This window comes from Myxococcus sp. CA023 (genome assembly GCF_010998615.1).
Lineage (GTDB): Bacteria > Myxococcota > Myxococcia > Myxococcales > Myxococcaceae > Myxococcus.
The window spans coordinates 1-56,484 of record NZ_JAAEAH010000059.1 but is presented as its reverse complement, the minus strand read 5'-3'; the positions used below and the strand labels follow the sequence as shown (position 1 = coordinate 56,484).

The 56,484-nt window shown below is 70.4% G+C and carries 47 protein-coding genes (1 of these 47 only partly in view); 28 read left to right on the top strand and 19 right to left on the bottom strand.

The genetic code is table 11. The features are described from left to right. A protein-coding gene (locus F8M74_RS24820; RefSeq protein ID WP_171410571.1) for a nucleotidyltransferase family protein crosses the window boundary here: on the top strand, nt 1–67 show its 3' end. Its footprint begins 734 nt before the window's first position; 67 of the gene's 801 nt are visible here — the last part of the coding sequence; its start codon lies beyond the left edge, outside the window; its stop codon occupies nt 65–67. A gap of 130 nt (nt 68–197) precedes the next feature. Continuing rightward, complete coding sequence (locus tag F8M74_RS24815; protein WP_141258921.1) at nt 198–794, top strand: hypothetical protein; 597 nt, start codon at nt 198–200, stop codon at nt 792–794. Nucleotides 795–806: 12 nt separating this feature from the next. On the opposite strand, the gene F8M74_RS24810 is transcribed toward F8M74_RS24815, so the two are convergent. Then, the gene (locus tag F8M74_RS24810) at nt 807–1,016 is read right to left on the bottom strand and encodes a hypothetical protein (RefSeq protein WP_011550932.1); all 210 of its coding nucleotides are present in this window, start codon (nt 1,014–1,016) and stop codon (nt 807–809) included. Between the two features lie 198 nt (nt 1,017–1,214). Between F8M74_RS24810 and F8M74_RS24805 the strand changes: the two genes are divergently transcribed. Both F8M74_RS24805 and F8M74_RS24800 read left to right on the top strand, forming a co-directional pair. Beyond that, nucleotides 1,215–1,445 (top strand): hypothetical protein, encoded by a 231-nt coding sequence (locus F8M74_RS24805; RefSeq protein WP_140860562.1) that lies wholly within the window; start codon nt 1,215–1,217, stop codon nt 1,443–1,445. Nucleotides 1,446–1,499: 54 nt separating this feature from the next. Then, nucleotides 1,500–1,793 (top strand): hypothetical protein, encoded by a 294-nt coding sequence (locus tag F8M74_RS24800; RefSeq protein WP_141258920.1) that lies wholly within the window; start codon nt 1,500–1,502, stop codon nt 1,791–1,793. A gap of 9 nt (nt 1,794–1,802) precedes the next feature. Here the strand turns inward: F8M74_RS24800 and F8M74_RS24795 are convergent, their stop codons facing one another. Beyond that, entirely contained in the window at nt 1,803–2,996 is a 1,194-nt protein-coding gene (locus tag F8M74_RS24795; RefSeq protein ID WP_141279891.1) for a hypothetical protein, read from the bottom strand. A gap of 101 nt (nt 2,997–3,097) precedes the next feature. Here F8M74_RS24795 and F8M74_RS24790 point away from each other — a divergent pair, with 101 nt between their 5' ends. The 4 genes from F8M74_RS24790 (at nt 3,098) to F8M74_RS24775 (ending at nt 12,298) form a co-directional block, all read left to right on the top strand. After that, a complete protein-coding gene (locus tag F8M74_RS24790; protein WP_171410422.1) occupies nt 3,098–6,184 on the top strand; it encodes an MG2 domain-containing protein in 3,087 nt (1,028 codons plus the stop codon). Continuing rightward, a complete protein-coding gene (locus tag F8M74_RS24785; RefSeq protein WP_228560355.1) occupies nt 6,181–8,613 on the top strand; it encodes an alpha-2-macroglobulin family protein in 2,433 nt (810 codons plus the stop codon). The genes F8M74_RS24790 and F8M74_RS24785 overlap by 4 nt, the downstream gene beginning before the upstream one ends. A 207-nt stretch (nt 8,614–8,820) precedes the next feature. Beyond that, on the top strand, nt 8,821–9,858 hold the full coding sequence (locus F8M74_RS24780; RefSeq protein WP_141255538.1) for an effector-associated domain EAD1-containing protein: 1,038 nt from the start codon (nt 8,821–8,823) through the stop codon (nt 9,856–9,858). Between the two features lie 43 nt (nt 9,859–9,901). Next, complete coding sequence (locus F8M74_RS24775; protein ID WP_141255537.1) at nt 9,902–12,298, top strand: hypothetical protein; 2,397 nt, start codon at nt 9,902–9,904, stop codon at nt 12,296–12,298. 10 nt (nt 12,299–12,308) lie between these two features. Here the strand turns inward: F8M74_RS24775 and F8M74_RS24770 are convergent, their stop codons facing one another. After that, nucleotides 12,309–13,118, bottom strand: a complete 810-nt coding sequence (locus F8M74_RS24770; RefSeq protein ID WP_141255536.1) for an SDR family oxidoreductase — start codon at nt 13,116–13,118, stop codon at nt 12,309–12,311. Between the two features lie 112 nt (nt 13,119–13,230). Here F8M74_RS24770 and F8M74_RS24765 point away from each other — a divergent pair, with 112 nt between their 5' ends. From F8M74_RS24765 to F8M74_RS24740, 6 genes are all read left to right on the top strand, one after another. Continuing rightward, a complete protein-coding gene (locus F8M74_RS24765; protein WP_011550941.1) occupies nt 13,231–13,911 on the top strand; it encodes a MotA/TolQ/ExbB proton channel family protein in 681 nt (226 codons plus the stop codon). A gap of 3 nt (nt 13,912–13,914) precedes the next feature. Continuing rightward, on the top strand, nt 13,915–14,349 hold the full coding sequence (locus F8M74_RS24760; RefSeq protein ID WP_011550942.1) for a biopolymer transporter ExbD: 435 nt from the start codon (nt 13,915–13,917) through the stop codon (nt 14,347–14,349). 16 nt (nt 14,350–14,365) lie between these two features. Continuing rightward, nucleotides 14,366–15,166, top strand: coding sequence for an energy transducer TonB (locus F8M74_RS24755; RefSeq protein ID WP_163884557.1), 801 nt, complete (start codon nt 14,366–14,368; stop codon nt 15,164–15,166). Nucleotides 15,167–15,308: 142 nt separating this feature from the next. Then, nucleotides 15,309–18,071, top strand: a complete 2,763-nt coding sequence (locus F8M74_RS24750; protein ID WP_141255534.1) for a TonB family protein — start codon at nt 15,309–15,311, stop codon at nt 18,069–18,071. A 1-nt stretch (nt 18,072) separates the two neighbouring features. After that, nucleotides 18,073–18,993 (top strand): hypothetical protein, encoded by a 921-nt coding sequence (locus F8M74_RS24745; RefSeq protein WP_141255533.1) that lies wholly within the window; start codon nt 18,073–18,075, stop codon nt 18,991–18,993. An 89-nt stretch (nt 18,994–19,082) separates the two neighbouring features. Further along, nucleotides 19,083–21,266 (top strand): caspase family protein, encoded by a 2,184-nt coding sequence (locus F8M74_RS24740; RefSeq protein WP_141255532.1) that lies wholly within the window; start codon nt 19,083–19,085, stop codon nt 21,264–21,266. Nucleotides 21,267–21,293: 27 nt separating this feature from the next. Here F8M74_RS24740 and F8M74_RS24735 read toward each other — a convergent pair whose 3' ends face one another. After that, nucleotides 21,294–22,067 (bottom strand): alpha/beta fold hydrolase, encoded by a 774-nt coding sequence (locus F8M74_RS24735; protein WP_141255531.1) that lies wholly within the window; start codon nt 22,065–22,067, stop codon nt 21,294–21,296. Between the two features lie 50 nt (nt 22,068–22,117). On the opposite strand from F8M74_RS24735, the gene F8M74_RS24730 reads away from it, so the two are divergent. After that, nucleotides 22,118–22,738 (top strand): nuclear transport factor 2 family protein, encoded by a 621-nt coding sequence (locus F8M74_RS24730; RefSeq protein ID WP_141255530.1) that lies wholly within the window; start codon nt 22,118–22,120, stop codon nt 22,736–22,738. A gap of 5 nt (nt 22,739–22,743) precedes the next feature. Here the strand turns inward: F8M74_RS24730 and F8M74_RS24725 are convergent, their stop codons facing one another. Continuing rightward, nucleotides 22,744–24,081, bottom strand: a complete 1,338-nt coding sequence (locus tag F8M74_RS24725; RefSeq protein WP_228560352.1) for an erythromycin esterase family protein — start codon at nt 24,079–24,081, stop codon at nt 22,744–22,746. 178 nt (nt 24,082–24,259) lie between these two features. On the opposite strand from F8M74_RS24725, the gene F8M74_RS24720 reads away from it, so the two are divergent. Further along, complete coding sequence (locus F8M74_RS24720; protein WP_141255528.1) at nt 24,260–24,640, top strand: hypothetical protein; 381 nt, start codon at nt 24,260–24,262, stop codon at nt 24,638–24,640. 108 nt (nt 24,641–24,748) lie between these two features. Continuing rightward, nucleotides 24,749–26,812, top strand: a complete 2,064-nt coding sequence (locus F8M74_RS24715) for a M6 family metalloprotease domain-containing protein (protein WP_141255527.1) — start codon at nt 24,749–24,751, stop codon at nt 26,810–26,812. Between the two features lie 53 nt (nt 26,813–26,865). On the opposite strand, the gene ureG is transcribed toward F8M74_RS24715, so the two are convergent. The 5 genes from ureG to F8M74_RS24690 are packed head-to-tail and all read right to left on the bottom strand — an operon-like array spanning nt 26,866 to nt 31,647. Continuing rightward, nucleotides 26,866–27,600 (bottom strand): urease accessory protein UreG, encoded by a 735-nt coding sequence (gene ureG / locus F8M74_RS24710; RefSeq protein WP_141255526.1) that lies wholly within the window; start codon nt 27,598–27,600, stop codon nt 26,866–26,868. 16 nt (nt 27,601–27,616) lie between these two features. Further along, nucleotides 27,617–28,279 (bottom strand): urease accessory protein UreF, encoded by a 663-nt coding sequence (locus F8M74_RS24705; RefSeq protein ID WP_141255525.1) that lies wholly within the window; start codon nt 28,277–28,279, stop codon nt 27,617–27,619. Between the two features lie 14 nt (nt 28,280–28,293). Next, the gene (gene ureC, locus F8M74_RS24700; RefSeq protein ID WP_141255524.1) at nt 28,294–30,009 is read right to left on the bottom strand and encodes an urease subunit alpha; all 1,716 of its coding nucleotides are present in this window, start codon (nt 30,007–30,009) and stop codon (nt 28,294–28,296) included. Continuing rightward, a complete protein-coding gene (gene ureA / locus F8M74_RS24695) occupies nt 30,006–30,776 on the bottom strand; it encodes an urease subunit gamma (protein ID WP_141255523.1) in 771 nt (256 codons plus the stop codon). Before ureA ends, ureC begins: the two co-directional genes overlap by 4 nt. Nucleotides 30,777–30,822: 46 nt before the next feature. Then, nucleotides 30,823–31,647 (bottom strand): urease accessory protein UreD, encoded by an 825-nt coding sequence (locus F8M74_RS24690; protein ID WP_141255542.1) that lies wholly within the window; start codon nt 31,645–31,647, stop codon nt 30,823–30,825. Between the two features lie 178 nt (nt 31,648–31,825). Between F8M74_RS24690 and F8M74_RS24685 the strand changes: the two genes are divergently transcribed. Together F8M74_RS24685 and F8M74_RS24680 are read left to right on the top strand one after the other, a co-directional pair. Beyond that, nucleotides 31,826–32,917, top strand: a complete 1,092-nt coding sequence (locus F8M74_RS24685) for a saccharopine dehydrogenase NADP-binding domain-containing protein (protein ID WP_141255522.1) — start codon at nt 31,826–31,828, stop codon at nt 32,915–32,917. After that, nucleotides 32,917–33,579, top strand: a complete 663-nt coding sequence (locus tag F8M74_RS24680; protein WP_141255521.1) for a TetR/AcrR family transcriptional regulator — start codon at nt 32,917–32,919, stop codon at nt 33,577–33,579. The genes F8M74_RS24685 and F8M74_RS24680 overlap by 1 nt, the downstream gene beginning before the upstream one ends. On the opposite strand, the gene F8M74_RS24675 is transcribed toward F8M74_RS24680, so the two are convergent. After that, nucleotides 33,574–33,948, bottom strand: coding sequence for a PilZ domain-containing protein (locus F8M74_RS24675; RefSeq protein ID WP_228560350.1), 375 nt, complete (start codon nt 33,946–33,948; stop codon nt 33,574–33,576). The genes F8M74_RS24680 and F8M74_RS24675 overlap by 6 nt on opposite strands. 394 nt (nt 33,949–34,342) lie before the next feature. On the opposite strand from F8M74_RS24675, the gene F8M74_RS24670 reads away from it, so the two are divergent. Then, a complete protein-coding gene (locus F8M74_RS24670; protein WP_141255519.1) occupies nt 34,343–35,161 on the top strand; it encodes a hypothetical protein in 819 nt (272 codons plus the stop codon). 65 nt (nt 35,162–35,226) lie between these two features. On the opposite strand, the gene F8M74_RS24665 is transcribed toward F8M74_RS24670, so the two are convergent. The 6 genes from F8M74_RS24665 to F8M74_RS24640 form a co-directional block, all read right to left on the bottom strand. After that, entirely contained in the window at nt 35,227–36,069 is an 843-nt protein-coding gene (locus F8M74_RS24665) for a formyltransferase family protein (protein WP_141255518.1), read from the bottom strand. Nucleotides 36,070–36,071: 2 nt separating this feature from the next. Then, complete coding sequence (locus F8M74_RS24660; RefSeq protein WP_141255517.1) at nt 36,072–37,265, bottom strand: GNAT family N-acetyltransferase; 1,194 nt, start codon at nt 37,263–37,265, stop codon at nt 36,072–36,074. Continuing rightward, on the bottom strand, nt 37,262–38,530 hold the full coding sequence (locus F8M74_RS24655; RefSeq protein WP_141255516.1) for a GNAT family N-acetyltransferase: 1,269 nt from the start codon (nt 38,528–38,530) through the stop codon (nt 37,262–37,264). Before F8M74_RS24655 ends, F8M74_RS24660 begins: the two co-directional genes overlap by 4 nt. A 44-nt stretch (nt 38,531–38,574) precedes the next feature. Then, the gene (locus F8M74_RS24650) at nt 38,575–39,855 is read right to left on the bottom strand and encodes a sterol desaturase family protein (protein ID WP_141255515.1); all 1,281 of its coding nucleotides are present in this window, start codon (nt 39,853–39,855) and stop codon (nt 38,575–38,577) included. A gap of 40 nt (nt 39,856–39,895) precedes the next feature. Further along, a complete protein-coding gene (locus F8M74_RS24645; protein WP_141255514.1) occupies nt 39,896–41,200 on the bottom strand; it encodes an aminotransferase class I/II-fold pyridoxal phosphate-dependent enzyme in 1,305 nt (434 codons plus the stop codon). Between the two features lie 452 nt (nt 41,201–41,652). Further along, entirely contained in the window at nt 41,653–42,063 is a 411-nt protein-coding gene (locus F8M74_RS24640; RefSeq protein WP_141255513.1) for a hypothetical protein, read from the bottom strand. A 216-nt stretch (nt 42,064–42,279) separates the two neighbouring features. Between F8M74_RS24640 and F8M74_RS24635 the strand changes: the two genes are divergently transcribed. Beyond that, entirely contained in the window at nt 42,280–44,724 is a 2,445-nt protein-coding gene (locus F8M74_RS24635) for a hypothetical protein (RefSeq protein WP_141255512.1), read from the top strand. A 22-nt stretch (nt 44,725–44,746) separates the two neighbouring features. Here F8M74_RS24635 and F8M74_RS24630 read toward each other — a convergent pair whose 3' ends face one another. Beyond that, nucleotides 44,747–45,733: a zinc-dependent alcohol dehydrogenase family protein gene (locus tag F8M74_RS24630; RefSeq protein ID WP_141255511.1), complete on the bottom strand. Its 987-nt coding sequence runs from the start codon at nt 45,731–45,733 to the stop codon at nt 44,747–44,749. Between the two features lie 324 nt (nt 45,734–46,057). On the opposite strand from F8M74_RS24630, the gene F8M74_RS24625 reads away from it, so the two are divergent. Further along, nucleotides 46,058–47,017, top strand: coding sequence for a lysylphosphatidylglycerol synthase domain-containing protein (locus F8M74_RS24625; protein ID WP_141255541.1), 960 nt, complete (start codon nt 46,058–46,060; stop codon nt 47,015–47,017). Here the strand turns inward: F8M74_RS24625 and F8M74_RS24620 are convergent. Then, nucleotides 46,953–49,166 carry a molybdopterin-dependent oxidoreductase gene (locus F8M74_RS24620; RefSeq protein WP_141255510.1) on the bottom strand — a complete coding sequence of 738 codons (2,214 nt, stop codon included), beginning with the start codon at nt 49,164–49,166 and terminating at the stop codon, nt 46,953–46,955. The genes F8M74_RS24625 and F8M74_RS24620 overlap by 65 nt on opposite strands. Nucleotides 49,167–49,327: 161 nt before the next feature. Between F8M74_RS24620 and F8M74_RS24615 the strand changes: the two genes are divergently transcribed. From F8M74_RS24615 to F8M74_RS24590, 6 genes are all read left to right on the top strand, one after another. Further along, the gene (locus F8M74_RS24615) at nt 49,328–50,239 is read left to right on the top strand and encodes a hypothetical protein (protein ID WP_141255509.1); all 912 of its coding nucleotides are present in this window, start codon (nt 49,328–49,330) and stop codon (nt 50,237–50,239) included. A gap of 98 nt (nt 50,240–50,337) precedes the next feature. Then, nucleotides 50,338–51,342 carry a 3-oxoacyl-ACP synthase III family protein gene (locus F8M74_RS24610; RefSeq protein ID WP_141255508.1) on the top strand — a complete coding sequence of 335 codons (1,005 nt, stop codon included), beginning with the start codon at nt 50,338–50,340 and terminating at the stop codon, nt 51,340–51,342. A 169-nt stretch (nt 51,343–51,511) separates the two neighbouring features. Continuing rightward, nucleotides 51,512–52,066 carry a chalcone isomerase family protein gene (locus F8M74_RS24605; RefSeq protein ID WP_141259060.1) on the top strand — a complete coding sequence of 185 codons (555 nt, stop codon included), beginning with the start codon at nt 51,512–51,514 and terminating at the stop codon, nt 52,064–52,066. Between the two features lie 131 nt (nt 52,067–52,197). Further along, on the top strand, nt 52,198–53,001 hold the full coding sequence (locus F8M74_RS24600) for an OmpA family protein (RefSeq protein WP_011550976.1): 804 nt from the start codon (nt 52,198–52,200) through the stop codon (nt 52,999–53,001). A 39-nt stretch (nt 53,002–53,040) separates the two neighbouring features. Continuing rightward, nucleotides 53,041–55,653 carry a TonB-dependent receptor gene (locus F8M74_RS24595; protein ID WP_141259061.1) on the top strand — a complete coding sequence of 871 codons (2,613 nt, stop codon included), beginning with the start codon at nt 53,041–53,043 and terminating at the stop codon, nt 55,651–55,653. A 2-nt stretch (nt 55,654–55,655) separates the two neighbouring features. Beyond that, nucleotides 55,656–56,484: hypothetical protein (locus tag F8M74_RS24590; RefSeq protein WP_141259062.1), on the top strand; the 829-nt coding region annotated here is incomplete at its 3' end.

Below are 56,484 nucleotides of genomic sequence, written 5' to 3'. Positions count from 1 at the left end.
CGAGCGCAGGCGCGAGCGCGAGCCCGAAGCGGTGCCCGCCGCGAGCGGTACGTACGGCGGCCATTGAGCCACGGACCCCGCGCTCGCTTCCCGGGACCTTTCGGGTCCCGGCGTGAGCGCGCCAGGTCCACGGGCCCTGCCACGGCTTCGGCGGAGCCTCACCTTCGGGCAGAGGACCCGCCGAAAGCAGGTGTCATGTGTCGCGGAGCGAAACAGGGCCACGTGGTGTCATCGGAATCCTGGGCGTGTTGTGTCTGACGCTCGCGCCCTCCTCGCGGGCACAGGTCACCGTCACCGGACAGGGAGGACCGCTGCGGCTCGAAGCGGGCGCTCAGTCGGTGGCGCTGTCCCTGGAGGAGGGCGGCGTCGTGCGGGGGCCCGGCATCGAGCTGCGTCAGCGCGGCGCCGCGCTGGTGGGACAGGTGCGTGGCAGTGACGTGGATGTCGGCTGGGCCAGCGGAAACCTGCTCGGACGCGTGGGGGAGGGCACCGTCGACCTCCGCGTCCTCGAAAGGACGCCAGAGCCGGGCCTGCGTCTGGAGGGAGACTTCGCCAGCCAGCCGTCGAGCCTCGTCATCGCGCCCTTTGCCATCGCTGGCGCCATGGGCGGATGCAACTACACGCTGTCCGTGACGGGAGAAGGGTATTCGGGCTGGCGCACCTGCCAGCCTGGGACGACGCTCCAGCCGGGCCCCGTCTCCCTGTCCCTGCCCGAGGAAGTGCTGCGCCTCGGACAGGGCGAGAAGGCTGCCCTGCTGGCGCTGTTGCTGTCGGAGACGATGTTGCCGCCGTGAGGCGGCGCGTGCTCAGGCGAGCACGGTGGTGGCGAAGGACAGCTCCACGCCGTTGTCACGCACGCGCATGCTGGGCTTGGACAGCCAGTGGCACCGCGGGCAATAACTGTGCGCACCCGCCTGAGAGGCACGCACAGTCACCTCTCCACCGCAGAGCACGCAGCCGTCGGGGAGGACGAATTCGGCGAACCGCTCGCCGGTGTTGCTCTCGAATTGAGTCATGCTTCTGAGTTAACGCAGGAATCGCGCGGCACAAGGCGACCTGAGGTGTCCCCCGGTCGGGCATGGCCCAGCGGGCAGGCGGGCGGCCGAGCCCTCCTGCATTCCTTACAGGCCCGCCGCGCTTTGATGGGTGGCCGACACCGCAACCCGGTGAAGTCGCGTGTGCGCCCTGGCACGGGGATTTCAAGGGCCCGGGGCATGGATGCACAGGGTGAGGGTGGCGGCATGGGTGGGGTGCTGCGGGTGGAGCTCCTCCATGACCGGCGAGGCTGGGGGGTGGAGGTGGAAACGTGGGCTGGGGCCGTGCGCCGATACCGGTATGGCAGCGAGGCCCAGGCCCGCTTCTTCGCCGCGGTGTTCGAAATGGGCCCCCGCGTGCTGCCGCCGGTGAGCACCGGGCGCCGCAAGCGGACCCGCCGGGCGGCCTGAGGCTCCGCGTCTTCCCTCTACCCTCGCGGGCTGCTTTCGGAGAGGCTACGGGCCATGAGTGACGCACCCAAGCCCTTCCTTCACCGACCCAACCGCCAGCTCATCACCAAGGAGCCGGACCCCGCGGGCCGTTGGTCCAAGCAGTTCCCGGACATGATTGGCTACGCCAGCCAGGGCGGCGGCAAGGTGCCGGCCGACTACGGCTGGAACACCAACCCCAAGCAGTGGCAGGAGGAGATGACGTCGGAGTCGCTGGCGGCGCGCTACGACGAGCTGCGCATCCTCCCGCCGAAGCCCGCCGCCCCGGCGCTGCCCGAGGGCGCGAAGCCCGAAGGCACCAAGCCGTAGCCTCGCGCTTCAGCTGAAGGGCAGGGCCGCCAGCCGCTCCTGGAATCGGGTGAGCAGCTCCCGCGCCCCTGCCTCCTCCAGTCCGTCGCCCGCCTCCTGTCGCGCCTTGCGCAGGAAGGCGTCGAAGGGCGGCGAGCGGCCCTGGAGCGCGCCCGCCGCCTCCACGGCCTCCGCCAGCACGCGCTCCGCGCCCCGCGAGCCCAGCGACAGGTGCATGTCCGCCTGCTCCAGCTTCATGCCGCAGGTGGCCCACACCGCGCGGTCATGGACGACGAGCCAAGTGCGCGTCACCTCCTCCATCTGCTCATCCAGCGCCGTGAGGTAGGGCTCCACCAGCCCCGGCAGCGCGTCCGGCGCCAGCTCCGCCTGGGTGGCCATGTCCAGCAGCCGCGCGCGCAGCTCCAGCACCTGGTGCTTCTGCGGCGTGCGCAGCGCCACTGACGCGGGAAGGGACACGAATGCGGCCAGACTCTCCGCCACCTGCCGCGCCAGCGCGGGGCGCGCGCGGGGCTCTGCCTTCGCCGCGCGCTCCAGCCGGCCTTGCAGGGAGCGGCGCAGGTCCGCCGCCGCCGCGCGCAGCGCCGCCCGTGCGCCCAACTGGTGGGCGTAGCCGGGCACCACCTCTTCGCGGCGCACGTCGGCAAAGGCGGAGGCGGTGAGGTACACGAGGTCGCCAATGCGCACGCGGAAGTCGGCGCGGAAGGCCTGCAGCTCGGCCATCAGCGTCCAGCGGTCGCTCACCACCTCCGGGCGGCGCATCTGCTGTCCCAGCTCCGCCACACGCCGGGCCAGCCGGTCCGCGATGGCGTGCAGCACCGCCTCCACCTCCTGCGCCAGCCGCTCATCCGAGCTGGCCGGCGGCGGGGCCCAGCCACCGTCGCCGAGCCCGACCGGGCGCGTGGGGGGCGGGAACTCCTGGTGGACGGCGCTGACGAGCTGGTTGACGCCCACCAGTGTGTCGCCAATGGCCGGCGCCATCGTCTCCCACAGCGACAGGTCCGCGCCGCCGTCCGCTTCCACCGACGTGGGCTCGTACTTCGCGATGCTCAGGTGTCCCAGTCGGTCGATGGCCACCGCCGCCGCGCGGTGCACGCGCTCCATCCGGTCCGCGAGATGCCGGTCGGTCAGCGCTTCCAGGAGCGATTCCAGGCGCGCGGGGAGCGCGTCCTGGGGCGGGCGGGATTTGGGCTTGGGCGCTGGCAAGGAGCGGCGACCCTAGCGCACCGTCTTGAGCCACGCGAAGAACGGGGGGACTCGTCAGGGCCTCGGCTTCCCGGCATAGAGTGGAGGGAAGGGGAGAACCGATGACAATCCGCTTCCGGCGCCGCCGGCTGCTGGGGGGAGGACTGGCTGCGTTGCTCGTGGGGGGCGCGGTAGCCTTTGCCTTCTGGGACGTCTGCCTTTCCGCCTGGGTCCTGCGAGGAGTGAAGGTGCCGAGCTGTCCGGACGGACAGTTCCGCCAGGTGGTGGAGGTCCATGGCTCCGGCCTGGCGCGTGGCGACACGGGCCAGGTGGTGGTCGTGACGCATGCGCTGGCGCCGCACCCGGAATCCGGCGAGATGATGAAGGCCCCAGTGACGAAGGGCACGGCCGCCGTGTTCCTGGTGGACGGGGAGGGGAAGGAGACGCAGCTTCCGCTGTCGAAGGGGACAGAGTGGATGCGCACCATGGGCGACCGGGGGCTGTCGGCCCGCGTAGTGCTGCCGGAGGTGCCGGACGGTGACTACAAGCTCCGGGCCCGCGTCATCTCGCCGCTGGGCACGGACACCGTGGACGCGCCGCTGCCGCTGTATGCCAATGCCCTGGCGCATGTGTTGACGGACCGGCCCCTGTACGAGCCGGGCCACGAGGTCCTCTTCCGCGCGGTGGTGCTGAGGGCCAAGGACCTGGCGCCGCTGGATGGGCGGCCGGGGACGTGGGTGGTGCGGGATTCCACCGGCGAAGTGGTGCTGGAGGAGCGCGCGCCGGCCGGGCCCTGGGGTGTGGTGGCCGGGCGCTTCCCGCTGGACCGGGGCGCGCCGCAAGGGACGTGGAGAGTGAATTGGGTGAGCGGCGGGGCGCAGGCGTCGGCGTCCTTCGAGGTGAAGCCTTTCACCCTGCCGCGCTTCCGCGTGGAGGCGCGCAGCGCCCGGCCCTTCTGGCGCGCGGACGAGGTGCCGGTGGTGGATGGGCAGGTGACGTATGCCTCGGGCGCGCCGGTGGCCGACGTCGAGGTGGGCCTGACGTGGGACATCCACGGTGACTGGCCCGCGCCCGCGGAGTGGCATGCGGGAGGCCTGCCGAACCGCGCGCGCACGGACGCCGCGGGGCGTTTCCGCCTGTCGCTGCCGCGCGTGCCCATGGACCTGCGCGGACAGGCCCAGTTGGTGGCGCGTCTGGTGGCGCGGGACGCGGCGGGAGACCGCATCGAAGGCGGCGTGTCGCTGCTGCTGTCCGAGGACGCGCTGCAGGTGTCGGCGGTGACGGAGGTGGAGGGTGGACTGGCGCCGGGGTTCAACAACCGCGTCTACGTGCGCGCGACGACGGCCGCGGGGCAGGTGCTGCCGGGCACGGAGCTGACGGTGAAGCGCGCATGGGATCCGCGGGACGAAGGCGTGCGCGCGATGACGGACGAGGACGGCGTGGCCGTCTTCCAGCTCGACCCCGGACCTCCCGTCAACGTCGTGGTGCCGCCCATGCCCGTGCGCCCGCCGCCGCCCGAGCCCACGGTGAGGCTGGGCCAGACGCGCAACCTGCTGGCACCGGAGACGGAGGCCTCGCTCGAGGACCTGCTCGCGCTGGAGAAGGGGTTGGCCGCGCTCGAACCCTGTGCGCGCTTCGTGACGCGTGAGGATGGAGAGATGGAAGTCGCGCTCGGCCTGCGCGTGAGTGCTTCGGGCGCGGTGCTGGACGTGGTGACTGGGGAGGAGGGCGCACTGCCCGCCTGCGTGGCCTCGGCGTTGCGCACCCGCGTGCTGCCCGCCGGGCGTGAGCGGGTCTTCCAGGTGAGCCTGGCCATCATGGACCCGGGCCTGCCGGAGTTGGAAGTAGAGGTGGAGGCGGCCATTGGCGCGCCTGAGACGCTGGTGGCCGCGCTGTCCGACGCGGCCCTCGATGCGCGCACGTGTCTGCCGCGGGACCTGGGAATGGAAGCCCCGCTGCCCGCGGCGTTGAGCTGGCGGCTGGGGAAGCGGGGCCTGGAGTCGCTGACGTGGGTGACGCTGCCGAAGCAGTCGAACGCGCTGGCCGCGTCCGCCCTGCCCTGCATCCAGGAACGCTTCGCGCGCGTCCGGCTGCCCGAGGCCAAGTATCGGCAGAACGCCCTGGGCGTGGGGCACCTCACCGCCCGTCCGTCGGGGGAGAAGGGGCGCCAGGCCGTTTCCCAGGCCACCACCTTCCTGGGCTACGAGCTGAAGGTGAGCGGCACACAGGGGGGAGAGGCCGTGGGCGAAACGAAGCTGGTGCTGCGTCCAGCGGAGGTGCCACCCACGCGCCTGCGTGCCACGCCGGTGCTGGCGCGCGGTGGCGAGGAGGTCCGCATCGAGCTGATGCGCGGTCCCCAGTTCGAGGGCCCGCTGCCCGAGACCCTGGTGCTCCAGGCGGGCAACCAACGAATGGAAGAGAAGGTGGACAAGGCGACGCGCTCGGTTCGCTTCAAGCTGCCCGAGGACTTCGAGGGCTGGGCGATGACGTACTGGGAGGGCGCGCAGGGGCGGGTGTACGTGGCGCCGCGCGCGCAGCTCTCCGTGGAGGTGACGCCGGACAAGCAGCACTACGCTCCCGGCGAGCTGGCCCGGCTCCAATTGCAGACGCGGGTGGATGGCCAGGACGGTCCGGCGGCGGTGGGCCTCTTCGGCGTGGATGAGACGCTGGCTCAGCTGGCGCCGCTGCCTGGGCCGGACGCGCTGGGGCAGCTGCGGCCCGTGCCGACGGTGGCCTCGCCGGCCTTCGGTGTCCTGGACGGCCAGGCGCTGGCCATGGGCCGCATCCGCGGGGCCAACGCGGCGTCGGCGGCGGTGCTGCGGGTGAGCGATGTGCCTCGGCGCGAGCACACGGAGCCCCGCGTGACGGTGAACGCGGTGACGGCCTTCGAGCCGGAGTCGGAGCTGACCGAACCCTTCTACGCCGTGCTGGCGGAGCTGCACGCGCAGGTGCGCGCCTGGGAGGAGAAGGCGCCGCAAGGGCAGACGCTGGACCCGGCGGGCATGGCCCGGCTGTGGGAGGGCGCGCTGGCGGCGTGTGAGAAGCGCGGCGACAAGGTGACGGATGCCTTTGGCCGCCGGTTGAAGCTGTCGCGGCTGCCCGTGGACCTGCTGGCCCTCACCGACCCGCGGGCGGTGGTGTCCAGCGGCACGCGGCTGCCGGAGGACGTGGAGAACTGGAACGCTTGGGTTGCCCGGGAGGCGCCATGAATCGCTCGTTCTTCGCCGGGGTGGGCTGCTCCCTGGCGAGCCTGGTGGGGCTGGTCATGTTCGTGGCGCTCTTCGGTGACAACGTGCGGCGCCTGTTCGGCTCATCCGCTGACGCGCTGGCGGGTGCGTCCGCGCCCCAGGCGTCGAAGAGTCTCCGCTCCTTTGGTGAGAACTCCGAGTACGACGAGGTGCAAGCGGTGATGGCCCCCCCGCCGGTCATGGCGGCGCCGCAGGTGGAGATGGAAGTAGAAGGGGGGATGCTCGGGTTCTCGAGCGCGCTCCGCAATTCCCGCTCCGTCGTGGTCAGGGACGACGCACGGAAGGGCGGAGGCGGCGCGGGCGAGGACGCCACGCCCAGCCGTGCCTGGTTCCCGGAGACGTTCCTCTTCGAGCCCCTGGTGGTGACGGACGCGTCCGGTGCGGCGACGGTGCCGGTGCGCGTGCCGGACCGCCTCACGCAGTGGCGGGTGCTGGCGCTGGCGCACTCGCGCTCGGGCGCGCAGTCCGGCACGGTGACGTCCTTCACGGGCACGCTGCCCACGTACGTGGATCCGGTGCTGCCGGCCTTCCTGCGCGCGGGCGACGCCGTGCGGATGCCGGTGCAGGTGATGAACACCACGGACGCGGCGGTGGAGGCGCCCTTGAAGGTGGAGGTGCCGGGCGCGCTGGTGGAGGGCGGCAGCCGCACCGTGCGCGTTCCGGCGCGCGGCAGCGTGGTGGAGTACGTGACGGTGCGGGTGTCCACGCCGGGGCAGGTGGCGGTGCGCGCGGCGCTGGGCGCCACCGACGCGGTGGTGCGGGACTTCCCCGTGTGGTCCACGGGGCGGCCGGTGGTGGAGACGCGCGGTGGCACGCTGGCGGCGCCGCGCTCGCTGTCGCTCACCGGGGCCGTGGACGCGCAGCCGGGAAGCGAGCGCGTCCGGGTGCGGGTGTTCCCCGGCGGGCTGGGCGTGCTGCGCTCGGAGTTGCTGAACGCGAGCGCGCGCGAGGACGCGGCCGGCGTGGGCTATTCGCTGCTGCTGACGGGCCGCGCGCCGGAGCTCCTGACCGCCCTGGGCGAGACGCGGTCCGCGGAGGCGCTGAAGGCGCTGAGCACGCCCGGGCAGCGGCTGAAGGCGCCCGTGCCTCCGGAGTCCGGCGAGGTGGACGTGGAGTCGGTACGGGCGGGGTTGATGAGGGCGACCCAGCGCGCGCTGCGGTGGAGCCGGGCGCCGGACGTGGCCACGGCGGCGCTGCTGGCGGAGGGCGCGCTGGCGCATCCGGACAACCCCGTGCTGGCCCGTCTGGGCGAGCGGCTGGCCGCGCAGGTGGCGGCGGCGCAGCTTCCGGACGGCACCTGTCAGGGCGGCAACGGCTGGACGCTCCAGCGGTTGTTGGTGGCCACCGCGGACTGCACGCGCGCGGTGAACGCGGCGGCGGTGACGCCGGAGGGCAAGCGCCGCGCGGCCTTCTTCACCGCGCGGGCCTCGGGTGCGCTGGAGCGCAACCGGGCGCACGTCAAGGATGGCTACACCGCGGCGGCGCTGCTGGCGAGCGGCGCGGTGACGGGCTCGCTGCGGGACTCACTGCGTGAGCAGGTGCGGGACGCCGTTCAGCGGCGCGACGAGGGCGCCGCGTTCCTGCCCGTGGAGGAGGGCGTGGTGGACGCCGCGGGCGGCACGCCGACGGAGGCCGAGGCCACCGCGCTGGCCGTGCTGGCCCTGGAGGGCGACGCGAAGGCACCCGTGGCGGACCTGGGCGCCGCGTTGCTCGCCAGCTACGAGCCGGTGACTGGCTGGGGCAACGGGCGCGCCAACCGCCTGGCGTTGCAGGCCGTGGTGGCCCTCTTCCGTGAGCCGCTGCCCGCCCAGGTGCGGGTGGTGCTGGAGCGGGACGGCCAGGTCATCACCGAGGGAACCTTCGACGCCAAGGCCCTGCGTGAGGTGCTTTCCTTGGAGGCGGCGGCTCCGGGCTCTGGCGGCGCGCATACCTGGACGGTGCGCGCGGAGCCCGCGGTGCCCGGGTTGGGCTTCGCGCTGGCGTTGAGCGCCGCGGTGCCATGGACGCAGCAGGCACAGGCCGGGCTGGAGTTGTCCGTGCAGGTGCCCTCGGACGCGAAGGTGGGGCAGCCGTCGGAGGTGACGCTCCAGGCATCCACGCCGTCGGGCCTGCCGCTGGTGATTCGCCACGGGCTGCCCGCGGGCGTGCAGGTGGACACCGCCAGCCTGGAGGCGCTCGTGCGCGAAGGGAAGGTCGCGTCCTGGCAGAGCGAGGATGGCGCGGTGACGCTGCGGCTTCATCCCCGAGGGCCGGGCGAGCCCTTCCAGGCGCGCTTCCGCGTCATCCCGACGCTGGCGGGCACGCTCCAGGGAGGCGCGTCGTCGCTGATGGCCCTGTCGCGCCCTGACCTGGTGTCCTACGTACCCCCCGCTACGTGGGCCGTACGCTGAGGAGAAATCGCTGTCACTTCCTGCCCCCCGGGCCACTGCCCTGGTGCTGGGGGGCGCGTTATGTGTCGACTCGTGGTGACTTCACGGGCCTCCAATAAATGTAGTCCGCGCTCCCAACTGGGCACTCACGCAGGGGATGCACAGATTTCCCAGCAGCAACACGGAGTCGCAACCGCTCCCAGGGTTGTTTCGTCGTGGGTGGCAAGCATGGAGCTCGACGGTGCGGAGAGGGACGAGCTACAGCGGGCGCTGACCAGCGCGTTTGCCTCGGTGGAGCACCTTCGCCGGGTCGTGGCCGCCACCTGCCGCAGGGATTTGGAAGCGCTGGGCGTCTCCGGTGGGCTGCGTGAGCGCGTCTTCACGCTCATCCACATGGCGGAGGCGGAGGGCTGGCTGCGCGAGCTGATTCGCGGCGCCTACCAGTCCCTGCCCCGGCACCCTCGCCTCCAACGCTTCGTGCAGGTGTACCTCGCGTCCGTCCAGCGCAGCATCCCCCGTGTTGGACTGGAGCGCATCTTCGGCAGCGGCCGGGCGGACGTCGAGCGTGAGCACTGGCGCAAGCGCCTGACCTCCATCGAGCGGCAGGTGTGCCGCGTGGAGCCGGAGGTGGGCGCGGCGCTGGGCACCGGCTTCCTGGTGTCCCCCAACGTCGTGCTCACCAATTTCCACGTCATCGAGAACAGGCTGCTGGAGTCGCTGCGGGTGCGCTTCGGCCGCAAGGTCCTCCAGGACGGGACGCTGCTACATCCGGGGACGGTGTACCGCGTGACTCGCTGTCTGGCGCGCAGTCCTTACAGCCCCGCGGACCTGATGCACCCGCGTCCGCGCGATGCGACGTCGGGCGAGCTGGACTATGCCTTCCTCGAGGTGGCGGGTGTCCCCGGCGAGGACCTGGTCGACGGGGAACCCCGAGGCTGGCTGGAGCTGCCCGATTCGCGGGAGTCCTTCGCGCCCGGCAGCCTGGTGCTCATCGTTCAGCACCCGGCGGGCCAGCCGATGAGCGTCGCGCTCGATGAGTTCCTGGGCGTCAATCCGGGCCGCACACGCGTGGTGTACCGCGCGTGTACGGGGCCGGGCTCCTCGGGGGCACCCTGCTTCACCCAGGACCTGCGGCTGGCCGCGCTGCATCACAGCGGTGGGCCCCGCGTCCCGTCCGCGTCGGTGGGACACAACGAGGGCATCCCCATCGACACCATCCGCGGCAGCCTGTCCGGGAGCGTGTTGAGCCAGCTGGGGTGGGGATAGGGCGCGAAGTGGAGGCATGGGGGGCGCCTGATACAGTCAGTGAATGCGCTCCGCTGGCACCCGTCCCGCCGTCACCCACTCCGCGTGGGGGCTCGTGCGTCTTCCGGCCCTGCTCCTGTTGCTCGTCCTTCCCTGGGGGGCCGGCGCTGAGCCCTCGCTGCGCGTGGCGGGTGCCTCCGCCAGCAACGAGGTGAAGCTGCGGACCGCGTCGGAGGACTTCCGGCACGTGCTGCGCGTGGATTTGCTGAGCGCGCCGGAGGTGGTCGGCGACGTGGCCGTGGCCGTGGCCGGCGGCGTGGCGAGAGGTGTGGACGGCGAGCTGCCCGGCGGCGTGACGGTGCTGGTGGATCCGCTCCAGGCCCAGGACGGCGTGCAGGTGGCGTTGCAGGCCGTGGTGAAGGAAGCAGAGGCCGGGAGCGCCACGGTGCCCATCTCCACGCGGCGCCCCATCCACGTCGAGCTGTCCGGGCGCCTGCCCGTCACGGGTGACTACACGGGCCACGTGGTGCTGGTGCACGCGCAAGGGCGGGAGACCACCGCGCTCATCGTCACGCGCGTGCAGGCGGTGCCCGCGGTGCAGTTCATCGCCACGTCGCCAGCCGTGACGTCCGCGGGCTGGGGCTGGGGCTCCATCGACGCCACCGTGCGGCTGCCGTTCAAGGAGACGGCGGGTGTGGGCGGTGTCGTGTCGGTGCCCCAGTTGCTGCAACTGCAGCGCAAGGCGCCGGACATGGACTCGGCCCTCATCCAGCCGCGCTTCCAGAGCGTGCGCTTTGCGCTGGAGGGCGGGAAGCCGGATGGCGGCAACCTGGATGTCACGTCGGTGGACGGCGGCATTCCCGTGAGCGCGCATGGGAGCGGCGCGCTGCTCTTGAACTTGCAGGGCCTGGAAGGTCCGGGCGAGTACACCGGCACCGTGCGCCTGTCCGTGCGCTCGGGCATGCCGGTGGAGCAGCCCTTCACCTTGTGGGTGAGCTCGCCCTGGTTGTGGGGCGCGTTGCTCATCGCGGCGGGGGCCGTGTCGTCGTTCGGCGTGCGCCTGTACTCGCAGCGCATCCGCCCCCGGACGCTGCGTTTGCAGCGAGTCATGGAGCTGCACCGCCGGCTCCAGGTCGTGGTGAGCGGGCAGGGGGCTCGGGCGCGGGAGGTGGGGCAGGTGATGCTGAGCCAGGTGGACGGGCTCGCGTCGGAGATTCGCCGGCCGGTGCGAGGCATCCGCGTGCGCGACGGGGACCTGACCGCGCTGGAGCCTCGTCTACGGCTGTATGGCGCGTGGTGTGACACGTCACGCAAGCTGGACGCGCTCCCGGCCGAGCTGCGTCCGGAGCAGGCGAGCCAGTTGCTGGCGGAAGTGGAAGGCGCGCTGCGCGCGGAGGACACCGCCACCGCGCGCCTGGACAGCCTCGCCGCCAAGGTGCGGGAGCTGGACGTGGACGGACTGGCGCGCGCCGGGCTGGAGGCGCGGTTGCAGGACATCGACCGGCAGGCGCGGACGCTGGTGGAGCAGCACGGTGAGGATTCGCTGGGCTTCCGGCTCAAGTATGAACTGCTGTCCCTGCTGTCGACCGTGCGGGAGGAGCTGGCGCGCGGCGCGCTGGACGCAGCACGGCGCCAGTTGGAGTTCGCTCGCCGCTCGTACTTCGACATCCTCTGCGAGGAGCTGTCCGTGGCCCTGGCGTCCCGAACGCCGCCGCGAGGCTTCACGGAGGAGGAGTGGGAGGCCCTCACCCGGCAGGTGAAGACATTGCTGGAGCGGGCCCGCGAGCGCGCGAACACCAGCGTGGATGATGCCGTCCGCATGTACCAGGGCGCGCATGCCGCCTATGTGCGCCAGCTCATCGTGGAGCTGCGCGGCGCGGTGGACGAGGCGCGGCAAGTCAGCGAGTCGGAGGCGCAGACGCAGGCGCTCGAGGAGGTGGAGGCGCTCCTGCGCGAAGCCATGGGCCTGCTGGTGGCGGAGTCGTCGCACGAGGCCGCGGGGAAGTACGGCGAGGCGCGCGTCCGGTTCGTCTCCGCCAGCCAGTCCCAGCGGATGGCGAAGAGCTTCCACCTGGAATCGCTCGCATCGGACGACGGGGGCGACGGGGCGCCCTCCGTGCCTCCTCCCACCGCGCCCAGCGGTGGAAGCATCCTCGCGCTGCCGGAGGCGCCCGCCGGAGGGGCGCCCGCGCTGGGCGACTTCGAGGGCATGCCGCTGCCGTCGCCACGTCACATGTGGCTGGTGGAGCTGGGCGTGCTGGCGCTGCTCACCACGGTGGCGGTGGCGCTGGGGCTTCAGTTGCTCAATGTCTTCTCGCCCACATGGGGCGGTTTCGGCGCGTGCATGACGGCCTTCCTCTGGGGCTTCGGCCTGCACCAGGTGGGCAACGCCTCCTTCGAGGGAATCACCGGGTTGCTGACGCGCGTGGAGCGGCCGGCCACGCCTCCGCCGGCCGTCTGAGCCGCGCGGATTATCGCTGCCGGTCCTGGATGGTCTTCGCGGCGATGCGGTCCACCACGCCCGGGGCCACCAGCTTGAGGAACTGGGCGACGCGGGCCTTGGTGGTCATCACCACCTCGCGCTCGCGGCGCTCCATGGCGCGCAGGATGATGGCCACGCAGGTGTCCACGTCCATGTTGCCCGCGCTCTCGTCGTGCTTGCTCTGCCGCACGGGCTGGCCGTCCGCGCCCAGCGCGCTGTCGCGGATGTTGGTGGCGACGAAGCCGGGGCACACCACCGTCACGTCCACGCCGGTGCCGCGCAGCTCGATGCGCAGCGAGTCGAAGAAGCCGTGCATGGCGTGCTTGCTGGCCGCGTAGCCGCTGCGGTTGGGCACGCCCGTCTTGCCCGTGAGGGACGACACGGCCACCACCAGTCCGCGCCGGGCCTTGAGGTGGGGCAGGGCGTGGTGGGTGCAATACACCGCGCCCAGGTAGTTGATGCGCATCAGCCGGTCGAAGAGGGACAGGTCCTTCACCTCGTCCACGCGCGCGTCCATCGTCACGCCCGCGTTGTTGACCAGCATGTCGACGCCGCCAAAGGCCTCCACCGCGCGCTCCACCAGGTGGCGGCAGGCCTCCGCGTCACCTACATCGGTGGGCACCACCACCGCGCGCCCGCCGGCCGACTCGCACCGGGCCTTCACCCGCTGGAGCGCTTCCTCGTTTCGCGCCGCCAGCACCAGGTTGGCGCCGCGTCCGGCCAGCACCACCGCCAGCGCCTCGCCAATGCCCGCCGAAGCGCCCGTGACGACCACCGTTTTTCCTCGCATGGCGCGCATTCTGGCCCTCCCCGCGAAAGGGGGCCCGGAAAAAATCCGACCACCAGGTGACACTTCAATTCGGCCCCGGTGTTCTGGTCGCGCCAACGTGTTTTGCGAGGGGAAAGACACCATGCCGTCCATCGCCGTTTTCGCCCAGGCCCACCCGGAGCAACTGGGGTGGCTCAGCAGCAAGCTGCTGGGGGTGACACTCACGTCCGCGGAGTGGGTACTGTGGGTGCTGGTGTGCCTGTCGGTGCTCTCCATCGCCATCATGCTGGAGCGCACGGTGTACTTCGCCCGTCACCGGCTGCCGGATTCGGAGGCGCTGGCGGTGCGGCTGTCGCGCGGTGAGCTGGACGCGGTGAAGGCCGCCATCCAGGGGCGTCAGGGCATGGAGGCCGCCATCCTGCGCGAAGGGCTGGCGTGCGCCGACCAGGGCGCGGACACGGTGGAGCAGGTGATTGCCTCCACGTTGTCGCGTGAGCGCCCGCGCTACGAGCGCTTCCTGTCGTATCTGGGCACGCTGGGAAACAACGCGCCGTTCATCGGTCTGTTCGGCACGGTGCTGGGCATCATCAAGGCCTTCAATGACCTGGGGAAGATGAACGCCCAGGGCGGCGGCGGGGCCATGCAGCAGACCGTCATGGCCGGCATCTCCGAAGCGCTCGTCGCCACGGCCGTGGGTCTGGCGGTGGCGATTCCGGCGGTGGTGGCCTTCAACGTCTTCAGCCGTCAGCTCAAGACGCTCACCAGCCGCGCCAACGCTTTGGGCCACGCGCTGGTGGGCAGTCTCCGCTCGGAGGCCCGTTAGGCCATGGCGGGCAGCGCGCAGGACAACGACGACGAAATCACCGGCATCAACGTCACCCCGCTGGTGGACGTGGTGCTGGTGCTGCTCATCATCTTCATGGTGACGGCCAACTTCATCGTCCGCGAGACGGTGGAGGTGGACCTGCCCCGAGCCGCCAACGGCGGTGAGACGGTGCAGGGCCTGGTCAACGTGGTGCTGGACAAGGAGGGCAAGTTCTTCTTCGACGGCACCGAGATGACCGAGAAGGAGCTGGAGGCGAAGGTCGCCGAGGCGGTGGCCAAGGACAAGGACACGCGCGCCATCATCAGCGCCGACCAGTCGCTGCCCTACGGCCGCGTCATGCGACTCATCGACGTGGTGAAGGGCCAGGGCATCGCGAAGTTCGCGCTCAACATCGAGAAGGACGTGGCCCCCGCGGCTGCGCCCGCAGCGCCCTGAAGCGAGGAATCAGCGCATGAGCCAGGCGGTCCTCGAAAATAGTCCCACGACGCCCACGCACGACCGCTCGCTCGCCGTGGTGGGCGCCTTTCTGCTCGTGTCGCTGGGGATTCACGTCGGCGGCTTCTGGGCGCTGGGTGAGGGCGACTCGCGCTCGCGCCCCGTGCCCAAGCGTCCCGTGGAGATGGTGATGGTGGAGGTGCAGAAGCCGCCCCCGCCGCCTCCCGAGACGCCGAAGCCGGAGGAGCCGCCCAAGCCGCCGCCTCCCAAGCCCAAGGCGGTGAAGCCGCCGCCGGTGAAGGTGGCCGAGGCCCCCAAGCCGCTGCCACCGCCGCCCGTGGACGCGCCGCCGCCGCCCAACGAGACGCCGCCGCCGTCAGCGAAGCCCGCGCCCCTGGTGGTGGGCCTGTCGATGTCCTCCACCACCAGCGCTGGCGGTTTCGCGGCGCCCGTGGGCAACACGCTCTACGGAAGGACGGGCCCCACGGCGAAGGCGCCCCAGGACGTGAAGGGGTACAGCGCGCCGAAGTACGCGCCCATCTACCAGGTGGACTCCGAGCCCACGGTGGCCTCCGAGGTGAAGATTCCCTATCCGGAGGAAGCGCGCCGCGCGGGCGTGGAGGGCACCGTCACGCTCTCCATCACCATCGACCACGAGGGTAAGGTGGTTGCGGTGAAGATTCTCAAGGGGCCCGGTTACGGCCTCAACGAGGCGGCGAGGGATGCCATCCGCCGCTTCCGCTTCAAGCCCGCCATCAAGGGCGGCGAGCCTGTCTCCACGGAGATGAAATACTCGTACACCTTCCTGCTCGATTGATGTCGCCACTCCCGCTGGGAGAGCGGCGGAGCCCGGGCGTGCCCGGCATGTCAGGGGTACCCATCCCCACGGGCATTGCCGGGATTCCACCTCGCCATCGCTCCGTCTCTCTTTCAGCGGGAGCGGCACCCCCCTCACCCGTATGCTTGGACACGCCATGTCCTCCACCCTGAAAGCCCGAGGCGCGCTCGTCGCGGCCTCGCTCCTGCTGGCGGCGCCCGTGCTCGCGCAGGCACCCCAGGCCGGCGCGCCTCCCACGGACGCGGCCACGCCACCTGCGGCGCAGGCCCAGCCCACCATCACCAAGCCTCCCGAACTGGTGCAGCAGGTGGAGGCGCAGTATCCGCCCGAGGCGCTCGCGCAGGGGCTCACCGCGTCCGTGCGGCTCATCATCACCATCGCGGATGACGGGTCCGTCGCCGAGGTGCTGCCCACCGAGCCGGTGGGCAACGGCTTCGACGAGGCGGCCATCGCGGCGGTGCGCCAGTTCCGCTTCTCGCCCGCCGAGGTCGACGGCGTGCCCGCGCCGGTGCAGGTGGAGTACGTCTACCACTTCACCCTCACCGCGCCGGAGCCGGAGGCGGGCGCCGAGGCCGTGGAGGCCGAGCAGCCCAAGGCCACGCTCACCGGCCAGCTCATCTCCCGCGGCAGCCGTTCGCGCGTGCCCAACGCCACCGTGCGCTGCGGCGACGACCCGGACGCGCCCGAGGTGATGTCCGACGAGGACGGCCGCTTCACGCTCGAGGTGCCCGCGGGCACTTGCGAGGTGCGCGTGGTGGCTACGGGCTTCCAGCTCTACCAGACGAAGGAGGAGCTGAAGGCGAACGAGACGACGGAGGTGAACTTCTACCTCGCGCCCTCGGGCGGCGGCCTGGAGACGGTGGTGCGCTCCGACCGGCCGAAGAAGGAGGTGGTGCGCCGCACCATCACCCGCGAGGAGGCGCAGAAGACGCCGGGCTCCTTCGGCGACCCCATCCGCGTCATCCAGTCGCTGCCGGGCGTGGCGCGCGCGCCCTTCATCTCCGGTGAGCTGCTGGTGCGTGGCTCGAACCCGGGCCAGACGTCGACGATGATGGACGGGGTCGAAATCCCCCTCCTGTTCCACCTGCTCGGCGGACCCTCGGTGGTCAACGCCGAGTTCATCGACCAGCTCGACTTCTTCCCGGGCGGCTACGGCAGCCAGTACGGCCGCGCGGTGGGCGGCATCGTCGAGGTGGGCACGCGCAAGGGCGCCTCGGACACGCTGCACGGCTCGGTGAAGGTGGACCTGCTGGACGCGGGCTTCTTCCTGGAGAGCCCGATTACGGACGGCATCAGCGTGGCCGCGGCCGCCCGCCGTTCGTACATCGACGCGATTCTGCCCGCCGTCCTGCCGGAGACGGAGGGGGGCACGCTCTCCGTGGTGCCGCGTTATTGGGACTACCAACTGCGCGTGGACTTCGGCGCGAAGCGCGGGACGCCCAACGACGACACGACCGTGACGGCGGGGGGCGCACGCAGCTCCGGCTACATCATGGCCTTCGGCAGTGATGACCAGCTCCGCGTGGTGTCCACCGGCCCCGAGACGGAACGGGACCTGGAGCTGGACACGCGCATGAACTTCCACCGGGTGAAGGGCGACTGGACCTACCGCAAGGGCGCGATGTGGTCCGTCTTCACGCCCTTCGTCGGCATGGACCGCAACAATATCGACTTCGGGCTCGCGCGGCAGGAGGGCAAGACGTACACGCTGGGCGCCCGCGAGGTGCTGGGCATCGAGCTGTCCTCCGCGCTCACCCTCCGCACGGGTCTGGACATCGTCTTCGAGCACGAGCGCTACGACGTGTCCTTCCCCGCGCCGGGCGGCATCGAGTACGTGCCCTTCCCCGGGGCCGAGCCGGTGGGCCAGCAGTTGGAGGAGCAGATTGCCCTGAACGCCTTCGACGGCGCGCTCTTCCTGGAAGCGGACTTGTTGGTGGGGCGCTTCACCTTCACGCCGGGCGTGCGCGGCAACCTCCAGACGGTGGGCAACACGCGGAACCTGGCGCTGGACCCGCGGCTGTGGGTCCGCTACGCGGCGACCTCACGCACCAACCTCAAGGGCTCGCTGGGCCTCTACAGCCAGCCGCCGGAGACGTTCCGCTTCATCCCCTTGCCCTACGGCAACCCGGACCTCGCCTACCAACGCGCGTTCCAGAGCAGCCTGGGCGTGGAGCACCGCATCACCGACGTGCTCAACGTGGACGTCACCGGCTTCTTCAACCGCCGCTTCAACAACATCGTGTCGCCCGGCCAGCTCGTCGCCAACGAGGGCGGCGGCGTCTTCACGCTGCCGTACTCCAACGACGGCATCGGCCGCGCGTATGGCGTGGAGGTGATGCTGAAGAAGGAGCGCGCCTCCGCGACGGACAAGTGGTCCGGCTGGCTCTCGTACACCTTCAGCCGCGCGGAGGACGGGCGCGTGGGGCCGCTGCCCCAGGGCGGAGGGGGCTTCGGTGGCGACAGCGTGCCGGACGACTCCGCCTATGGCCTCAGCCCCTGGGACCAGACGCACATCCTCACGATGGTGGCGGGCTATGTGCTGGGCAACGGCTGGGAGCTGGGGGGCCGCTTCCGCTACACCAGCGGCCGGCCCATGACGCCGCTGGCGAGCGGCCATGACGTCTACGACGCGGACCGCAACCGCTACAACGCGACGTTCGGTCCCTACTTCTCCGACCGCACGGGCGGCTTCCACCAGCTGGACGTGCGCGTGGACAAGAGCTGGCGGTTCCAGAGCTGGACGCTCACGGCCTACCTGGACGTGCAGAACCTCTACAACGCGAAGAACGTCGAGTTCGTCTTCAACGACTACCGGTTCCGTCGGGAGTACGAGGTGCCGGGCATCCCCATCCTCCCCGTGGTGGGTGTGAAAGGAAGCTTCTGAGATGAAGACCCTGCTCGAGTATGGCGGCCTGTTGCTGCTGCTGGGCGCCACCGCCTGTGTCGACGTCGAGGACCAGCCTTCGCGCGTCCACGACTTCCGAGTGCTCGGCCTCGCTACGGAGCCGCCGGAGTTCATGGCGTCCGCCTGCGAGCTCAACCCGGCGACGCTGGATGAACTCTCCGAGCCCGTGACATACCGCGCGCTGCTGGTGGACCCGGCGGGTGAGGGCCGTCCCATCCAGTACACGTTGTGGGCATGCGCGGACCCCGAGGACCGGACGTGCGCGAACGAATCCAACCGCGTGCTGCTCGCGGAGGGCACCACCGCGCCCGGTGAGCTGACGCTCAGCATCCAACCGGGCGCGGCCACGCTGGCGGATGAAACGCCGCTGCTGGAGCGGGTGCAGGAGCTGGACCCCTACCTGGGGCTGGGCGGCCTGCGCATGCCGCTGGTCCTCTTCACGCAGGCGGGTGAGGAGCGGGTGTACGCGCAGAAGCTGATGGTCTTCTGGTGCCCGGCCGTGGAGGGTATGCGGGCCAACGTGCAGCCGGTGATTCCGGGCCTGCGCGTGGACGACGTGGCCTGGGACGCGGAGGCGCCGCTGGAGCTGCGGGGCGCCGGGCCCTTCGTTGTGACGTCCGAGGACGTGGTGGCCTTGCAGGAGACGTACGTGGTGCCCGGGCTGCGGCTGGAGGCGGTGACGCTGCGGGAGAGCTGGGAGATTTCTTGGCACGCGACGCTGGGCGAGTTCTCGCCGCAGGAGACGGGTGGCTCGTCCTTCGGCGGGCAGGAAGGCCGGCACCGCACGGAGTGGGAGCCGCCAAAGGGCGCGCAGGCGCAAGAGGTGACGTTCTGGGCGGTGGTGCGGGACGGCCGGGGCGGCAGTTCCTGGTTGGTGCGGCGGGCGCTCTGGAGTCCGTGAGCCGGGCTCGCTCGTCGGCCTCCAGTCGAGATATGCCGAGGGGACTCGCTTGAGGCCGGGCCGGGCCTGACGCGTGGGGTGGAACGCGGATGATGAGACGCACCACTGCTGGGGAATGGGGCCGCCGGTGCGGTCTGCTGGCCGCGGCCTGCCTGGGCGTGTGGGCCACGGTGTCCGCCGCGGCCACGCCGCCCCCGGCGGAAGAGCCCCCGGTGACGCTGCGCCGCTTCGCGCTGCTCGTGGGCTCCAGCGAGGGCGGTGAGGGACGCGAGCGGCTGCGCTACGCGGGCTCGGATGCGCTGGCCATGTCCCGCGTGCTGGGGGAGTTGGGCGGCGTGGCGGTGGCGGACCGCGTGCTGCTGCTGGAGGCGGACCGGAAGGGCCTGCTGGGCGCGCTGGAGCGGATGCGGGTGCTGGTGGAGGCCGCGGCCGCAGACGGCGTTCGCAGCGAGCTGGTGCTCTACTACTCGGGCCACTCGGACGCGGAGGGGCTGCTGCCGCGCGGTGAGCGGCTGACCTACGCGGCGCTGAAGCAGGGGCTGGGCGCGGTGCCCGTGGACGTGCGCATCGCGATTCTGGACTCGTGCGGCTCCGGCGCGGTGACGCGCTTCAAGGGTGGGGTGCACCGGCCGGGCTTCCTCATGGACGCGGCGTCGCAGGTGCGGGGCCACGCGTACCTCGCCTCCAGCTCCGCGGATGAAGTGGCACAGGAGTCGGACACCATTGGCGCGTCCTTCTTCACGCACTTCCTGGTGACGGGCCTGCGCGGCGCGGCGGACGCCAGCGGCGACGGCCGCGTCACCCTGCATGAGGCCTACCAGTTCGCCTTCCATGAAACGCTGGCGCGCACGGAGCGCTCGCAGGGCGGTCCGCAGCACGCGGCCTATGACATCCAGCTAGCGGGCAGCGGCGACCTGGTGCTGACGGACCTGCGCACCTCGCGCGTGCGGCTCACGGTGGCGGAGGACGTGCAGGGCCGCCTCTTCGTGCGCGACTGGGGCAACCAGCTGGTCGCGGAGCTGCAGAAGCCCGCGGGTCGGCGCCTGGCGCTGGGGCTGGAGGCGGGGCGCTATCAGGTCGTGCTGGAGCGCCCCTCGCAGCGGTTCGAGGCGGAGTTGACGGTGTCGCCGAAGGGGGGCTCGGAGCTGCGCGCCGAGCACTTCGTTCCCATGACACTCACGCGCACGGCGGCGCGAGGCGGGACGGACATGCGGGCCGAGGCCCTGTCCACCGGCGAGCCGGTCGTCCTCGGCGACATGCCCTCCGTGCCCTTCAACCTGTCGCTGGTGCCGCCGCTGGCCACCACCTCGCTGTGGGGAGGCAGCGGGCGCAACCACCTGGCGCTGGGCGTGCTGGGCGTGCGCTCGATGCAGCTTCAGGGGTTGGGCGTGTCCGCCGGCGTGGGGTGGGTGGACGGGACGGTGGAGGGGTTCCAGGTGTCGGGCGTGGCGAACGTGGCGGGCGGGGAGATTTTCGGTCTCCAGACGGCGTTCGGCGGCAACCTCGCCTTCGGTGGCGGGACAGGCGGGCAGGTGTCCGCCGTCTTCAACATGGCCGAGCGGGACTTCACGGGCTTCCAGGTGAGCACCACGGCGAACCGCGCGGCGGCGCGCCTCCGTGGCGTGCAGGCGGCCGTGGGCATCAACCTGGCGGAGCGGCTCGCGGGCGCACAGGTGGGCCTCATCAACATCTCCGGGGACGTCGCGGGCGCGCAGGTGGGCCTCATCAACGTGGCGGCCGAGGTGCGCGGCGTGCAGCTGGGGTTCATCAACATCGCGGATGACGTGTCGGTGCCCATCGGCTTCTTGAGCATCGTGCGCAAGGGGCGCTTCGTGCTGGAGCTCTCCGCCGACGACGTCATGCCCCTGTCGGTGGGCATCAAGTATGGGAGCCGGACAGTCTATGTGCTGGCCACCACGGGCGTGGGGATTGGCGAGGACTCGCTGCGGACCTTCCTCAACATGGGCCTGGGCGTGCACGTCCCGCTGGATGCGGCGGACCGCTACTCGCTGGACGTGGACCTGTCGTACGGCAGCTGGCAGCCGAACTTCTATGGCTCGGGGCCCAAGAACACGCTGTTCCGGATGCGCGCCACGCTGGGGTGGGAGCTCAAGCGGCGCTTCGCGCTCTTCGGCGGTGTGTCCCTCAACGCGTACGACCCGTCCTCCCAGGACGAGGACCGCGACGTGAGCTGGCTGCCGCAATGGAAGCTGGGCCGCGGCCCCGGCGGCGTCCGGATGTGGCCCGGCCTGCTGCTGGGCGTGCGCATCTGAGGCGCATCCTCCAAGTTCAGCAGTAGTTCAGCGCAGCCAGGCCAACACCGCCTGCGGCGCGTCCACGTGGACGAAGTGCCCGGCCTCCGGCAGCGTCTCCACCGGGCAGCCCGCGGCCACCAGGCGCTCCACGTCCGCGTCGCTCACATACTTCGAGCGGCCACCCCGGAGGCAGCGCATCGGCGGCCCGTCCTTGCGCTCCACCGCTGTCCACAGGTCCGTGTCATTCACGCGCGAGTGCAGGCCCGCCAGCCCCTGCCGGTCGAAGCGCCAGCGTACGCCGCGCTCCTCCGTCACCAGGTTCATCAGCAGCCAGTCCGCCAGCGGCTCCGACAAGCCGCGGCCCGTGAGCTCCGCGCGCATCGCACGGCGGTTCTCCGCCTGGGCCGGTGCCTGGAGCAGGATGCCCAGCACCTTGCCACTCTCCGACAAGTCTCCCGGGACGGGCCCCGGGGCGATGTCCAGCAACGACACGCTCCGGACGGCCTCCGGGACATTGAGGCTCGCCGCGAGCGTCACCCTCCCTCCCAGCGAATGCCCCACCCAGTCGAACGGACCCTGGAACCCCTGCGCACGCGCCGTGTCCACCACGTCCCGGGCCATGCTGTAGAGGTCCGAGTTCGCCGGCAGGGCAGGGGACGTCCCATGCCCGGTGAGGTCCGGCAGGAGGATGCGCCGGCTCGGGTCCGCGGCGCTCCACGCCGTCGCCAGTGAGCGCAGATTGCGCCCCGTGCCCAGGAAGCCGTGCAGCATCACCGTGGGCACATCGCCCTCACCCACCAGGAAACTCTCGAGGACCATGCGATTCGTGCCTTTCTCTCCACCCCGTGCGCCTTGACGCGGGGCGGGCCGTGCCGCTTCATACCTTGAACGCCTTGCCTGACGAGGTCTTCCGCGTGCCTACCGTTTCCTTGCTGCTCTTCGTGCTCGCCTCCGCTCCCGCGAACACGGCCCCCGCCGACCCGAAGGCAGCCATCACCGCCGTGCTGGATGACTGGCACCAGGCCGCCGCCGCCGCGGACGAGGCGCGCTACTTCGGCCACTTCACCGACGACGCGGTGTACCTGGGAACCGACGCAACCGAGCGTTGGACCCGTGACGAATTCCGCGCCTGGGCGAAGCCGTACTTCTCCAAGGGCGAGGCCTGGAACTTCAAGGCGACGTCACGCCACATCTTCTTCTCGAAGGACGGCGCGGTGGCCTGGTTCGACGAGGCGTTGGATACGCCCAACCTGGGCCCCAGCCGCGGCAGCGGCGTGCTGGTGAAGGACGCCGGCACCTGGAAGATTGCCCAGTACAACCTCTCCATCCCCATCCCCAACGACGTGCTGCCGGAGGTGAAGCGGCGCATCGAGCGGCACCTGGTGCGGAGCCAGAAGCCGCCGAAGTCGACCACCGGCAGGCCGCCGGCGAAGGTGCCCGCGCCGCAGACGCCGCCCATCAAGGAGTGGGCGCCCGCTCAGGCGAACTAGCCTCCTCACAATCCGAACGGATACGTGTCGGGCGCGTCCTCCACTTCGTGCCCGGCATCCGTGTCCAACGGACGCAGCGCCCGCGTCTCGTCGTAGTGCAGCACCGCGTCGAACTGCGCGGGCAGGTTCGCGTGGAAGTAGTGGCTCCACCGCTCGGTGCGCGGCGCGTACACCACGCCGATGGCACGCTCCAGGCGGCGCTCGTGCAGGCCGCCCGCCGCTTCGCCCAGCTCGGCCATGCGCAGCAGGAACGCGGGCATGCCCACGTCGTGGAACAGGCGCTCGTAGCTGCCGGACATGGCGGGCTGGATGCGGCGTCGCAGGCCGGGCTCGCCCCATTCGTGCGCGGCGATGACCACGCCTGTGTACGTGGTGAAGCCCACGTTGTATGTGGCCGCGCCGTGCCGCTCGCGCAGGAGTTGGCCCACGTTGAGCTCTCCCTGGTCACCCAGCTGCGTGGCGCGGGCATCACCCAGGTGGGAGTTGTGCGCCCAGATGACCAACCGGGCCGGTGGACCGCTGCGTGACAGGTGCGCCGCGAGCGCGTCCACCGTGTCCGCCATGTGCGTGTCACGCAGGTTCCAGCCTTCGTGCTGGCCCGCATACACGGCGCGGTAGTACGCCTCCGCGTTGGCGACGAGCCGGGCGTTCTGCTCGGCGTGGAAGCGGGCGTCCGCGCCCTCGGGCCCTCGAGTCCTCCGCCGCTGCAGCTCCACGAACTGGGCCCAGACCTGCTCCTCGCACGAGTCCGCCTGCCCCGACGTGGTGGACTGGCCATAGACGTGGGGCTCGGGGCCGAAGTGGTCGAAGCAGGCGTAGCGCTCGCGGGCTCGCTGTGCGGCGTCCGGGTCCACCGTGTCCAACCAGGCCACCACCTCCCGCATGGAGTCGTGAAGGCTGTACAGGTCCATGCCGTAGAAGCCCGCTCGCTGCTCCGGAGGCACCGTGGCGTTGTGGGCACGCATCCAGGTGACCAACTCCTCCATCTCCCGGTTGCGCCACATCCACCGCGGGAATCGCTGGAAGTTGCCCAGGGCGCCAGCGGCCGTCGTGTCCTGCCCGTTACCCCGCACGAACGTGTCGACGCGCAGGGCGGTCGGCCAGTCGGCCTCCACCACCAGCGCGCGGAAACCCTGCTCGGCGATGAGGCGGCGGGTGAGGGTGGCGCGTGCCTGGTAGAACTCGTGTGTCCCGTGTGTGGCCTCGCCTAGCAGGACGAACCGCGCATCACCGATACTCTCGATGAGCGGGTCCAGGTCCGAAGCGCGGCCCGACACGGGGAGCGCGGCGGCTCGGATGCCCTCCAGCAGGGCGGCCGACACCTCCGGGGCGTCCTCCTCCATTGAACCCATGCCTCACAAGGTGGGGCGGACCTGGCGGAGTGCCCATCGTGCCTTTCCCTCAGCCCGGAGGGCGGACGGGAAGGCGCCCCCTCCGTTGCATTCACGGGGCCGCGTGCCAGCGCCCCATCGGGTCCCCAGCCTTCGCCAGGCATCGCAGTCCAGCTAGGCTCCCGCCTTCATGACTGGCCACGACGACATCACGGGGTGGATTGCCTGGGCGGGCGGATTCGTCGCCGCCATGTCGCTCGTCATCGTCATCGTGCGACTGGCGCGCCGGAAGCGTAGGCGCATCTGGACGCACGGGCAGCGCGCATGGGCCCGGCTGGTGAAAGCGGAGGCCGGCGTCCTGGACCGCAACCGCCAGCGCACCACTGTGATGACGTTTCAGGTCGACGGCGTGGACGGCGGAGCGCCCTGGATGCTGGTGCAGCAGCGGACCCTGAGCCCCGAGCACGGCCACCTGCTCGCGCCAGGAACGGAGCTGGAGGTGATCTACCTCCCAGAGTCTCAATACTCGGCCGTCGTCATTCCGAGGTTCGACGGTGAGGATTGGGAGTAATCCGCCCCCCGGCTCCCTGGCTTCGTCGGAGATGCATTGCGCGAGTGAATCGCTCCGGGCACAAGGCGCGCGGCGACCCGTTCCGGGCCGCCGTTCTCCGGAGGGGAAATGTCCCGCACGTGGAGCATGGTATCGGCCGTGTGGCTCGCGGCCTGTAGCGCGCAGGTTTCCGACGTAGATGAAGCGCAGGACGGGTCGCCACCACATGAAACGGTGAGCCGTCAGGAGTCATGGGAGGGGGAGCTGGAGGTCGTGGTGGTGGACCCGCCTTCGCCCGCCGCGTCGTGGGAAGAGTACTTCGTGAAGCAGGGGAACCAGCTCCGCCAGGTGCGCTTCGAACACGGCGCGCCGCCGGGACTTCGCAGCGGGCTCCAGGTGAAGGTGCGTGGGCGCGAGCAGGGCGGCCAGCTCATCGCCCAGGGCGTGGACGTGGACACCCATGCCGCGTCGTCGCTGAGCACGGCGAGCGCGTGTGGCGTCAGCGGCGTGCAGCGCAGCCTGGTCATCATGACGGAGTTCCCCGGCATGGCCCGGCCCGGCCTCACCCCGCAGGCGGTCCACGACGTGTTCTTCTCCACGACGCGCCGTTCGCTGGCGGATTACTGGAGCGAGGTGTCCGAGGGCCGCACCACCACCACGGGCGACGTGGTGAGCTGGTACACGCTGGACCGCGCCTATTCGTGCAGTGAAGGCGCGGCCATGCGTGAGGCCGCGGTGCGGGCGGCGGATGCGGACGTGGACTTCACGCAGTACGACCGCATCTTCATTGTCCACCCACGGCCGCAGGCGGGCTGTTCCTACGCCGGTCAGGCCACGGTGTCCTGTGGGCAGGTGCAGACGGCGGACGGTACCGTGACGGCCTCCACTTCGTGGCTCGTGGCGGAGTCCATGATGGTCCACGACAGTGCCGTGGAGTTGGTGACGCACGAGGCGGGGCACAACCTCACGTTGGGCCATGCGAGCTCGCGCGACTTCGGCGCGGAGGCCCTGGGCCTGCCGGGGGCGACGGGTGTCATCGACGAGTACGGGGATGTCTTCTCGACGATGGGACGGTGGAACCTGGGCCACTACGCGGCGCCGCAGAAGGCACGCATTGGCTGGCTGGACGCGTCCGCCGTGGCCGAAGTGGACGGCGTGGACGGCACCTTCACCCTCGCGCCCGTGGTCGCGTCGGGCGGGCTGAAGGCGCTCAAGGTGCGGCGGCGGCCTGGGGGCAATGACTGGCTGTGGTTGGAGTACCGCCAGCCCGTGGGGGGCTATGATGCGACGCTGGCGCCGCAGGTGTTCGGCGGCGCGCTCGTGCACTACGCGGATGCGACGACGCAGAGTGGCTCGCACCTGCTCGACTTCACGCCGCAGACGGCGTCGTGGACCGACCCGGCCCTGCTTCCGGGCACGACGTGGGACGACCCCTACAGCACCCTCTCCGTGACAGTGGACGCCGCGACGTCCGCGGGCCTCGTCGTGAGCATCGCGCACCGTCAATCCGCGTGCGTCCGCGCACCCCATGAGGTGCAGGTGACGTCCTTCGCCGCTACGTCCTGGCCCGGAGGCCGGCCGGAGTTCGAGGTCGTTCTCGTCAACCACGACTCGCCCGCGTGTTCTCCGTCCACCTTCCAGCTCGCCGCCATCCTTCCGCAGGGTTGGGGCTCCGACCGTCTGCCCGCGCAAGTCACTGTCGCCGCGTCCGCCTCGCTGTCATTGGGCCTCCAGGCGTACACGCCCTACAGCGTGGCGCTGGGGACGTACGCCGTGGGCCTGGCCGCCACGCGAGACGGCCATACGGTGCAGGGCACGGCGGACATCGACATCGTCGAGCGTTGTGTCCCCGCGCCGCCCACGGTGAGCCTGTCCCCGCAGACGGTGACGGCGGCGCCGGGCACGGACGTCACGTGGACGGTGGCCGTGACGAACAACGATGCCGGTGGCTGTGATTGGGTCTGGTACGACTTCTATTCCAGCCTGCCCTCGGGTTGGGACACCGCCTTCTCCGACTGGGGTGTGAATCTGCCCCCAGGTGGTGCCTTCACCTTCACGATGACCAAGTCCATTCCGCCGAGCGCACGTGGCGCCCATACGGTGGACCTGGACATCTTCAAGGATGACTACGGCCTCGTGTGGCACGGCACGACCACCGTGAATGTGGTCGAGCCACTGACGCGCTCAAGGTGATGTTGCGAGTCCGCTCGCGGCGGCTCATCACCGGCGCGAGCGGACGTGTGACTTCAGGATGCCCGGGCGCCAGTGCGCTGCCGCCACGCGCCGAGGATGTGCTCGGCCACTGCGTCCACGCCCACGTCCTTGGTGACCTGGGTGAAGATGAAGGGGCCTTCGCCGCGCATCTTCCGGGAGTCACGGTCCATGACCCCCAGGTCCGCGCCGACATACGGCGCCAGGTCCGTCTTGTTGATGACCAGCAGGTCGGACTGGGTGATGCCAGGGCCGCCCTTGCGCGGCACCTTGTCCCCGCCGGCCACGTCGATGACGTAGACGGTGTAGTCCGCCAGCTCGCGGCTGTACTGCGCCGCCAGGTTGTCGCCGCCGCTCTCGACGATGAGCAGCTCTGGCGCCAGCGCCTCCATCAATTGTTCCAGCGCCAGCAGGTTGTGGCTGATGTCCTCGCGGATGGCCGCGTGGGGGCAGCCGCCCGTCTCCACCGCCTTGATGCGCTCCGGGGACAGCGCCTGGTTGCGGACGAGGAACTCCGCGTCCTCCTGGGTGAAGATGTCGTTGGTGACGACACCCAGGCGGTGGCGTTCGCGCAGCTTGCGGCACAGCGCCAACACCAGCGCCGTCTTCCCGCTGCCCACCGGCCCGCCAATGCCAACCGTGAAGGCGCGTGCCTTGTAGTCGCGCCGCTGAGGCTCCTCGCGCTCGTGGTAGTGGCCCGGGTGGTCCCACTCCTCGTGCTCGTGGTCATGGTCGTCGTCGTGTCCGTGGCCGCGGTGGTCGTCGTGCATGTGCGCTTCACCTCACTCAGGACTGGAACAGCCTGGAATAGAGCCGGTCGTGCGTGGCGCCGAACAGGTCGAGCAGGGGAGACGGCTGTGCCAGCGCCTCCACCCCCAGCCCCGCGCACTGCGCCAGCACTTCGTCCAGCAGGGGCGTGGCCTGATGCTGGAGTTGGTGGGATTCGTGCGTGCCCGCGATGCCCAGCCGCACCGCCGCGGACAGCGCGCCCCTCAAGGAGAGGGACAGGAAGAGCTGCTGCGCGTCCTCCAGCGACACGTCCAACGCGTGCAGCACCGCGCCGAACACGGGCGCATGGTGGAAGCGCAGCCCGGCGGCGCGGGCCGCCTCGCGCACCGGTGTCACCGGCCGGGGAAAGATGCGCGCACAGGTGTCCAGGAAGGCCCGGCCCTGCGTGCGGCTGGCGCGGTTGGCCACGTGGCTGGAGAGGAACGCCTCCGCGCGCGCGTCCAGCGCGGGCAGCGACGTGGGCTCACGGTGCGCGGCGCTCAAGAGCGGCAGCGCGCCATGGCCCGTCTGCCACAGCAAGTCCCGGATGAAGCGCCGCAGCTCCGCGGGGCCTCGCACCTCGCCCAGTTGCACCGCGGCCTCCAGCCCTCCGGAGTGCGCGAAGCCTCCGGTGGGAAAACCGGAGTCCGCCAACTGGAGCACCCGCCACGTCGCGCCCATGCCTCACGCCCCTCTCAGAACAGCGAGTAGAGCTGGGCCAGGGGCAGGCGCTTCGCGGGCTCACCGCGAAGCAGCTCGCCATCCGCGCGGACCTCGTAGGTCTCCGGGTCCACGGTGAGGGTGGGCCTCGTGTCGTTGAGTTTCATGTCCTTCTTGCCCAGGTTGCGGCAGCCACTGACGGCGACCAGCCGCTTGGTGAGCCCCAGGTCCTTCACCGTGCCCTCGGCGAAGGCGCGGCCGGAGATGAAGGCCACGCTGGTGGCGCCCAGCGCCCGGCCTCGAGCGCCGAACATCGGCCGCATCATGTAGGGCTGCGGCGTGGGGATGGAGGCGTTGGCGTCCCCCATCTGCGCCCAGGCGATGAAGCCGCCCTTCACCACCAACTCCGGTTTGATGCCGAAGAAGGCCGGTTTCCACAGCACCAGGTCCGCCAGCTTGCCCACCTCCACCGAGCCCACCTCGTGGGACATGCCGTGGGCGATGGCGGGGTTGATGGTGTACTTCGCCACGTAGCGGCGGATGCGGAGGTTGTCGTTGTCGCCGCGCTCCTCTGGCAACCGGCCGCGCTGCTCGCGCATCTTGTGCGCCGTCTGCCACGTCCGGCAGATGACTTCGCCCACGCGGCCCATGGCCTGGCTGTCGGAGGCCATGATGCTGATGGCGCCCATGTCGTGGAGGATGTCCTCCGCGGCGATGGTTTCTCCCCGGATGCGGCTCTCCGCGAAGGCCACGTCCTCGGGAATCTCCGGGTCCAGGTGGTGACACACCATGAGCATGTCCAGATGCTCATCCAGCGTGTTCACCGTGTACGGGCGCGTGGGGTTCGTGGAGCTGGGCAGCACGTTGGGCTCGCCGCACACGCGGATGATGTCCGGAGCATGCCCGCCGCCCGCGCCCTCGGAGTGGTACGTATGGATGGTGCGGCCCTTGAACGCGGCCAGCGAGTCATCCACGTAGCCGGACTCATTCAGCGTGTCCGTGTGGATGGTGACCTGGATGTCCTCGCCCTCGGCCAGGGTGAGGCAGGTGTCGATGGCGGCCGGTGTGGTGCCCCAGTCCTCGTGCAGCTTCAGCCCGATGGCGCCCGCGCGAATCTGCTCCACCAGTCCCTGGGGCAGGGACGTGTTGCCCTTGCCGGTGAGACCGATGTTGAGCGGAATCGTGTCCGTGGCCTCCAGCATTCGCTGGAGGTTCCACGCGCCCGGCGTGCAGGTGGTGGCCTTGGTGCCCGTGGCGGGCCCGGTGCCGCCGCCCACCCAGGTGGTGACGCCGCTGGCCAGCGCTTCGTCCGCCTGCTGGGGACAAATGAAATGGATGTGCGTGTCCAGCGCGCCCGCGGTGACGAGGAGGCCTTCGCCGGCAATGGCTTCCGTGGTGACGCCCACCACCATGCCCGGTGTCACGCCCGCCATGACGTCCGGGTTGCCCGCCTTGCCGATGCCGGCGATGCGGCCGCCCTTGATGCCGATGTCCGCCTTGTAGATGCCCGTCCAGTCGAGGATGAGCGCGTTGGTGATGACGCAGTCGAGCGCGTCCGCGTCCCCCACGCCGGCCTGCTGGCCCATGCCCTCGCGCAGCACCTTGCCACCGCCGAACTTGCACTCGTCGCCGTAGACGGTGGCGTCGCGCTCCACCTCCGCCCAGAGCTCCGTGTCCCCCAGCCGCACCCGGTCTCCCGTGGTGGGGCCGAACATGTCCGCGTAGTGGCGGCGGTCCATCTTCCGGCTCATCCGCGCTCCTCCTCGTGACCGAAGCCCTGGGCGCGCACCGCGTCCAGCGCGCGCTCGCGGCCCTCCGGTGTCACCTTGCCGCTGCCCAGCGCGTTGCCGCCGCGCACCACCGCGTCACCAGCGATGGCGACCAGTGGCACCGTCTTGCGCTCACCCGGCTCGAAGCGCACCGCGGTGCCCGCGGGGATGTTCAGCCGGCGGCCGTAGGCCCGGGCCCGGTCGAACACCAGCGCGCGGTTTGTTTCGAAGAAGTGGTAGTGGCTGCCCACCTGGATGGGCCGGTCACCCCGGTGGGTGACGCTGACGGTGACGGTGTCTCGCCCGTCGTTGAGGATGACGTCGCCCGGCTGCACGCGCACTTCGCCGGGACGCCCTTCCTCCGTTCGCGCCGCCGCGCTGAAGCGCTCCAGCGGAGGAACGGGGAGGAAGCTGCCGTACAGTGCGAGCTCCAGGTTGCCGTGCTCGGCTACCACGGGGTGGTGCACCGTCACCAGCTTGGATCCGTCCGGGAAGGTGCCCTCCACCTGCACCTCCGCCAGCATCTCCGGCACGCCGTCCATCACCTGCGCGCGTCCGAGTAGCTGACGCCCCAGGTCCATCAGCTCGGCCACGCCGCGGCCGTCGCGGATGAACTCCAGGAGCTGCGTGGCGATGAGCGCCACCGCCTCCGGATAGTTCAGCCGCACCCCGCGCGCGAGGCGCTTCTGGGCGAGGAAGCCAGCTTGATGCAGCAGCAGCTTGTCGACATCGCGAGGGGAGAGGTGCACCCCGCCAGCCTAGAGCGTCGCGTCAATGGCTTCCAAGGCGGCCCCGTCAGACGCGGCGAGCCCAGGGGTCATCGCCCAACAGCGCCGGGAGGAAGGACAGCCACGCGTGTGTGGTGTGCAACATCGCCTCCACGGAGACGGCCGCGGCCCGGAGGAGCAGGCCGTCCTCGCCCAGGGGGCTGGCCGTGGGTACGAGCTCCGCGCGCGACGTCACTGGCAGCGCGGCGAGCTGGGCGGAGAGGGGCCCACGGGCCTCCGCGAGCTTGGGGCCCACCAGCAGCACGGTGGCCAATGCGTTGAAGCGGCCCAGGCGCTCGGGCAGCGCGCCGTGCCGTGGGTCCAAGAGCCAGCGCTCGTCCACGAGCGCACGGCCGCCGACGGAGACGCGCAGGGTGGAGTCGTAGTGGGCGAATGCCCACCGTTCACCACTGGCGCTGCGGCCGGAGGTGATGACGTCCGCGAGCACCAGCGAGGCGCCGGGCGCGAGCCGCACGTCCAGCGTCTGGGCATACCGGGCACCGGCGAAGCACGCGGTGGGGTCCGGGACGAAGGCCAGCAGCGCGCCTTCCTCCACGCGGGCGACCATGTCGTTCCGGCACCCCCGGGGCGAGCGGTAGACGCGGTTGGCACCCTGGCTGGCCAGCAGCGCCGTGGCACCCGCGGCCACGTCTACCTCCAGGGAGACCTGGTCGCCGTCCACCAGGCCTCCTCCGAAGGAGCTGGTGTAGGCCCAGGCCGCGTGGCCGTGGTTCCGGGGCGTGAGCAGCCGCAGCGGACTGTGCGCCAACGCGGTGCGCACGATGGTGCGTGGACCGGCGCGTTCGAAGGCGAGCCGCGCGCGCCCGGCCCTCTGGGGTTCAGCCACCGCCATCTGCTCGGGCGCCCTCACGGGGGCAAGCCTGCGGCAGATAGGGCCGGAGCACAACGCCAGGGACGTGGGCCACCCCCGGCCGCGCGGCCAGGACGATTGTCGTGAAAATATAGGTCACATGACCTAATTAAGGCTCCAAGCGGCGTGGATGACCCACGCCGGGTGGGTGGAGCGCGCAATGGTGGCTGAGGACAGTGTCGTTCTGGTGGGGGGCTACGGCGTGGTGGGGACGTGGCTCGCGCAGTTGTTGCGGGAGCGGCATCCGGACCTTCCGCTGGTCATCGCTGGCCGCCGCCGCGAGCCCGCGGAGGTGTTGGCCCGGCGGCTGGGGAACGCGGAAGCCGCGGTGCTGGATGTGACGGCGCCTGACCCGCTGGCGTGCCTGTCCGGACGGCCCAGGGCCGTGGTGTCGCTGGTCAATGACCCGGACGATGCGGTGCTGCGCTCGGCGGTCCGGGAAGGCGTGGCGGTGCTCGACATCACCCGCTGGACGTCGCGTGTGAAGTCGGCGGTGCTGCGGCTGTCGGGGACGCCCCCACGGGCACCCGTCCTGCTCAGCTCCGCGTGGATGGCGGGACTGGTGCCCAGGCTCGTCGCGGGCGCGTCGGAGCGGGTGGGAGGCGCCGAGCGCGTCGACGTGGGCATCCGCTTCGCCCTGGCGGACCAGGCGGGTCCGGACTCGGTGGAGTACATGGACCGGCTGGGGATGGCCTTCGACATCACGGAGGGCGGGAAGGAACGGCAGGTGTTGCCGCTGACGGATGGCCGCCGGGTGATGTTCCCGGATGGGCGGCCCACGCGTGTCTTCCGGCTCGACACGCCCGAGCAGGCCACGCTGCCGCTGGTGCTGGGCGCGCGCACGGTGTCGACGCGGCTGGGGTTCGATTCGGGCACCGTCACCTGGATGCTCGCGGCGCTCCAGCAGGTGGGGTTGCTCCGGCTGCTCCAGCATCCCCGCCTGACGTCCGTGCGGCGCGCGCTGATGGCCAGCAGCGGCACGGGCGGTGAGGCGGCGTGGGTGGCGGACGTGGAGGGCCCTCGCGGAGCGCTGCGCATCGAGGTGGTGGACCCGAAGGGACAGGCCCACCTCACGGCCGTGGGCGCGGTGTTGGGGACGGAGCGCTTGCTGGGATGGGATGGCGCGCCGCCTCCCGCCGCGGGCGTGTGGTTCCCGGAGCACGACGCGCGTCCGGAGCAGGCCCTGGCGGCGCTGCGCGGGTGCGGCGTCCAGGTCCGGTTCGAGGAACAACCGCGCCGGGAGGCGGCCTGATGCCACGCACCACGCGGGGGAAGCTGCCGTCGTCGAAGCCTCGCGAGGGGACCGCCGTCCACGCCAAGGGGACCGAGCGCGTGGCGTCCATCCTCGATGCGGCCACCGACACACTGGTGGAGGAGGGCCATTCGGGGCTCACGCTGCGCCGGGTGGCTCAGCGGGCGGGGCTCAGCGTGGGCAACCTCCAGTACTACTTCCCCGCGAAGCAGGACGTGGTGCGGGCGCTGCTCGCGCGCTACCTGGAAGCCGCCAGCCAACGGGTGCATGCGCGGGTGGAGGAAGGCGGCCGTGCGCCGGTGGAGCGGCTTCGTCGCGCGGTGGAGGCCCTGCTGGAGGACCAGGAGTCACCGCGCCATTGCCAGCTCTTCGCGGAGCTGTGGGCGCTCGCCGCACGGGATGAGATGGTCGCGGACGCGCTCGCTGTCTTCTATGCGGGCTTCCGGGCGGGCGTCGTGGCGCTGCTGCGTGAACTGGCGCCCGGGCTCAGCCCGTCACGCCTGGAGCGTCGCGCGGCGCTGGTGGTCGCATTCCTGGAGGGGCTGTCACTCTTCAGAGGCGGAGGTGCGCTCCGGAGGGCGTCGGTGCCGGGGTTGGAGCAGGAGCTGCGGGCCGTGCTGGAGGAAGCCCTGGCGGGCGTCCCCGCCGCCGGGAAGCTATGAGCCGCTCGGGCCGCCCTCGTCATCCACGACGAGCACCGACTTGAGCTTGTCCATGGCCAGCGGCGGTACGTCCGTGAAGGCCAGGCCGACTTCAAAGCGCGCCACCGCGTCCTTGGGAAGCTTGCGCGTCCAGGCCACACGCGCTTTGCACTCCAGCGAAGTGCCGTCGCGCAGGAACAGGTCCAGCTCCAACTCGGAGTCCTGGGTGTACTGTTCGTCGGAGTAGATGCGGATGCCCCCCAGGCTGGCGTCCAGCACCTGCTGCTTGTCCACGCGCCTCAGTCGTGCGGGCCGGGCATAGAGCGGCGCCTCGAGCCGAGGAAAGCGACGACGATCCGTGGGGGATTCATTCACGCTGGCGCTGTTCATGTTCCAGCCTTCTCCGGGGGGAAGTCCGGCCGGGCTCCCGGGCGACTGTGGCGAAGCATAGGGGATATGACGGGTTGGTACGAAATCCCAGGACCCAGCCAGCCCGCAGCGCACACACCCGACAGGTGTCTCGTTGGACCCGTGCCCAGGGCATCATGAAGCCGCATGAAAGGTGCTCCTTGGCTGCCTGGCGGGTGTAACAGGGCTCGCCACAGGAGCCGGGTTTCTGTGACGCCGCGCGCTACGTCACGTGCTCGTGAGCGGGGTGGCCGGTGAGCCCGCACCGAGCGACGGCGCCGTCCGCCACGCGCTGGCGCGCTGGGTGCAAACGCGGCTTCTGGGTCTTCACCGGAGACCCGGCAGTCGTCATCCCCCAACGAGAGGTTTTTCATCCATGAGCATCAAGCTGACGGGCCGCCTGATGGCGGCAGCACTCCTGAGTCTGACGGCCGCGGGTTGCCAGGGCGAGGAGTCGCAGACGGCCGAGGCTGACGCGCTTTCGGCCCAGGAAGCGCCCGTGAAGCAGCAGTGCGTTGAGACCTTCGCCGGCATCACGAACTGCGCCACGGGCAATGCGAAGCTCGCGCGCACGGAGAAGGGCCTCAACGTCACCGGCCTGGCGAAGGCCACCAACGACGGCGTCTCCAGCAACTTCGCCGCCGCGACGCAGTGGGAGCAGAAGGCCGTCTTCCAGGACCTGGCCAAGGCCGGACAGGGCTTCGCCCTGGCGGCGCGTGATGGCGACCAGGTGGTCAGCACCATCCAGGTCGGCATCGGCCGTGAGCCGGGCCAGGTGACGTTCCAGCCGCAGTTCACCGGCACGCCGGGCGGTTCGACCTACAGCGTGTACGTGTACAACGGCGGTCAGTTTCAGGGCCGGCACATCAACCGCGGCCTCTGGTTCCCGATGGATGCGTCCTGGTACGACATCCACATCGGTTTCACGCCCATCCACACGGGCTTCCGCAACCACATGACCTTCGGGTTCAATGCCCCCATCCCCACGGGCGCCTGCGTGTGGTCCTTCCGCAGCGCGACGCCGGGAGCTTTCACGTTCAACTTCGACGGCCGCGAGGTCAGCGGTGACCACGTCGAGTTCGTCGAGGAGCTGGGCGATGGCCACTACCCGTACACCAGCTTCTCGGCCATCGACCTGACGGCCGCCGCGAGCGCGCTGACCATCCACAGCGAGTCCATCATCCGCGGCAAGTAGTCCGCGGTCCGAAGCATCCACGCCGGGCGGGAGCCTCTCCCGTCCGGCGTGTCGTTTCCGCCGCGCTATGCCGCCAGCACGTCCTCGAAGGCGAGGATGCGGCGGAAGTCCGACGCCCGCCAGAAGGTGTTCCCCTGGGCGTGGAAGCGGCGCAGCTCCTCCCGTTCCGGCCAGGAGCGGTAGGGATGGCGCGCCCGGCTCACGTCGATGGGGCGCGCGTCCGGTGTCTCTCCTCGCTCCAGCGCCTCGATGTGCCGCTTGAGCAGGGCAATGCCCGCCGCGGTCGCCTTCGCCGTCAGCGCCAGGTGTGAATCGGTGGCCGTGCGGGTGAACGCGCTCTGGGCCAGCACGTCGCCCGCGTCGATGCGCGCGGTGGTGCGGTGGAGTGTCGTGCCAATCTCAGACACGCCGTTCAGCATGGCCTGGAAGACGGAGTCCACGCCGCGGAACTCCGGCAGCATCGATGGATGGATGTTCAAACAGCCATGGCGCGGCAAACTGAGCAGCGGCTCCCGGATGATTTGATCGCACATGCTGGTGAGGAACAACTCCACCCCGTGCCGCTCGAGCTCGCTCACCGTGGCCGCTCCGGAGAAGTCATCACTGATGACCAGCGGAATGCCATACGCCTGGGAGAGCGCCTGGAAGCTCATCAACCCCGAGGCGGGAATGCTGAAGGGCAGCGAGCCGCTCAGCCCGGCGAGTACGTTGTAGCCGGTGAAGCGCGGGCCAAACTGCTTCAGGAAGACAGGCAGCACCTGGGCCGGGGTGTAGCGTTTCTTCTGGAAGCGCAGGCCCCCCGCGGACAGGAGGATGCACGCGGGCGTCAGCCCTGCTCGCCGCACCAGGGTGTTGGCGAAGTACAGGGACATGACGGAGGGAATGCAGCCGTAGGCGAAGCGGAGCATGGTCAGGCGGCCTGGTCAGTGGGGGGCTGCGAGTCGTCGTCGAACGTGGAGACGCGGAACTTCCGCCGCTCCTGCGGCTGCTTCTCGCTCAGCAGCGCGGGCAGCAGGGGATTGAGCAGGGGCCGCAGCCACGCGGACTGGATGCGGGCGGCCATCGTCATGCCCTCCAGCTCCGCGCCCACCGTCTGCTTCACGAAGTAGCTGGTGAGGCCCAGGTCCACCACTCGGCATCCCGTGCGGGCCGCGTGCTCGATTTCCTTCCACATCATCAGGTAGTAGGCCGGCGTGCCTTCCGTCCGGGCGTAGTCCATGCCGATGCAGAAGGGGTTGTTGATGCCGCCCCCGGTGCCCGTGAGGATGAAGGCAATCAGGTGCCCGGCCGAATCCCGCAGCGTGAGGAAGCTGCTGGTGGTGGGCATCCGCTCCGCGATGGTCTCGAAGAAGGCCCGAGGGAACGGGTTGCGCTTGAACTCCGAGGCGCCCTCATGGACCTGGAGGTAGAGCGGGTAGCACTCGTCGATGAGGGGGCGGAAGTCCCGCACCCGCTCCACCTGGAAGCCCAGCGCCTCCGCGTCCTTCAGCTTCTTGCGCAGGTTCTGCCGCGACTTCTTCTTCAGCCGCTGGAAGTGGGCCTCGCTGCTCAGCCCGTCCAGCGTCACCATGGCCATGGGGTGGTTGGCCACCTGCTTGAAGCCCCGCTGGAGGAACCACGACTCCAGGCGCACGTCCTCGGGCAGGGCCTCCATGAAGTCGCGCACCAGCAGCAGCGCGGCGTTGCCACACACCTCGTCGCAAGCGGCGAGCAGCTCCCGCGCGAAGTCATGCTCGGACACGCGCTGCGCGTCGTACCACCAGTGCCGCTCCGCCGTTTCGAAGGTGCCGACCATGCCCAGGCCCAGCGACAGGAAGCCGGGCAGCACCTTGCGCACGCCTTTGGTCAGCGTGCCCACCTGCTCCGGCAGCAGCAGGCTCAAGTCCAGGCGCTCCTCGGTGATGACCGCCAGTCCGACGACGTCCGCGCCTTGCGACACGATGAGGTAGCCGAACTTCCGCTCCGGGAACGAGTCCTCCAGGCAGGAGAGAAACGCGGCGCTCTTGAAGGGGTGGCCCCGCGCCACCTTGTCGTCCCACAGCACCTGGGGCACGTCCTGGATGCGAGGGACGACTTTCGTGGTGATGCCCGCCTTCGCCGTCATTCGTCGCCCTCCGCGTCCAGCCGCTCGAAGTGGATGCCATGGCGGGCCAGGCCGTCGTCGTTCTCCTTCATGTCCCGGAACACGCGCTGCGAGCGGGGCAGGGGCGTGGGCGGGAAGAGCTCCGCGCCGAAGCGCTTCAGCAACTGGTCCAGCACCGGGTTGGTGTGGTGCACGGCCAGGTACAGCCGGTCCACCACCGCGCCGATGCTGGCCTTCACCGCGTAGCTCGTCTGTCCCAGCTGCACCACCGACTTGCCCTGGGACTCCAGCACCTCCACGATTTTGTAGATGCTGTTGAAGTACAGCGAGCCCTCGTCGCGGAGGCTGTAGTCCAGGCCCAGGTAGATGGGGTGGACCCACTCCGCGTCCTTGAGGAACAGCTCGAAGGACACCAGCTGCTCGCCCTTGAAGCACAGGAGCGCGAAGACGCGGTCGCCCAGGCGCTGGGGCAGCTGGGCGAAGAAGTCCACGCTGAGCGTCTCGAAGCGAATCTTCGAGCGGTTGAGGACCTGCAGGTACAGCGGGTGCATCTGCGCGGCGTAGCGTGAGAAGTCGGAGACGGTCTCCCAGCGCATGCCCGCCTCCTGGACGCGGGCCATGCGGTTGTTCATCAGGGAGCGGTACTTCTTGCGCAGCCGGTCCTTGAAGGTGCTCTTCCCCGGCTCGCCCAGGTACAGGTAGGTGGTGGCCGCGCTCTCCACGAAGTTGAAGCGCGGGGACAGCACGTCCTTCACCTCGGGCAGCTTCTGGGAGGTGAACTCCTTCATGAAGACCAGGCCCAGCTTCAGGTGCCGGGCGCGGGCAATCACCTCGCGGGAGATGGCGCGCAGCACGTCGTCACGCCGCGCCTTCGGCAGGTCCGCGCGCACGCCCAGCAAGTCCTTGCAGATGGCGATGGGCGTGCCGATGACGAACGCGTTCAGGAAGAGGAAGTCCGGGAACGCGCGGCGGACCTGGGACACCACCTTGTTGACGTTCTCCGGGGCGATGACCGTCAGCGACATCCGGAAGCGGAAGCAGGGGACGATGGCCACCACCGCGCCCTCGTTTCGGAGGACCAGGTAGTGGAACCGCACGTCCTCGATGCTGGCGGCCTCGGTGGCCTGGTGCAGTTCGAAGGACTGCATCACGTCGGTGGGCGGGAAGCAGGTGTGCCAGTCCTCCCGGCCGATGTCGTTGATGGAGCCGACCCAACGCACGTCGAGGGGGCGCGGGAAGGTGTGGAAGGCGGGAGCGCTTCCGGTGACGGGTGCGGACGCGGTCATGTCTTTCGGGTGGGTTGGGGACGTCGAAACAGGGGGCGGGGCTTTCAGGCGGCTATGGCGCCGGAGCCTCGGTTGGAGGTGTCAGCGCCTTCGTGGAACGCGGCGCGGAAGCGCAGCAGCCACGCGGCGCTGAGGACGGGGTGGAGCAGGATGGGGAGCGCGCTGACCAGCGGCACGCCCTCCATCAGCGCCAGGGCGGGACCCAGCAGCGCGATACCCGCCAGCCGCGCGAACTCCTGCCGCCATGCGAAGGCGCGCGAGTCCATCAGCGCGCCCAGGCTCCAGGTACCGAAGAGGACCAGCCCCAGCGTCACGGCGCGGGCCCCGGGGCTGAGCGTGTCCAGGTACCACGCCAGCAGCAGGATGCTGGCCGCCAGGCTGAAGAACTGTGTCACGCAGTAGGCGGTGACGGGCATGGGCAGGCGCGGGTCGTACTTCTTGAAGGTGGCGGAAGGGCCGTCATCCGGGTGGCCGGTGAAGCGCTCCTCGCGCAGCGACGGCGGGTTCCAGTCCGGCCCCTTGATGAAGCACAGCACCTTGTCGGCCAGCCGCGCGCAGGCGGCGGACTTCTGGAGCAGCTCCACGAAGTAGTGGAAGTGCGCGGTGAAGGGGTTCCACGAGCGCAGGCTGCTGCGCAGGCCGTAGACGGGAGGCTGGTCCTTCAGCTCCGGCTGGTAGGTGCGGAAAAGCAGGTCCCAGACGACGAGGATGTTGCCGTAGTTCTTGTCGATGTACGGCGTGTTGCGGCTGTGGTGGACCCGGTGCTGGGAGGGCGTGACGAGCACGTACTCCAGCCAGCCCAGCGGCGGGACGTAGGTGTTGTGGATTGCGTACTGGAAGATGAGCTGGATGCCGGTGATGCCCAGGAACACCTCCGGCGCGATGCCCAGCAGCGCCATGGGCACGAAGAAGGGCCACGTGGTCAGCTCACCCAGCGCGCTCTGCCGCACCGCGAGGCCGAAGTTCATGTCCTCGCCGGAGTGGTGGGCGACGTGGACGCCCCACATCCACGCCATGGTGTGGTGCATCCGGTGCGCCCAGTAATAGAAGAAGTCGTAGGCGAAGAAGGCCACCACCCACGTCCACGCGGAGTCGTTCGCCAGGCTGAAGAGGGCGTGGTGCTTGTAGACGTAGCCGTAGAAGACGAAGGTGGCGCCCGCGATGACCACGCTGCCCAGGACGGTGAGCAGGCTCATCGTCACGTTGGTGAGCAGGTCATTGAGCCGGTAGGCCGGCTTGCGCCGCAAGAGCCCCACCACCAGCTCGATGAGAATGGGAGCGAGGAACACAGGCAGGCCGTAGAGGAGCTGTTCCTTGAGGTCCATGGCGGGTCTTCCAGTGGCGTGGGTGGCGTAGGGCGCCGGCTCAGGTGCCGGTCTGCTGGAGCGGCGGCGCGTCCTGGAGGTTGAGTTTGCGGCTGCAGCGGTCCAGCGCGTCCAGGAAGCGGTCCAGGTCCGCCTGGGTGAGGTTGGCGCTGACGTTGATGCGCAGGCGCGTGCGGTTCTTGCTCACGGCGGGGTAGCCCACCGGGTTGACGTAGATGCCCTCCAGGTGGAGCAGCCGCGTCAGCTCGAACGTCTTCTCGTAGGCGGGCATCAGGATGGGGATGATGGGGGACTCGCTGTTCATGCAGTCCAGGCCCATGGCGCGGATGCCGGCGCGCAGGTAGTTCTCGTTGTGGTGCAGGCGCTCCTGGAGCTCGGGCTGCTCCTGGAGGATGCGGATGCCCTCCAGCAGGCCCGCGGCGATGGGCGGCGGCAGCGAGGCGGAGAAGATGTAGCCGTTGGAGCCGAAGCGCAGCAGGTCGATGGTGGCCTTGGCGCCGGCCGCGAAGCCTCCGATGCCCGGCAGGCCCTTGCTGAGGCTGCCGGTGAGCACGTCCACCTGCGACTGGAGCCCGAAATAGGCCGGGGTGCCGCGGCCGTTGGGGCCCATGGCGGCGGTGGCGTGCGCATCATCCACGAGGACGAAGGCGTTGTAGCTCTCCGCGAGCGCCACGATGCCCGGCAGGTCCGCCACGTCGCCGTCCATGCTGAAGACGCCGTCGGTGATGATGAACTTGCGCTGCTCGTACGGCAGCTTTTTCAGCGTGGACTCGATGCTGCGCAGGCTCTTGTGCCGGTAGGTGCGGATGTCCGTGCCGGACAGCTTCAGCCCGTCGATGATGGACTGGTGGTTGAGCATGTCCGACAGCACCACGTCGCCCTCGCCGCACAGCGCGGACAGCACCGACAGGTTCGCCGCGTAGCCGCTGCTGTAGGTGACGCAGTCCTCGAAGCCCAGGAACTCCGCCAGCGCGCGCTCCAGCTCCAGGTGCAGCTCACACGTCCCGTTGAGCAGACGCACGCCGCTGACCGTCGTCCCGTAGCGGCGCAGCGCCGCCTCCGCCGCGGCCACCACGCGCGGGTGCCCGTTCAGCCCGGAGTAGTTGTAGGAGCCGAAGTGGAGGACGTCCCGAGGCCCCTCCGCGTCCAGCCTCACATCCCTGCGCGTCGGACTGAAGCTGACGCGCGCCTCCCGGCCTGGCATCCCGTGAAACACCCGCCCAATGACGTCACAGTGATGGTTGTCCACGTAGTAATGGACCGCCTTCTGGACTTCCTGGAGCCGGGCTGAGCCCACGGCGAGATCACGGTTCTTCTCGGGAAAGGCATTGCGGGTTGGGTCCATGACGGTGGCTTCCTGGTGCGCGTCTGGCGGGCACTTCCGTCCGCCGGACAGACGCGTCCCGCCCTCCGCGCCACTCAAGCCGCGGATACGAGCGTACGAATCCTGACCGGCGGTCCGGAAGGAGGGGCCGCTGTTCGTGGAGAGGTCTCCAGCGCAGTTGTGACGATGTGTGGGTTCTGGGCAGCCACGCCGCTGAGCATTCCTGAGGATGCTCGATACGGTCCCCCCGTTCGTGGCGAATCACAAATATCGAGCAATGGACAGCGTGTCAATGGATAGCCAGATTTTTATGTAAATAGCGGATTCTTTGCCTGGGCCATCCTTCCACTTCCTTTGGCGCGCTCAACCCATGGCGTGTGCCGGGCGCGTCTGTCGAAAAGAAAGGAGGAGCGGGCGTGTCGGGCACGCCCGCTCCCCGGGCTTCCATGCGTCAGTCGGGTCGCGGGATGGGTTTACGGAGCTTCGGCCGGGACGGTGCACGTCCACTGGCCGTTGTGCATGCACTGGCAGTTGCCGATGGGCATGTCTTCGATGCAGCACTTCCGCTTGGAGCCGCTGGGGGAGCATGCGAGGCCGAGGACGTTCACGCACGCCTCTCGCGACAGGCTGCAGTCGAGCGGCGGCGGGGGCGTGGTGGGGCAGTACTGGTAGTTGCCGTCACACTGGACGTAGTTGTCGTTGGACGCGGAGCAGGTCGTGCCCCAACACGAGAGCGACGGGCCCGTCGCACACTCCGTCGAACAGGAGACGAGGGCGTTCGACTCCTGCCCCAGCTCCTCCCGCGGCTCCACGGCTTCAACGCCACCACAGGCCACCAGGGTGGATACGGCGAGCGCCGCCAGGACAGCAAAGGTCTGCTTCATGGGTGGTTCTCCTTGGGTGAGGGCTACTGGTTGCAACAGACGGAGTCAGCGCTGCCCAGGGCCGCGCGGAGGTTGAGAGGAATTGAAACATTTTGCGTTACAGTCGCGCCATGGCATTGCGAATGATTCGCGGATGCCGTGTGGCTTTGCCGTATAATTGCGTCGCGACGGTTGAGGGGTGGGGCGGAGTGGCCCCTGTCGGTGTAGAGAAGACGCATGCCTCCCCCGCTAGAGAATGGTGCCCGCCGAGGGGCCCAGGTCCGCTGCCCGGCCTGCACGCGCTTCCACGCGCCGGGCCTCCTGTGCCCTCGGTGCGACTGCGGCCCGGTTCCTCCGGAGCGGTACGGCGCCGCGCGGATGCTCGTGCACGCGGGGGTGGACCGGTATGCGCTGGCGGACCGGGTGTTGCTCCTCCCCACCTCGATGGCGGAGCGGTTGGAGTCGCGCTACGCGAGGATGTGGGCCCATGTGCGGCGCCTGCTCGTCGACGTGCGGCGCTACGAGCAAGCGTTGTTGCTCCGGGGCTTCGAGGAGGAGGTCGAGGACCGGTGGGCCCAGCGGCTTCCCTGGCACGTGCCCGAGGAGGAGTCCGCCGCCGAGCCGGAGGAGGGGCTGCACACAGCCGTTCCCGCGCTGGAGGCACGGTGGCTCTCCGCGCTGGTGGACGTCCACGAAGGGACGCCTTCGCGCGCGGCGCTCGACATGGTGCTGACGTGTCTGGAGGATGACGGCCGCTTCGGCTGCGAGGCGGCGCTGGCGCTCACCCGGTGGCGGGTGTGGTCACGCGCGCGCAGGTCCCGGGTGGCCACCGAGCGCATCGCGCGGCTCGCTCGCGCCGCCTTCGCCCGGTTTCCGGAGCAGGGGGCGCGCGCCGCCGTGGCGTGGATGCGGGCCACCGGGCAGGCGCCGGACGCGGACCTGCTGCTCGCGCTGCGTGAGGGCCTGCGCCATCCGGACGCGGACGTGCGCTTCGAATGCGCGCTCTGCTTGCAGGACGAGGACGGCCTCCTCGCGGCCGTGGAGTCCACGGACCTGGCGCGGGCCGCGGAGGCGCGTCGGTCGTTGGCGGCGCGGGGCTCCGTGCGATTGCTGGAGCGGATGGCGTCGCGGGGAGACGCGGACTTCGCGCTCGACGTGTTGCGGCGGTTGCCCGCTCAGGCGCCTCCGGGGGCGCTGAGTGCGTTGCTCGCCGTGTCCCACCGGGTGGAGGGCGGACTGGCGGAGGCGCTGCATGGCTGGGCCCGTGGCCGGCCTTTCGCGGCGTTGCCGCCGGAGGAACGAGCGTTGTGGGTGGACTGGGCGCTCGCGCGGCTGGCGCGGCTCTCCGCGGCGGATGCTCTTCGTTTCCTCGAGTGGGCCGCCGCCGCGCGGGACGCGGACCGCGTGGCGGAGACGCGCGCCTTCGTCTCCGCGGTGTCCGAGTCCCTTGCGCGAGAGCCACCATCGCTTCGCGCCAGCCGCTTCCAGGACGCGGCCTTCTCCCGGTTCCTTACGCTCGCTGACGAGGAGGATGCACTCCGGTTGAACACGTGGAGTCGCGAGGCGCCGTGCACGGAGCCGTTGTTGGAGGCGGTGCTGTCACTGCCCTCTCGGCTGCGGTGGGGCGATGCGTTCGCTCCCGGCCAGGGCGCGCGTTTGCTGATGGCGCTCTGGACGGGGGAGGGCCGCGAACGCCTGCTGGCGCCGCTGGCGAAGGTGGTGCGCGGGTGGAATGGCGACAGTCAGCAGGCCGTGTTCATCGACGTCGTGTGGCGGCGTTTCCAGCAGCACCCGGACGAGCGCACAGACTTGTTGGCCACCTTCACGCCGTGGAGGGCGGCACTCTGGGAACGGCAGCAGGCGGCGGAGCCCGACGCGGTGGTGTGCTTCCAGACGTGGTGGCCGGTGGAGGACCCGGAGCAGCTGCCGGAGTGTGTGGATGCGCTGGTCCGTCAGTCGCCCCCGGAGGACCTATCGCGCCGCCTCGAACCGGTGTGGAAGGCGGCGGAGGTCCGGGTGGATGCGTGGCCGCGTGCCACGTCGCTCGCGGTGTCATACGCGGCGGCGGTGTTGTCGGGGACCGTGAGGCGGGACGTCGACGCGCTCGACCCGGACGCGGAGCGCTTCCTGGCCTGGTTCCCCAGCTTCCGGGAGCGTGTCGTCGCCGCGTCACCTACGTCGAGCGAGCGGAGCTACTCCCACGACTTCCTGGAGGACATCGAGGTCGATGTCCGGTTGATTCGGGAGCACCTCGAGCGGAAGCGGCAGCGGGAGGACCAGGCGCGCGAGGCGGAGCTCCGGCGCATGGTGGAGGCGTCCCGCCAGCGGGACTTGGAGCGCCAGCGGGAGTTGATGGCACGTCAGGTGGATGCGCCACCGCCCATGCATGACGTGGAGGTCGCGCCGCTGCGCACGCCGCTGGTGCTGCTGAATCCGCGTGGGCCGGTGCAGCCGCTCGACCTGGAGGTGTGCTTCCCGGAGGCCCGGCTGCGCACGCTGCTGGACTACACGCGGCTGTTGAAGGTCATCAGCGCGAACAACGACGTGATGGCGGTGTTCGAGGCGCACGGCCTGTCGGTGGCCACCTGGACGTCGGAGGCCACCGCGTGGGGGACGCTGCTGGTGCGGCGCCCGGAGTTGGCCCTGCGCTTCGGGGAGTTGTTCCAGGGCCCTTGGGGCTGACGGGGCGGCGGTCCTCGGCGCCTCAGAGCGCGCCGTTGGGCGTGAGGAGCACCTTGCCGGCGCGCCCACCTTCCATGGCGCGCGTCAGGGCCTCCTGAATGGACTCCAGGGAGAAGGTTCCCTCCACCGGAACGTGGAGTGTGCCCTCCGCCACCTGCTTCGCGAGCCGGGCGAAGAGGGCGCCCTGCTCCTCGCGCGGCGTCTTCTTCATCCACGTCACCAGCCAGAAGCCGCGCAGGGTGATGTCCTTGAAGATGGTGGCGGCGGCTGACAACCGAGGGCCCTTGCCGCTCATCACGCCGTAGTTCACCACCACGCCGCCGCGCGTGAGCACGTCACCCAGGCGCCGGGTGGACTCACCGCCGACGGCGTCGATGGCCAGCCGGACCTTGGCGCCGCCCGTCACCTCGCGCACGCGCTCCGGCAGTTCATCCGAGTCCAGCAGCACGGCGTCCGCGCCCAGCGCGGTGAGCTCCGGCGCCAGTTCTTCACGCCGCACCACGTTCAGCGTCTTGAAGCCAGCCTGCTTCGCCAGGGGGATGATGGAGCGGCCCACCGCCGAGTTGGCGGCGTTCTGTATCACCCACTCGCCGGGCTGCAGCGCGACGAAGTCCCGCAGCAGCAGGTCCGCGGTCGGAGGATTGATGAACAGCATGGCGGCCTGCCGTAGGTCGGTTCCCGGTGGCACCCGCAGGAGCGAGTCCGCGGGAGCGACCAATTGGGTGCACCAGGTGCCCGTGCCCAGCGGGAGAAATACGACGTCACCCACCTTCACGGCGCTGGAGTCCTGGACCTCGACGACGCGGCCGACGCCTTCGTTGCCGGGCACCGCGGGGAGCTTCGGGAGCTGTCCGTACTGGCCGCTGAGCGTGAGGATGTCGGAGGGATTGATGGGTGTGGCCAGCACGTCAATCCGGGCCTCGCCCGGCTTCAGCGCCACGTCCGGCTGCTCCACGACTTCCACCACCTTCAGTGGCTGTCCGAAGGCTGAGAACCGCACTGCTTTCATGGGACGCTCCATGCTTCGTGTGGGAGTGTGGGGCGCACCCTAGCGGCCTTCGAGGGGCGCGCCGAGCATCCAAGCAGTCGCCGTGCCCCACCGCCTTGCCTTCCGGGGGCGGGGCGCCTGTCCATCGCTGGACGCGGGCTCCGCGTGGGCGGGGACAGGCGGACAGGCGGGGCTCGCCAGTTGCGTCCACGCTGCCCACTTTCCGCAGCGGGCAACGGGACGGCGAGGAGGTCGATGGTGAGCAACGCGCACGGGGAGTTGTCCCTGGCCCCGCCAGCAGGCGCTGTGGGAGCAGCGGCGCCGCAGCGGGTCCTGAAGCGGTGGATGGTGGTGGGGCTTCGGCCCGTCTTCGCGCTGGCGGGTGTGGGCACACTGGCGTTGCTGGTCCACAAGGCCGGGCCCCGCGAACTGGGCGCCGTGTTGTCCGGCGCAGCGCCCTGGCTGCCGTGGGTGGTGTTGCTGGAGTTGGGGCGGCAGTGCATGGACGGGCTGGCCACGCGGCGTGCCTATGGCCCGGGAGCGGGGCGCGTGCCCTGGCGCGTCCTGGCCCGCGCGCAGCTCATCGGTACCGCGGTGTCCAGCATGGCCCCGGCGGGCCGCGCCGCGGCGGAGGCCACCAAGGCGGCCCTGCTGAGTCCCTACATGGGCGGGGGAACCGCCACCGCGGCGGCGGCGACCTCGCAGGCGGCGTCCCTGGCGGCGGGAGGCTTCATCTCGTTCCCCTGCGCCCTGGCGTCCTACCTGCTGACGGGCATGTCCCTCTTCACGATGCTCATGCTGGCGCATGGCGTGTTGCTGGTGCTGCTGTCGGTGGGCGTGCGCGCGTGCATGCGCGCGAAGCGGCCCGGTGCGTGGCTGGTGTGTCGCTTCAGCCGCTGGGCGCTCCATGCGGAGCAGTTCAAGGCCTCGGCGCGGTGTGGCTCGTTGCTGCCGTGGTCGCCCATGCTGGCGTTCTTGTGCAGCCGGCTGTTCCAGGTGGCGCAGTACGGCGTGCTGACCTACGCGGTGGGCATCGACACCTCACTGGTGCAGGCGTTCTTCGCCCAGGGCCTCTACCTGTGCGCGCTGGCGGTGGGCTCGCTGGTACCAGGGCAGGTGGGCGTGAGTGACGGCGCCTTCGCGCTGGCGGCGGGCGTGCTGGACACCACGGCCGCGCGCGCCATGTCGGTGGCGCTACTGGGGCACCTGGTGCAGCTGCTGTTCGTGCTGGTGGGGGCGCTCATCCCGCTGGTGTGGCGGATTCGGGCGCCGCTGCCCGTAGCACCCGCACCGGCGTGCCGCTGAAGGCGGCGTTGCCGCAGAGCGCGTCCACGGTCTGCGCGTCCGTGAGGTCGTTGTGGCTGGCGCCCGCGTGGGCGGTGGCCACGGCGAGCCAGGTGCCCTGGCGGCCATGTCCGTAACCGTGGGGCAGGCTCACCACGCCGGGCATCACCTCGTCCGTCACGTGGATGGGCACCGTCACCGTGCCCACGCGCGAGGTGACGGTGGCCTCCATGCCGTCGGCGAGCGCCCGCCGGGCCGCGTCCTCCGGGTGCATCATCAACGTGCAGCGCGGCTTGCCCTTCAGCAGGCCCGGTACGTTGTGCATCCAGGAGTTGTTGTCGCGCAGGTGCCGCCGGCCGATGAGCAGCAGCTCGCCACTGTGCTGCTCGGGGACGGTGTCCTGGGGGAAGGCTGCTTGCAGGCGTCGCACGTCCGCCACCAGCAGCTCCGGCGCCAGGTGGATGCGGCGGTCCTTCGTCTGGAGACGCCGGGGCAGGCAGGACTGGAGCGGCCCCAGGTCGATGCCGTGGGGCGACTGGCGCAGCTTCTCCAGGGTGAGGCCCTGCTTCGCCGGGTGGACGCGCGCGCCGTAAGGCCCCAGCCGCAGGCCCAGGTCCAGCACCCGCTCCGGACCCAGACGGGACAGGGCCTGGTACTTGAGCGTGGCGCGCACGGAGGGGCGGCCCTTGCGCAGCGTCAGCAGCCGGTGCTGGAGGGCGAGCAGAATCTGCCAGTCCTGGCGGCTGTCCGGCCCGGGCTCGAAGAGGGCGGGCGAGTACTTCGCGGTGTTGCGCACCGCCAGCGCGTGGAAGGCGATGTCGTAGTGGCTGCGCTCCAGCGGTGACACCGGCGGGAGGATGAGGTGTGCGTGGCGCGTCGTCTCGTTGAGGTACGGGTCGATGCTCACCATGAAGTCCAGGCCCGCGAGCGCCTGTTCCATCCGAGCGCCATCAGGCGTGGACAGCGCGGGGTTGCCCGCGACGGTGAGCAGCGCGCGGACGCGGCCTGGGCCTGGCGTGAGCATCTCCTCCGCCATCGCCGCCGTGGGCAACTCCCCCGCGAACTCGGGGAGCCCTCGCACGCGGCTCTTCCAGCGGCCGAAGCCGCCGCGGCCCACCGCCAGGGCCCGGGGGCCTCCGACGACGTCGAACGCGGGCAGGGTGAACATGGCGCCGCCGCGCCGGTCCAGGTTGCCGCTCACCACGTTGAGCACGGTGATGAGCCATTGGCAGAGCGCGCCGAAGGCCTGGGTGGACACGCCCATGCGGCCGTAACACACGGCGGCTCGCGCGGAGAGGAAGTCCCGGGCGATGCGGCGCAGGGTGTGCGCGGGCACGCCCGTGTGCGGTGAGACCTTCTCCGGAGGGAAGTCCCGGGCCAGTGCACACACGGTCTCCAGGCCATCGGTGAAGGCATCCAGCGGCCCCAGGCGTGGCGCGTGCTCCACCACCGCCACGTGCAGCAGGGCGAGCAGCGCGAGCGCATCGGTCCCCGGCCGGATGAAGACGTGCGTGTCGGCGATGGCCGCCGTCTCCGTGCGGCGTGGGTCCATGACCACGATGCGGCCGCCGCGCTGCTGGATGGCACGCAGGCGGGCGCGCACGTCGGGCGCCGTCATCAAGCTGCCATTGGATGCCAGGGGATTGGCGCCCAGCACGAGCATGTAGCCGGTGTGGTCGATGTCGGGAATCGGCACCATCAACTGGTGGCCGAACATGAGGTAGGCGGTGAACTGGTGCGGCAGCTGGTCCACGGACGTCGCGGAGAAGCGGTTGCGCGAGCGCAGCGTGCGCACCAGCTCCGGGGCGAACAGCATGTTGCCCAGGTTGTGGACGTTCGGGTTGCCCAGGTACGAGCCAACCGCGTCACGGCCGTGCTCCCGCTGGATGGCATGCAGGCGGCGCGCGGTCTCATCCAGCGCGTCGTCCCAGGAGACGGACTCCCAACCGCTGGCGGTGCGGCGCATGGGGCCGCGCAGCCGGTCCGGGTCCTGGTGCAGGTCCTCCAGCGCCAGGGCCTTGGGACAGACGTGGCCCCGGCTGAAGGGGTCCTCCGCGTCACCCCGGATGGAGGTGATGCGTCCGGCGTCCAGCTCGATGCGCAGGCCGCACATGGCCTCGCAGAGGTTGCAGGTGCGGAAGTGGACCTGGGGACCCGGGGCGGCGCTCATTCGCGGAACTGTAGCGCGCGGCGGAGGGCCGTCCGCCCGGCGGCGCAGGTCGCGCTTCCATCCGTCTGGGTTCAGACGATGGGCTTCCTGGCGGACTGCACGATTTCAGCGGCACACGTGCGAGAGGCCCGTGAAAGGATGGCGTCCCAGGAGGGCAGCACATGCACCGCGTGTATCCGTTCGTCGTCTCCCTGGGGCTCTCGCTCGCGCCGCTCGCCGCCCATGCCACGGCGCCGGCTGTGCCCGCGGCCGAGGTGAAGGCACCGACCATCCAGTTCAAGCAGGTGAACGCCCGCGTGGGGTACCAGGAGGAATTGGACAACGCCGTGGACATGCGGCTGGCGCTCGACCTGCGCGCTTCGGACATGGACAAGCCGATGTCGGTGGCGATGTCGGTGACCTCGTCCAGCCGCCACACGGTGACGGTGCTGGCCGCGAAGGGGAAGGTCATCTCCAAGGTGAAGATGGCGTTCGACGACGTGGGCGAGGTGGCCGAGCAGCAGGGCAAGGTCCAGCGCAAGGCGAGCCCCATCAGCCGGAAGACGTACCTGGCGGAGTGGAAGAAGGACCGCGTGGTCATCACGAACGCGGCGGGCAAGCCGGTGCCCAAGGAGGAAGCAGACGAGGTGGCGAAGCACCTGCCGGAGCTCGGCAAGCCCGACCGGATGGAGGCCGCCTTTCCGAAGAATCCGCTGGCGGTGGGCGCCACCCTGGATGGCTTCTCCGATACGCTCGCGAAGCAAATCGTGGACGAGCAGGGCGATAACACCCGTGTCACCCAGGCGCGCGCACGGTTGGTCGAAGTGCGTCAGGACCCGCGCGGCGCCGTGGGCATCTTCGACGTGGCGATGACGGTGTTACGCCAGGAAACCAATGCACCGTTCCTGCTGACCATTCCGCTGCAAGGGCAGATGTCCGTCCTCGCGGAGGGCATCCAGTTGCTGGAGCTCACCTTGTCCGGGCCGGTGAAGGTGGAGCTGACCGACGACGCCGTCGAGCAGGGCTTCGAGGCGCGCGGCGAGGGCGCGATGCGGCTGCGGCTCATGGGCCGGAAGGCTGACGCCGCGCGTTAGGCTGATGGCCCGGCAGGCCGTCTGCTGTGCGCGAAGGCGCGGAGGCGTGACAGACGGCTGACAGAGTTTTGGGAGGCTGCGCGGTTAGAGGGTTCTGAATGTATCTGCACGCGCTCGGCCACTTCCATCCTCCCAACCTTCTGACCAACGCCTTCTTCGAGGAGCTGGGGCTGGAGACCAGCGATGCGTGGATTGTGGAGCGCGTGGGCATCCGCACGCGGCACACGGTGCTGCCGCTGGACTACCTGCGGGAGACGCGCAACCGCGACGTGCGCGCGGCGCAGGAGGCGGCGCTCTTCAGCAACGCGGAGACAGGACGCCGCGCGGCGCTGATGGCGCTGGAGCGCGCGGGGCTGAAGCCGTCTGACATCGGGCTGGTGGTGGCGGGCGGATGCAGTCCGGACGAGTGCATTCCCGCCGAGTCCAACCGGGTGGCGCAGCTGCTGAACATCAATGCGCCGGCGGTGGACCTGCAGAGCGCTTGCTCGTCCTTCTGCATGCAGCTGCACTTCCTGGCGGGCATGCGGCCGGAGCGGATGCCGGACTACGTGCTGGTGGTCAACATGGACAACTCCACGCGCGTGGTGGACTACACGGACCGCTCCAGCGCGGTGCTGTGGGGAGACGGCGCGTCCGCGGCCATCCTGTCGCCGCGCGTGCCGGGGCGCTGGCACCTCACGGAGACGCTGCTGGCCGGAGACCCCTCGGGCGCGGACAAGGTGCGCGTGCCGCGCATGGGGCACTTCACCCAGAACGGCGGCGAGGTGCAGAAGTTCGCCATCCGCCGCGCGGGGGAGACGTTCCAGGCACTGCGCACGCGCTTCATGGGCCGTCACCCGGACCAGGGCGCGGGGGCCGTCACCTTCATCGGGCACCAGGCCAACCTGCGCATGCTGGAGGCCGTGCAGCGGCGGTGTGAGGTGCCGGATGCGCGGCACTTCTTTAACGTGCACACCCGAGGGAACACCGGCGCCGCGGGCGCGCCCAGCGTCCTGAGCGAGCACTGGGACGACCCCGCCGTGGGAGACGCGGTGGTGCTGAGCGTCGTGGGCAGCGGCCTGACATGGGCCGGTGCCCTGCTGGAGCGTACGCCGGCGCGGTGAGCCGCTGCGTCGTGGCCCCTCGCGGTTAAGTGCCCGACGTTGAGCCACCAGGACCTGTCGCCGTCCACTGCCGTACAACGTTGCCCTGCCGGGCGTTGGCGGTGCCGGGCATCGTGTGCAGCGTATGTCCTGTCGGATTCAGTGGGGTCCGGGGTCGGGGGGCGGGCGCATGGGTACTCGAGCGTGGGGTGGGAATCTGCGGTGTCTCGTGGCGGGCATGCTGCTCGTCGCGGGCGCCGCGCAGGCGGGACAGAAGCAGGTCGGCGGCGTGCACATGCCGGTGTCGCTGAACCTCAAGGGGCGCACCGTCGAACTCGCCCACATGGAGCTGCACAAGCAACTCTTCTTCAAGGTCTACGTCTGGAGCCTCTACATGGAGGACCGGCCACGCTCCACGCACGAGGCCATCAACTCCAACTCCGTGAAGCGGCTCCACTTCCACTTCCTGCGCAACATCTCCAGGGATCAGCTCGTGGGCAGCTTCCGGGACGGGTTGGAGCACAGCCCCGCCCTGAGTCAGGGGCCGCTGGCGAACCACCTGCGCATCATGCTCGCGTCGCTGAAGGACGTGCAGAAGGGCGAGGACCTCATCATCACCTACACCCCGGGTGTCGGGCTCGAAGTCGGAGGAGACGCCTCCGGTGGCGTCTACATCCCCGGCAAGCACTTCGCGGACGCACTCTTCTCCGTCTGGCTCAACTCTCATCCTATTTTTCCGCGCTGACTGACGCGCCTGGCTGGCCGTCAGTCATTCATTCGTTTCAGCTCAAAATATGTGCGAGGTTCTTCCTGACCCGGAGCACCACCAGCGATAGGCTGGCGCTTCATTCACAGGTGTCAGGAGGACACGTACATATGCGGAAACCGTTGGTTCTGGCTGCACTCGTCGCGCTCTCCACCACGGGCTGCGTTTCGCAGGGGAAGTTCGACGCCAAGGCGCTCGAGGCGGAGAACTTCGCCAAGGGCCTCAACGACGAGAAGGGTGCTCGCGAGGCCGCCGAAGCCAAGGTGAAGGCGCTGGAAGAGAAGATCGCCGAGCTGGAGCAGGAGCGGGAGGCGCTGAACACCCGCCTGGGCACCGCTGAGTCCCGCCTCACCGCGGGCGCCGCGGAGCGCCGCGCGCTGGAGGAGAAGAACTCTCAGCTGGCCGCCCTCAACGACGAGCTGGCGCGCAACACGAAGAAGCTGGCCCAGGCGAAGGAGGAGCTGGAGAAGCGCAGCTCCGAGTACGAAAACCTGGCCCAGAGCCTCAAGCAGGAGATTTCCGACGGCAAGATTGAGCTGTCCGAGCTCAAGGGCAAGATGACCGTCCAGCTCAAGGACAAGATTCTCTTCGCCTCCGGCTCCGCCCGGGTCGGCAAGGAAGGCGAGGAGGCGCTGAAGAAGATCGCCGACGCGCTCAAGACGGTGCAGGGGAAGATCATCCGCGTGGAAGGCCACACGGACGACGTCCCGACCGGCGGCGGTCAGTTCCCGTCCAACTGGGAGCTGAGCCTGGCGCGCGCCATGGCGGTGGTCCGTTCACTCCAGAACGCTGGCGTGGACCCGACGTTCCTCTCCGCCGCGGGCTACGGGCAGTACCAGCCCATCGCGGCCAACGATTCGGCGGAGAATCGCAGTCTGAACCGCCGCATCGAAATCGTGCTCGCGCCGAAGTAGGCGCCGCACTAGGAGGGGCGCGGGAGTCCCGCGCCCCTCATGAAAATCCTTCTCGCCGTCCTCTGCCTCCTCGCCGCCACTGGCGCCGCCGCTCAGCAGGACGCGGGCGTCACGGATGCCGACGCCGGCGCGCCCCAGGGCGTGCTGACGAAGCCCCCCGCGCTGATGCGCCAGGTGGAGGCCGTCTATCCGCCGGAAGCCGCTGCCCAGCAGCTCGAGGGCACGGTGGTGATGTGGGTCGACATCTCGGAGACGGGCGCCGTCTCCAACGTCGAGGTGTCCCAGCCCGCCGGCCACGGCTTCGACGAGGCCGCCGTGGAGGCGGTCCGCCAGTTCCAGTTCGAGCCCGCCGAGGTGGACGATGTCCCCGCGCCGGTGCGCATCGAATACGCCTACCAGTTCGTCTTCCGTCCACCGCCGCCAGAGGGTGAGGACGCCGCCGCCGTGGAGCTCGAGGCCCCGGTGAACTTCAGCGGCCGGGCGCTGGAGCGGGGCACGCGGGACGCGCTCGTGGGCGCGGAGGTGGTGCTGCCCGCGCTGGATCGCTCCACCGTCACCGACGAGGAAGGCCGCTTCTCCTTCCGCGGCATCCCGCTGGGCACGCACGAGGTGCTGGTGGTGCAGAGCGGCTACGAGCGCTTCCGCACCGAGGAGACCTTCACGGAAGGCCAGGAGACGCGCGCCACGTACTACGTGCGCAAGCGCATCTTCGGCGCGTTCGAGACGGTGGTGCGCAGCGAGCGCGAGCGCAAGGAGGTGACGCAGACGACGCTCCAACTGGCCGAGGTGCAGCGCGTCCCCGGCACCCAGGGCGACACGCTGAAGGTGGTGCAGAACCTGCCCGGCGTGGCGCGCCCCGCCTTCAACGGTGGCCAGCTCGTCATCCGCGGTACGGGCCCGCAGGAGTCCGGCGTCTTCCTCGACGGGCAGCGGATTCCGCTGCTCTACCACTTCGGCGGCCTCACCTCCGTCTACAACTCGGAGCTGCTGGAGGCGGTGGACTACCTGCCCGGCAACTTCTCCGCGTACTACGGAGACATCACCGGCGGCGTCATCAACGTGCGAAGCCGTGAGCCGCGCACGGATCGGCTCCACGCCACCGTGGGCGTCAGCCTCATCGAATCCAACGCGGTGGTGGAGGGGCCCATCACCGACACGCTGAGCTTCGCGGTGGCGGGACGGCGTTCGTACATCGACCTGGTGCTGGGCCTGGTGCCACAGGGCGACAACGGCCCCAGCCTCCAGGTGGCGCCGCGTTACTACGACGCGCAGCTCAAGCTGGTGTGGAAGCCGAAGTCGCGCCACACCTTCACGCTGCAGGGACTCACCTCCAGAGACAGGCTGGGGCTCGTCTTCGACCGGCCGGCGGATGACGACCCCACCGTCACCGGTGGGCTGAACGTCACCACCGGCTTCAACCAACTGCGCCTGCGGCACCGGTACCGCGCGGACGCGCTCACCCTGGACACGCACGGCCTGGTGGGCAACACGCTGGTCCAGTTCGGCATCGGCGACCGCGGCCTGCGCATCGCCTCCACGGACCTGAACCTGCGCTCCACCGTGGAGTACGCCTTCGGGGAGGCGCTCACGCTGGCGGGCGGCATCGACGTGGTGAGCAACTTCGCCCGCGTCACCGCGCGCATCCAGGGCCTCTCCCGCGAGGGGGAGCCGCCCACGCCCACCGTCACCGATGACGTGCTCACCGCGGACGGCGACTTCCTCCAGTACTTCCCCTCCACCTGGGTGGAGGCGCGCTGGCGCCCCGTGCCGCGCCTGCTGCTGGTGCCGGGCCTGCGCGCGGAGAGCTACGTCTTCACCGACCAGACGGAGGCCCGCCGCACCTTCAACCCGCGTCTGGCGGTCCGCTACGGCCTGACGGACACGCTGACGCTCAAGGGCGGCGCGGGCGTCTACCACGGGCCTCCCGTGCAAGATGAGCCGAGCGTGGCCTTCGGCAACCCGGACCTGCGTGCGAAGCGGTCGCTCCAGTACAGCGTGGGCGCGGAGTGGCAGGCGCGGCCGGAGTGGTTCGTGGGCGGCGAGGTCTTCTACAACGACCTGGACGGGCTCATCGTCCGCTCCAACGCCACGGTGGTGCGCAACGGCCAGCGGGTGCCCGAGCGCCTGAGCAACGGCGGCGTGGGGCGCATCTACGGACTGGAGGTGCTGGTGCGCCGCGCGCTGACGGACCGGCTCTTCGGCTGGGTCTCCTACACGCTCAGCCGCAGCGAGCGCCGGGACGCGCCGGGCGTGGGCTGGCGCCTCTTCGACAATGACCAGACGCACGTGCTGACAGCGATTGCGTCCTACAAGCTGCCGGCGGGCTGGGAGGTGGGCGCGCGCATGCGCTTCGCTTCGGGCAACCCCACGACGCCGGTGGTGGGCTCGGTGCGCGACGACGGGTCGGATGTCTTCATCCCGCTCTACGCGGCGGTGAACTCGCGCAGGCTGCCGTCCTTCAACCAGCTGGACATCCGCGTGGACAAGAACTTCGCCTTCGAGAAGTGGGCGCTCAACGTCTACCTGGACCTGACGAACGCGTACAACAACCCGGCGGTGGAAGGCATCGCCTACAACTACAACTACACCCAAAGCGCTTTCTTTGAAGGACTGCCCATCCTTCCCATCATCGGCGCCCGGGGGAGCTTCTGAGCATGCGTTCCATCCTCCCCGCGCTCGTGGTGCTGCTGCTCGCTGGCTGCGGGCCCGACTTCGAGCTTCAGAGTGAAATCCGGCGCGTGCGCGTGCTGGCCATCCAGGCGGAGCCCGCCGAGCTGGTGGTGGACCCGGATGCCTCCTCGCTGCCCGGGCCCATGACGTTCAACGCGCTGGCGGTGACGCCGGACGCGCGACCCGTCACCGTCCGCTACGCGCTGTGCCGCTTCACTGGCAATCCCTATGACGGGCGGTGCCCGGGGGACGACAGCGTGCCGTTGCCGGACGGCGAGCTGTCGCTTTCGGACCCGAACGTGCAGGCGGTGTTGCTGGAGGCGCTGGCCGCGGGCAATCCGGGTGGCGGTGGAACGCTGGACCCCGAGGATCCGGCGCTGCGCGAGGCGCTGGCCCGGGGCATTCCGCTCTTCATCGGTTACGAGGCCACGGACGGCAGCGGCACACCGGAGGGCACGGAGCGCGGCGTGCGCCGGGTGACGTTACGGGCCACCACCACGCCCAACCAGAACCCGGTGGTGTCGGACGTCCTGTGGGACGGCGCGCCGCTCACCGGCCCGCTGCCTGTGTCGCGCGAGGTGACCTTCACGCCGGTGCTGGCCGAGGGCAGCGTCGAAATCGAAGAGACGGACGAAGGCCCGCGCCCCGAGCAGGTCTTCTTCAGTTGGTTCGCCACCGGCGATGGCGAGGTGAAGGAGTTCCGCTCCCAGGAGCCCGTGGAAGGCCGGCCGGGTGACCCGACGTCGGCGTACGACACCCCCGCCACGCCCCAGCGCGTCACCTTCTGGGTGGTGGCGCGGGATGGGCGGGGCG

Bases quoted from the DNA above. Each gene is read 5' to 3' on its own strand.
- F8M74_RS24770 (WP_141255536.1), bottom strand. From the start codon at position 13,118: ATGCGCGCCATGCGAGGAAAAACGGTGGTCGTCACGGGCGCTTCGGCG.
- F8M74_RS24735 (WP_141255531.1), bottom strand. From the start codon at position 22,067: ATGGTCCTCGAGAGTTTCCTGGTGGGTGAGGGCGATGTGCCCACGGTG.
- F8M74_RS24600 (WP_011550976.1), top strand. From the start codon at position 52,198: ATGCGGAAACCGTTGGTTCTGGCTGCACTCGTCGCGCTCTCCACCACG.
- ureC (WP_141255524.1), bottom strand. From the start codon at position 30,009: ATGAGCCGGAAGATGGACCGCCGCCACTACGCGGACATGTTCGGCCCC.
- F8M74_RS24675 (WP_228560350.1), bottom strand. From the start codon at position 33,948: ATGAACAGCGCCAGCGTGAATGAATCCCCCACGGATCGTCGTCGCTTT.
- F8M74_RS24765 (WP_011550941.1), top strand. From the start codon at position 13,231: ATGCCGTCCATCGCCGTTTTCGCCCAGGCCCACCCGGAGCAACTGGGG.
- F8M74_RS24810 (WP_011550932.1), bottom strand. From the start codon at position 1,016: ATGACTCAATTCGAGAGCAACACCGGCGAGCGGTTCGCCGAATTCGTC.
- ureG (WP_141255526.1), bottom strand. From the start codon at position 27,600: ATGCACGACGACCACCGCGGCCACGGACACGACGACGACCATGACCAC.
- F8M74_RS24665 (WP_141255518.1), bottom strand. From the start codon at position 36,069: ATGCTCCGCTTCGCCTACGGCTGCATTCCCTCCGTCATGTCCCTGTAC.
- F8M74_RS24615 (WP_141255509.1), top strand. From the start codon at position 49,328: ATGCACCGCGTGTATCCGTTCGTCGTCTCCCTGGGGCTCTCGCTCGCG.
- F8M74_RS24640 (WP_141255513.1), bottom strand. From the start codon at position 42,063: ATGAAGCAGACCTTTGCTGTCCTGGCGGCGCTCGCCGTATCCACCCTG.
- F8M74_RS24605 (WP_141259060.1), top strand. From the start codon at position 51,512: ATGGGTACTCGAGCGTGGGGTGGGAATCTGCGGTGTCTCGTGGCGGGC.
- F8M74_RS24620 (WP_141255510.1), bottom strand. From the start codon at position 49,166: ATGAGCGCCGCCCCGGGTCCCCAGGTCCACTTCCGCACCTGCAACCTC.
- F8M74_RS24645 (WP_141255514.1), bottom strand. From the start codon at position 41,200: ATGGACCCAACCCGCAATGCCTTTCCCGAGAAGAACCGTGATCTCGCC.
- F8M74_RS24690 (WP_141255542.1), bottom strand. From the start codon at position 31,647: ATGGCGGTGGCTGAACCCCAGAGGGCCGGGCGCGCGCGGCTCGCCTTC.
- F8M74_RS24635 (WP_141255512.1), top strand. From the start codon at position 42,280: ATGCCTCCCCCGCTAGAGAATGGTGCCCGCCGAGGGGCCCAGGTCCGC.
- F8M74_RS24775 (WP_141255537.1), top strand. From the start codon at position 9,902: ATGCGCTCCGCTGGCACCCGTCCCGCCGTCACCCACTCCGCGTGGGGG.
- F8M74_RS24785 (WP_228560355.1), top strand. From the start codon at position 6,181: ATGAATCGCTCGTTCTTCGCCGGGGTGGGCTGCTCCCTGGCGAGCCTG.
- F8M74_RS24670 (WP_141255519.1), top strand. From the start codon at position 34,343: ATGAGCATCAAGCTGACGGGCCGCCTGATGGCGGCAGCACTCCTGAGT.
- F8M74_RS24750 (WP_141255534.1), top strand. From the start codon at position 15,309: ATGCTTGGACACGCCATGTCCTCCACCCTGAAAGCCCGAGGCGCGCTC.
- F8M74_RS24720 (WP_141255528.1), top strand. From the start codon at position 24,260: ATGACTGGCCACGACGACATCACGGGGTGGATTGCCTGGGCGGGCGGA.
- F8M74_RS24760 (WP_011550942.1), top strand. From the start codon at position 13,915: ATGGCGGGCAGCGCGCAGGACAACGACGACGAAATCACCGGCATCAAC.
- F8M74_RS24725 (WP_228560352.1), bottom strand. From the start codon at position 24,081: ATGGAGGAGGACGCCCCGGAGGTGTCGGCCGCCCTGCTGGAGGGCATC.
- F8M74_RS24685 (WP_141255522.1), top strand. From the start codon at position 31,826: ATGGTGGCTGAGGACAGTGTCGTTCTGGTGGGGGGCTACGGCGTGGTG.
- F8M74_RS24715 (WP_141255527.1), top strand. From the start codon at position 24,749: ATGTCCCGCACGTGGAGCATGGTATCGGCCGTGTGGCTCGCGGCCTGT.
- F8M74_RS24800 (WP_141258920.1), top strand. From the start codon at position 1,500: ATGAGTGACGCACCCAAGCCCTTCCTTCACCGACCCAACCGCCAGCTC.
- F8M74_RS24625 (WP_141255541.1), top strand. From the start codon at position 46,058: ATGGTGGTGGGGCTTCGGCCCGTCTTCGCGCTGGCGGGTGTGGGCACA.
- F8M74_RS24680 (WP_141255521.1), top strand. From the start codon at position 32,917: ATGCCACGCACCACGCGGGGGAAGCTGCCGTCGTCGAAGCCTCGCGAG.
- F8M74_RS24790 (WP_171410422.1), top strand. From the start codon at position 3,098: ATGACAATCCGCTTCCGGCGCCGCCGGCTGCTGGGGGGAGGACTGGCT.
- F8M74_RS24660 (WP_141255517.1), bottom strand. From the start codon at position 37,265: ATGACGGCGAAGGCGGGCATCACCACGAAAGTCGTCCCTCGCATCCAG.
- F8M74_RS24805 (WP_140860562.1), top strand. From the start codon at position 1,215: ATGGATGCACAGGGTGAGGGTGGCGGCATGGGTGGGGTGCTGCGGGTG.
- F8M74_RS24610 (WP_141255508.1), top strand. From the start codon at position 50,338: ATGTATCTGCACGCGCTCGGCCACTTCCATCCTCCCAACCTTCTGACC.
- F8M74_RS24740 (WP_141255532.1), top strand. From the start codon at position 19,083: ATGATGAGACGCACCACTGCTGGGGAATGGGGCCGCCGGTGCGGTCTG.
- F8M74_RS24780 (WP_141255538.1), top strand. From the start codon at position 8,821: ATGGAGCTCGACGGTGCGGAGAGGGACGAGCTACAGCGGGCGCTGACC.
- F8M74_RS24630 (WP_141255511.1), bottom strand. From the start codon at position 45,733: ATGAAAGCAGTGCGGTTCTCAGCCTTCGGACAGCCACTGAAGGTGGTG.
- F8M74_RS24755 (WP_163884557.1), top strand. From the start codon at position 14,366: ATGAGCCAGGCGGTCCTCGAAAATAGTCCCACGACGCCCACGCACGAC.
- F8M74_RS24745 (WP_141255533.1), top strand. From the start codon at position 18,073: ATGAAGACCCTGCTCGAGTATGGCGGCCTGTTGCTGCTGCTGGGCGCC.
- F8M74_RS24650 (WP_141255515.1), bottom strand. From the start codon at position 39,855: ATGGACCTCAAGGAACAGCTCCTCTACGGCCTGCCTGTGTTCCTCGCT.
- F8M74_RS24595 (WP_141259061.1), top strand. From the start codon at position 53,041: ATGAAAATCCTTCTCGCCGTCCTCTGCCTCCTCGCCGCCACTGGCGCC.
- F8M74_RS24655 (WP_141255516.1), bottom strand. From the start codon at position 38,530: ATGACCGCGTCCGCACCCGTCACCGGAAGCGCTCCCGCCTTCCACACC.
- F8M74_RS24705 (WP_141255525.1), bottom strand. From the start codon at position 28,279: ATGGGCGCGACGTGGCGGGTGCTCCAGTTGGCGGACTCCGGTTTTCCC.